The sequence below is a fragment of the Pseudoalteromonas sp. APC 3691 genome, from assembly GCF_030408135.1.
Lineage (GTDB): Bacteria > Pseudomonadota > Gammaproteobacteria > Enterobacterales > Alteromonadaceae > Pseudoalteromonas.
Window position 1 is genome coordinate 1 of the sequence record NZ_JASDCB010000021.1, and the last position, 57671, is coordinate 57671.

Annotated in this window: 45 protein-coding genes and 3 pseudogenes; 26 read left to right on the forward strand and 22 right to left on the reverse strand. The window is 38.5% G+C overall.

Features of this window, described 5'->3' with window-relative positions; translation table 11 throughout:
- Positions 1 to 352 precede the first annotated feature (352 nt).
- The 4 genes from QL998_RS08845 to QL998_RS08860 all read left to right on the forward strand — a co-directional run bounded on the left by QL998_RS08845 (position 353) and on the right by QL998_RS08860 (position 6807).
- On the forward strand, positions 353 to 1522 hold the full coding sequence (locus QL998_RS08845; protein ID WP_290192539.1) for an efflux RND transporter periplasmic adaptor subunit: 1170 nt from the start codon (positions 353 to 355) through the stop codon (positions 1520 to 1522).
- Between the two features lie 12 nt (positions 1523 to 1534).
- Positions 1535 to 4669 (forward strand): efflux RND transporter permease subunit, encoded by a 3135-nt coding sequence (locus QL998_RS08850; RefSeq protein WP_290192540.1) that lies wholly within the window; start codon positions 1535 to 1537, stop codon positions 4667 to 4669.
- Positions 4666 to 6084 carry an efflux transporter outer membrane subunit gene (locus QL998_RS08855; RefSeq protein ID WP_290192541.1) on the forward strand — a complete coding sequence of 473 codons (1419 nt, stop codon included), beginning with the start codon at positions 4666 to 4668 and terminating at the stop codon, positions 6082 to 6084. Before QL998_RS08850 ends, QL998_RS08855 begins: the two co-directional genes overlap by 4 nt.
- A gap of 96 nt (positions 6085 to 6180) precedes the next feature.
- Positions 6181 to 6807: a TetR/AcrR family transcriptional regulator gene (locus tag QL998_RS08860; protein WP_290192542.1), complete on the forward strand. Its 627-nt coding sequence runs from the start codon at positions 6181 to 6183 to the stop codon at positions 6805 to 6807.
- A gap of 66 nt (positions 6808 to 6873) precedes the next feature.
- Here the strand turns inward: QL998_RS08860 and QL998_RS08865 are convergent, their stop codons facing one another.
- From QL998_RS08865 to QL998_RS08890, 6 genes are all read right to left on the reverse strand, one after another.
- The gene (locus tag QL998_RS08865; protein WP_290192543.1) at positions 6874 to 7986 is read right to left on the reverse strand and encodes a HupE/UreJ family protein; all 1113 of its coding nucleotides are present in this window, start codon (positions 7984 to 7986) and stop codon (positions 6874 to 6876) included.
- Positions 7983 to 9008, reverse strand: coding sequence for a hypothetical protein (locus QL998_RS08870; protein WP_290192544.1), 1026 nt, complete (start codon positions 9006 to 9008; stop codon positions 7983 to 7985). Before QL998_RS08870 ends, QL998_RS08865 begins: the two co-directional genes overlap by 4 nt.
- A gap of 53 nt (positions 9009 to 9061) precedes the next feature.
- Entirely contained in the window at positions 9062 to 9571 is a 510-nt protein-coding gene (locus tag QL998_RS08875) for an Ig-like domain-containing protein (protein ID WP_290192545.1), read from the reverse strand.
- A gap of 11 nt (positions 9572 to 9582) precedes the next feature.
- Complete coding sequence (locus tag QL998_RS08880; RefSeq protein WP_290192546.1) at positions 9583 to 11175, reverse strand: DUF4331 domain-containing protein; 1593 nt, start codon at positions 11173 to 11175, stop codon at positions 9583 to 9585.
- 158 nt (positions 11176 to 11333) lie between these two features.
- Positions 11334 to 12017 carry an anti-sigma factor gene (locus QL998_RS08885; protein WP_290192547.1) on the reverse strand — a complete coding sequence of 228 codons (684 nt, stop codon included), beginning with the start codon at positions 12015 to 12017 and terminating at the stop codon, positions 11334 to 11336.
- Complete coding sequence (locus QL998_RS08890; RefSeq protein WP_182194822.1) at positions 12014 to 12538, reverse strand: sigma-70 family RNA polymerase sigma factor; 525 nt, start codon at positions 12536 to 12538, stop codon at positions 12014 to 12016. The genes QL998_RS08885 and QL998_RS08890 overlap by 4 nt, the downstream gene beginning before the upstream one ends.
- A gap of 349 nt (positions 12539 to 12887) precedes the next feature.
- On the opposite strand from QL998_RS08890, the gene QL998_RS08895 reads away from it, so the two are divergent.
- Positions 12888 to 14507, forward strand: a complete 1620-nt coding sequence (locus tag QL998_RS08895) for a diacylglycerol kinase family protein (RefSeq protein ID WP_290192548.1) — start codon at positions 12888 to 12890, stop codon at positions 14505 to 14507.
- A 50-nt stretch (positions 14508 to 14557) separates the two neighbouring features.
- Here QL998_RS08895 and QL998_RS08900 read toward each other — a convergent pair whose 3' ends face one another.
- Both QL998_RS08900 and QL998_RS08905 read right to left on the reverse strand, forming a co-directional pair.
- Positions 14558 to 14866: a VF530 family protein gene (locus QL998_RS08900; protein ID WP_024591820.1), complete on the reverse strand. Its 309-nt coding sequence runs from the start codon at positions 14864 to 14866 to the stop codon at positions 14558 to 14560.
- A gap of 54 nt (positions 14867 to 14920) precedes the next feature.
- Positions 14921 to 15223, reverse strand: coding sequence for a DUF1496 domain-containing protein (locus QL998_RS08905; RefSeq protein ID WP_024604176.1), 303 nt, complete (start codon positions 15221 to 15223; stop codon positions 14921 to 14923).
- Positions 15224 to 15361: 138 nt separating this feature from the next.
- On the opposite strand from QL998_RS08905, the gene QL998_RS08910 reads away from it, so the two are divergent.
- Entirely contained in the window at positions 15362 to 15595 is a 234-nt protein-coding gene (locus QL998_RS08910; protein ID WP_007582405.1) for a TIGR02647 family protein, read from the forward strand.
- Between the two features lie 33 nt (positions 15596 to 15628).
- Here the strand turns inward: QL998_RS08910 and maiA are convergent, their stop codons facing one another.
- Both maiA and hmgA read right to left on the reverse strand, forming a co-directional pair.
- Complete coding sequence (gene maiA, locus QL998_RS08915) at positions 15629 to 16258, reverse strand: maleylacetoacetate isomerase (RefSeq protein ID WP_290192549.1); 630 nt, start codon at positions 16256 to 16258, stop codon at positions 15629 to 15631.
- A gap of 2 nt (positions 16259 to 16260) precedes the next feature.
- Positions 16261 to 17562, reverse strand: a complete 1302-nt coding sequence (gene hmgA / locus QL998_RS08920; protein ID WP_290192550.1) for a homogentisate 1,2-dioxygenase — start codon at positions 17560 to 17562, stop codon at positions 16261 to 16263.
- Between the two features lie 152 nt (positions 17563 to 17714).
- Between hmgA and QL998_RS08925 the strand changes: the two genes are divergently transcribed.
- Entirely contained in the window at positions 17715 to 18146 is a 432-nt protein-coding gene (locus tag QL998_RS08925) for a MarR family transcriptional regulator (protein ID WP_024591817.1), read from the forward strand.
- Positions 18147 to 18198: 52 nt separating this feature from the next.
- Here the strand turns inward: QL998_RS08925 and QL998_RS08930 are convergent, their stop codons facing one another.
- The 3 genes from QL998_RS08930 to QL998_RS08940 form a co-directional block, all read right to left on the reverse strand.
- A complete protein-coding gene (locus QL998_RS08930; RefSeq protein WP_024604180.1) occupies positions 18199 to 21363 on the reverse strand; it encodes a TonB-dependent receptor in 3165 nt (1054 codons plus the stop codon).
- 318 nt (positions 21364 to 21681) lie between these two features.
- Positions 21682 to 24867 carry a TonB-dependent receptor gene (locus tag QL998_RS08935; protein ID WP_024604181.1) on the reverse strand — a complete coding sequence of 1062 codons (3186 nt, stop codon included), beginning with the start codon at positions 24865 to 24867 and terminating at the stop codon, positions 21682 to 21684.
- Between the two features lie 43 nt (positions 24868 to 24910).
- The gene (locus tag QL998_RS08940) at positions 24911 to 25765 is read right to left on the reverse strand and encodes a S1/P1 nuclease (protein WP_024604182.1); all 855 of its coding nucleotides are present in this window, start codon (positions 25763 to 25765) and stop codon (positions 24911 to 24913) included.
- 251 nt (positions 25766 to 26016) lie between these two features.
- Here QL998_RS08940 and QL998_RS08945 point away from each other — a divergent pair, with 251 nt between their 5' ends.
- Together QL998_RS08945 and QL998_RS08950 are read left to right on the forward strand one after the other, a co-directional pair.
- Positions 26017 to 26883, forward strand: coding sequence for a hypothetical protein (locus tag QL998_RS08945; protein ID WP_080670013.1), 867 nt, complete (start codon positions 26017 to 26019; stop codon positions 26881 to 26883).
- Positions 26876 to 27820 (forward strand): hypothetical protein, encoded by a 945-nt coding sequence (locus tag QL998_RS08950; protein WP_024604184.1) that lies wholly within the window; start codon positions 26876 to 26878, stop codon positions 27818 to 27820. The genes QL998_RS08945 and QL998_RS08950 overlap by 8 nt, the downstream gene beginning before the upstream one ends.
- Positions 27821 to 27849: 29 nt before the next feature.
- Here QL998_RS08950 and ushA read toward each other — a convergent pair whose 3' ends face one another.
- Positions 27850 to 29484 (reverse strand): bifunctional UDP-sugar hydrolase/5'-nucleotidase UshA, encoded by a 1635-nt coding sequence (gene ushA / locus QL998_RS08955; protein WP_024604185.1) that lies wholly within the window; start codon positions 29482 to 29484, stop codon positions 27850 to 27852.
- Between the two features lie 92 nt (positions 29485 to 29576).
- Positions 29577 to 29747, reverse strand: coding sequence for a hypothetical protein (locus QL998_RS08960; protein ID WP_198925093.1), 171 nt, complete (start codon positions 29745 to 29747; stop codon positions 29577 to 29579).
- Positions 29748 to 29986: 239 nt separating this feature from the next.
- Here QL998_RS08960 and QL998_RS08965 point away from each other — a divergent pair.
- A pseudogene (locus QL998_RS08965) lies at positions 29987 to 30736 on the forward strand (peptidylprolyl isomerase).
- A 68-nt stretch (positions 30737 to 30804) separates the two neighbouring features.
- Here QL998_RS08965 and QL998_RS08970 read toward each other — a convergent pair.
- Complete coding sequence (locus QL998_RS08970; RefSeq protein WP_290192551.1) at positions 30805 to 31221, reverse strand: MAPEG family protein; 417 nt, start codon at positions 31219 to 31221, stop codon at positions 30805 to 30807.
- 239 nt (positions 31222 to 31460) lie between these two features.
- On the opposite strand from QL998_RS08970, the gene QL998_RS08975 reads away from it, so the two are divergent.
- Positions 31461 to 34343: an insulinase family protein gene (locus QL998_RS08975; RefSeq protein WP_290192552.1), complete on the forward strand. Its 2883-nt coding sequence runs from the start codon at positions 31461 to 31463 to the stop codon at positions 34341 to 34343.
- A gap of 83 nt (positions 34344 to 34426) precedes the next feature.
- Here the strand turns inward: QL998_RS08975 and QL998_RS08980 are convergent, their stop codons facing one another.
- The gene (locus tag QL998_RS08980) at positions 34427 to 35809 is read right to left on the reverse strand and encodes a Na+/H+ antiporter NhaC family protein (protein ID WP_290192553.1); all 1383 of its coding nucleotides are present in this window, start codon (positions 35807 to 35809) and stop codon (positions 34427 to 34429) included.
- A 263-nt stretch (positions 35810 to 36072) separates the two neighbouring features.
- Here QL998_RS08980 and QL998_RS08985 point away from each other — a divergent pair.
- Both QL998_RS08985 and QL998_RS08990 read left to right on the forward strand, forming a co-directional pair.
- Positions 36073 to 36279, forward strand: a pseudogene (locus QL998_RS08985) (N-acetyltransferase); the annotation flags it as partial.
- Between the two features lie 270 nt (positions 36280 to 36549).
- Positions 36550 to 36897 (forward strand): annotated as a pseudogene (locus tag QL998_RS08990) (GNAT family N-acetyltransferase); the annotation flags it as partial.
- On the opposite strand, the gene QL998_RS08995 reads toward QL998_RS08990, so the two are convergent.
- From QL998_RS08995 to QL998_RS09005, 3 genes are read right to left on the reverse strand one after another with little or no spacing between them, the layout of a single operon-like run.
- Positions 36894 to 37502: a PqiC family protein gene (locus QL998_RS08995; protein WP_024604190.1), complete on the reverse strand. Its 609-nt coding sequence runs from the start codon at positions 37500 to 37502 to the stop codon at positions 36894 to 36896. The pseudogene QL998_RS08990 and the gene QL998_RS08995 sit on opposite strands and share 4 nt — an antisense overlap.
- Positions 37502 to 39157 carry an intermembrane transport protein PqiB gene (gene pqiB, locus QL998_RS09000; RefSeq protein WP_182695179.1) on the reverse strand — a complete coding sequence of 552 codons (1656 nt, stop codon included), beginning with the start codon at positions 39155 to 39157 and terminating at the stop codon, positions 37502 to 37504. Before pqiB ends, QL998_RS08995 begins: the two co-directional genes overlap by 1 nt.
- Positions 39154 to 40320: a paraquat-inducible protein A gene (locus QL998_RS09005; RefSeq protein ID WP_259365697.1), complete on the reverse strand. Its 1167-nt coding sequence runs from the start codon at positions 40318 to 40320 to the stop codon at positions 39154 to 39156. Before QL998_RS09005 ends, pqiB begins: the two co-directional genes overlap by 4 nt.
- A gap of 164 nt (positions 40321 to 40484) precedes the next feature.
- Between QL998_RS09005 and QL998_RS09010 the strand changes: the two genes are divergently transcribed.
- Positions 40485 to 41231, forward strand: coding sequence for a transporter substrate-binding domain-containing protein (locus QL998_RS09010; protein WP_290192554.1), 747 nt, complete (start codon positions 40485 to 40487; stop codon positions 41229 to 41231).
- Here QL998_RS09010 and QL998_RS09015 read toward each other — a convergent pair.
- On the reverse strand, positions 41220 to 42035 hold the full coding sequence (locus tag QL998_RS09015; RefSeq protein ID WP_024604192.1) for a thioesterase family protein: 816 nt from the start codon (positions 42033 to 42035) through the stop codon (positions 41220 to 41222). The two genes, QL998_RS09010 and QL998_RS09015, sit on opposite strands and share 12 nt — an antisense overlap.
- A gap of 244 nt (positions 42036 to 42279) precedes the next feature.
- Between QL998_RS09015 and dnaK the strand changes: the two genes are divergently transcribed.
- From dnaK to QL998_RS09075, 12 genes are all read left to right on the forward strand, one after another.
- On the forward strand, positions 42280 to 44196 hold the full coding sequence (dnaK, locus tag QL998_RS09020) for a molecular chaperone DnaK (protein WP_002959064.1): 1917 nt from the start codon (positions 42280 to 42282) through the stop codon (positions 44194 to 44196).
- Positions 44197 to 44398: 202 nt separating this feature from the next.
- A complete protein-coding gene (gene dnaJ, locus QL998_RS09025; RefSeq protein ID WP_002959065.1) occupies positions 44399 to 45538 on the forward strand; it encodes a molecular chaperone DnaJ in 1140 nt (379 codons plus the stop codon).
- A gap of 100 nt (positions 45539 to 45638) precedes the next feature.
- Complete coding sequence (gene ybaK, locus QL998_RS09030) at positions 45639 to 46100, forward strand: Cys-tRNA(Pro) deacylase (protein WP_290192555.1); 462 nt, start codon at positions 45639 to 45641, stop codon at positions 46098 to 46100.
- Positions 46101 to 46250: 150 nt separating this feature from the next.
- Positions 46251 to 46655, forward strand: a complete 405-nt coding sequence (locus QL998_RS09035; RefSeq protein ID WP_002959069.1) for a DUF1761 domain-containing protein — start codon at positions 46251 to 46253, stop codon at positions 46653 to 46655.
- A 92-nt stretch (positions 46656 to 46747) separates the two neighbouring features.
- Entirely contained in the window at positions 46748 to 47116 is a 369-nt protein-coding gene (locus QL998_RS09040; protein WP_165742520.1) for a response regulator, read from the forward strand.
- A gap of 304 nt (positions 47117 to 47420) precedes the next feature.
- Positions 47421 to 47672, forward strand: coding sequence for a hypothetical protein (locus tag QL998_RS09045; protein WP_002959073.1), 252 nt, complete (start codon positions 47421 to 47423; stop codon positions 47670 to 47672).
- 161 nt (positions 47673 to 47833) lie between these two features.
- Complete coding sequence (locus QL998_RS09050) at positions 47834 to 48097, forward strand: hypothetical protein (RefSeq protein ID WP_024595558.1); 264 nt, start codon at positions 47834 to 47836, stop codon at positions 48095 to 48097.
- A gap of 190 nt (positions 48098 to 48287) precedes the next feature.
- Positions 48288 to 50018 carry an ATP-binding protein gene (locus QL998_RS09055; protein WP_024605494.1) on the forward strand — a complete coding sequence of 577 codons (1731 nt, stop codon included), beginning with the start codon at positions 48288 to 48290 and terminating at the stop codon, positions 50016 to 50018.
- Positions 50011 to 51375 (forward strand): sigma-54 dependent transcriptional regulator, encoded by a 1365-nt coding sequence (locus tag QL998_RS09060; RefSeq protein ID WP_024605493.1) that lies wholly within the window; start codon positions 50011 to 50013, stop codon positions 51373 to 51375. Before QL998_RS09055 ends, QL998_RS09060 begins: the two co-directional genes overlap by 8 nt.
- Before the next feature lie 176 nt (positions 51376 to 51551).
- Positions 51552 to 52508 carry a porin gene (locus tag QL998_RS09065; RefSeq protein WP_182197352.1) on the forward strand — a complete coding sequence of 319 codons (957 nt, stop codon included), beginning with the start codon at positions 51552 to 51554 and terminating at the stop codon, positions 52506 to 52508.
- 8 nt (positions 52509 to 52516) lie between these two features.
- Positions 52517 to 53992 carry an SLC13 family permease gene (locus QL998_RS09070; RefSeq protein WP_182197354.1) on the forward strand — a complete coding sequence of 492 codons (1476 nt, stop codon included), beginning with the start codon at positions 52517 to 52519 and terminating at the stop codon, positions 53990 to 53992.
- Between the two features lie 256 nt (positions 53993 to 54248).
- Complete coding sequence (locus tag QL998_RS09075; protein WP_182197356.1) at positions 54249 to 55667, forward strand: coniferyl aldehyde dehydrogenase; 1419 nt, start codon at positions 54249 to 54251, stop codon at positions 55665 to 55667.
- Between the two features lie 131 nt (positions 55668 to 55798).
- Here the strand turns inward: QL998_RS09075 and QL998_RS09080 are convergent, their stop codons facing one another.
- Positions 55799 to 56524 carry a tetratricopeptide repeat protein gene (locus QL998_RS09080; RefSeq protein ID WP_007582012.1) on the reverse strand — a complete coding sequence of 242 codons (726 nt, stop codon included), beginning with the start codon at positions 56522 to 56524 and terminating at the stop codon, positions 55799 to 55801.
- Positions 56525 to 57671 lie beyond the last annotated feature (1147 nt).

The following is a 57671-nucleotide window of genomic DNA, read 5'->3' on the forward strand; positions in this document are numbered from 1 at the left end:
GGATGGCTTGCTCAATCGGCGTTTAGAAAATAAGCCGAAGGGATAGAAGAATACAGGAGCCGTATACGAGGCCCGTACGTACGGTTCTGTGAGAGGGATGAGGCAAAAGCCTCACCCTACTCGATGTACTTGTTAAAATTCTTGTTCCTAAAATGAAATAATTTCAATGTGTTAGGTTGTTTTATTTTCATACAGTCTTGATTCTATTTTCATCTAATTAACATTAAATGCAACCTAAGACGTATATTGTACTGGGGAGTGTAAGTTTGTGTAAATTTCTTCTAATTAAGATTCATTATCAGCGCGTTTTAATTTAGAATGATCGTTCACTCTAAACTAAAAGGTATTTAACATGCAGCGTTCCCGCATCGCTTTATTTGTATTGTCAGCCCTCGTCGGTTCTGTTGCTTTAACTGGTTGTGATCAAGCAACTGAGCAATCACAAGCTTCAGCTCCTAAAGCTGTACCAGTGGGTGTACTTACATTAAAAAGCCAAGCGCTTACTCTCAAAAAAGAACTTCCTGGTCGTATCAGCGCATTTCAAATTGCTGAAATTCGCCCACAAGTAAGTGGTATTGTTCAATCTCGTTTATTTGTTGAAGGTAATGAGGTTAAACAAGGCCAAGCACTGTATCAAATAGACCCTGCTACATTTGAAGCAGACTTAGCAGCAAGTGAAGCAAGCGTAGCGCGCGCAGAGGCAAGCATTGCCAGCTCTAAATCAAAAGCATCGCGTTATAAAGAACTTTTAAAAATTAAAGCCGTGAGCCAACAAGATTTTGATGAAGCAGATGCCGCATACAAGCAAGCTAATGCTGAATTATTAACAGCTAAAGCGCAGTTAAAATCAGCGCAAATTAATCTCGATTACAGCCACGTCTCTTCTCCTATTAGTGGTCAAATTAGTAAATCAAGCGTAACAGTGGGTGCACTTGTAAGTGCTAATCAAAGTACAGCACTTGCTACAGTAACTCAGTTAGATCCAATTTATATCGATTTAACACAATCAAGTAATGAGCTTACCCAACTTAAAAAAGCAATATCATCAGGTGCTCTAACTGTCGATTCGGCTAATCAAACTGACGTTGAACTTATTATGGAAGATGGCTCTATTTATCCTCATAAAGGCACATTACAGTTTTCTGAAGTGACCGTTGATCCAAGTACTGGCTCAGTAACACTGCGTGCTAAATTTTCAAACCCAGAAAAATTATTACTGCCTGGCATGTATGCTCGAGCTTCTATTGTGGAAGGTGTTAAAGCGGGTGCTATTTTAGCTCCGCAACGTGGCGTTAGCCGTAATTCAAAAGGCGAACCAACAGCAATGGTTGTCAGTAAAGACAACACAGTAGAAAGCCGCGTATTAAAAGTAGATAGAACTATTGGTTCTGATTGGCTTGTTACTGATGGCCTAAGTGATGGCGATAAGTTAATAGTTGAAGGTTTACAAAAAATCCGCCCTGGTGCACCTGTGAATCCTTCTGAAATTCAATCGTCTACTAAAGCCGATCAAGCGCAATAACGGAGAGTTTTAATGTCACGATTTTTTATCGATAGACCGATATTTGCTTGGGTACTCGCTATTGTAGTGATGCTTGCAGGTATTTTGGCGATTAGGAGTTTACCTATTTCGCAGTATCCTTCAATTGCACCACCTGCAGTGAGTATTACTGCAACGTACCCTGGTGCATCTGCACGAACACTTGAAGATACGGTAACGCAAGTTATTGAGCAAAAAATGAAAGGGCTTGATGGCTTGCTTTATATGTCATCTACGTCTGAGTCGAGTGGTTCTGCTACGCTTACACTTTCGTTTAGCGCTGAAACTGACCCTGATATTGCACAAGTTCAAGTGCAAAATAAACTAGCTACAGCAACTCCACTATTACCAGAAGCCGTACAAAGGCAAGGTGTGGTAGTTGCAAAATCAGCGCGTAACTTTTTAATGGTTTATGCTTTTGTGTCTAAAGATGGCAGCATGACCAATATTGATATTGGCGATTATGTTTCATCAAACGTGCAAGACGTTGTCTCGCGTGTTGAAGGCGTAGGTGAAGTACAGCTGTTTGGTTCTCAGTACGCGATGCGTATTTGGTTAGACCCTGCAAAGTTACAAAATTATAAGCTTACACCTGCTGATATTAGTGCATCAATTAGTGCGCAAAATGCACAAGTATCTGCCGGTCAACTTGGCGGTATGCCTGCCGTTGATGGTCAGCAACTTAATGCAACAGTAACGGCGCAAAGCCGATTACAAACGCCAGAGCAATTTAAACAAATATTAGTTAAAACCAACCCAGATGGCTCTTTTGTACGTCTAGAGGACGTTGCTAAAGTAGAGCTTGGCGGTGAAAGCTACCGCGTTGTTGCTCGTTACGATGGGCAACCTGCATCAGGTTTAGGTATTAAATTAGCCAGTGGTGCTAACGCACTTGATACCGCAGAGGGCGTTAAAAAAGCAATTGAAGAGCTAAAACCGTTTTTCCCTGAAGGGGTAGATGCGGTAATACCTTACGATACAACGCCGTTTGTCTCGTTATCTATCGAAAAAGTTATTCATACATTAATTGAAGCTGTTGTACTTGTTTTTGTAGTTATGTATTTGTTCCTACAAAACTTTAGGGCAACGCTTATTCCAACAATTGCCGTACCTGTGGTTTTGCTAGGTACATTTGGTATTTTATACACCTTTGGTTATTCAATAAATACACTAACGATGTTTGCGATGGTACTTGCCATAGGCTTATTGGTAGATGATGCAATTGTTGTTGTAGAAAATGTTGAGCGTTTAATGACCGAGGAAAAACTCTCGGCACTTGAAGCTACACGTAAATCTATGGATGAAATTAAAGGCGCGCTGGTAGGTATTGCCATGGTGCTTTCTGCGGTATTTATTCCAATGGCATTCTTTAGTGGCTCTACCGGTATAATTTATCGTCAGTTTTCTATAACACTCGTATCGGCGATGGGGTTATCTGTTTTAGTGGCTCTTATTTTAACGCCAGCATTGTGTGCTACGTTATTAAAACCAAGCCATGTTCATGACGATAGCTCGTTTATTGGTAAGTTTTTCTCTGGATTTAATCGAGGTTTTGATAAAACAAATTCAGGTGCACAAAGCTTTGTAGGGCGCATGCTTACTCACTCTAAACGCTACTTACTTATCTATGGCGTGATAGTGGGTGGCATGGTGTATGTATTTTCGCATTTACCAACGGCGTTTTTACCAGACGAAGACCAAGGTATTTTATTTAACCAAGTTTCATTACCAGCGGGTTCTACAACACAGCAAACGCTTGAGGTTGTTAAAAAGGTAGAAAATCACTTTTTAAACGATCAATCTGAAGCAGTAAACGGTATTTTAACCGTTACAGGTTTTAGTTTTGCAGGCTCTGGTCAAAACTCAGCAATTGCCTTTGTAAATCTTAAACATTGGGATGAGCGTCAGCGTGACGAGTTATCTGTTCAAGGTGTTGCAGGTAAAGCGATGGGCTACTTTTCAACGATAAAAGAAGCATTTGTTTTTGCCTTTCCGCCACCTGCAATTGTTGAGCTGGGAACTGCTAATGGCTTTAATATTTTCTTACAAGACCGTGTAGGCCTTGGCCATGAGGCACTTTTAGCTGCACGAAATCAGTTATTAGGTTTAGCAAGCCAAAGTCCAATTTTAGCGGGCGTGCGTCCAAATGGACAAGAAGATATGCCAGAGCTACAACTTGATACAGATTTGGCAAAAGCCGAAGCGCTTGGTGTGTCGCAAAACGATATTAACAGTACACTTTCGACAGCATGGGGTAGTAGTTATGTGAATGACTTTATTGACCGTGGTCGAGTGAAAAAAGTGTATATGCAAGGTGATGTACAATCTCGCATGGTGCCTGAGGATCTAAATAAGTGGTATGTACGCAATGATAATGGCGATATGGTGCCCTTTTCAGCGTTTGCTAGTGCCTACTGGACGTATGGTTCGCCGCGTTTAGAGCGTTACAATGGTTTTTCAGCAATGGAAATTCAAGGTAGTGCAGCGCCAGGTTACAGTACAGGCCAAGCAATGGATGAAATGGAGCGTTTAGTTAAACAATTACCAAATGGTATTTCGTCTGAGTGGACCGGTATTTCATTCCAAGAGCGCTCTAGTAGCGGTCAAGCACCTCTACTATATGGCCTATCGCTGTTATTTGTATTTTTATGTTTAGCCGCGCTTTATGAAAGTTGGTCGGTACCGTTTGCGGTAATGATGATTGTGCCACTGGGTATATTTGGTGCAATTATGGCAGCGCTTGGCGGTGGCTTATCTAACGATATCTACTTGCAGGTAGGCTTGTTGACCACCATTGGTTTGGCATCTAAAAATGCGATACTGATTGTAGAGTTTGCGATTCATAAAATGGAAGAAGGGCTTGGCTTAGTTGATGCGGCTATTGCTGCTGTTCGCCTTCGTTTGCGTCCAATACTTATGACTTCGATGGCCTTTATTTGTGGTGTTTTACCGCTTGCTATTGCCTCAAGCGCGGGTTCTGGTGCGCAAAATGCGTTAGGTATTTCGATTATTGGCGGCACACTTGCATCATCAATATTAGTTGTTGTTTTTGTACCGTTATTCTTTGTGTTAGTGCGCCGTGTATTTCCTGGCAAAGCTAAAGAGACTACGAAGGAGAGCGCAGAATGAGCATTAAAACATTCAGCCTAAGTGCAATTGCTTTATTGGTGCTAAGTGGTTGCCAACTAGCGCCAGAGCAAAAAGACCTTGCTTTACCAGTATCTGATGCTTATGCATCAGATACTGGGCAAAGCGCTGCGCAGCAATTAAATTGGCAGCAGTTTTTTAATGACGAAAAACTACAAACGTTAATTAGTCAAAGCCTTGAGCATAACAAAGACATGCAAATTGCAGTGCTTAATGTGCAGCGTGTGCGTGGTTTATATCAAATTGAAGACTCTGCTTTGTATCCATCCCTTGATTTAAATGCCTCAGGTACGCGCCAGCGTTTACCGGCTGACTTATCAGGTACTGGCGATGCAGCTATTAGCTCGCAATACAGTGCAACAGTGGGTATTACCTCTTACGAGTTAGATATTTGGGGCAAGGTAAGTAACCAATCAGCGCAAGCACTGCAAAACTTATACTCTACAGAGCTTAGTCAATACAGCACGCAGGTGTCTTTAATTTCAGAGTTGGCAAATGCGTGGCTAAATTATGCAACTGATTTGCAACTGCTAGAGCTTGCAAAAGAAACGCTTACCTCTCAGCAAGAGTCATTATCGCTTACGCAAAAAAGCTTTGATTTAGGTGCGACGTCTTCAATTACCCTTGAGCAGCTTAAAAGCACAGTTGCTACGGCAAAAGTAGACATAGCAACGTACAAACGTTTGTTAAAGCGTGATAAAAGTGCCTTAGATTTATTAGTAGGTAAATCTGTTTCAGCTGATTTACTACCTAATAAAGACCTGACTAACTTGATCAGTATGCCAGAAGTACCCGTTGGTTTACCGTCTGACCTGTTATCACAGCGCCCTGATATTAAAGCCGCTGAGCATTTAATGCTTGCTGCTAATGCCAATATTGGTATTGCTCGTGCGGCGTTTTATCCAAGCATAAGCTTAACAGCCAATGCGGGGTCAGCTTCAAGTGACTTAAGTGGCTTGTTTGATTCAGGCTCTGGGACATGGAGTTTTGTGCCGACAATTAGCTTACCTATTTTTAATATGGGACGTAACCAAGCAAATCTTGATGTAGCAAAAGCAGATCAAGAAATTGCAGTGGCAACGTATCAGCAAAAAATTCAAAATGCGTTTCGCGAAGTTGCCGATGCACTTGCTGATAGAGAAGGTTACCAAGAGCAATTAAGTGCCCTTGATATGCTTATAAGTAGTCGACAAATCACGTTTGATTTATCAAAAATGCGTTACGAAAAAGGCGCAGATAGCTACTTGCAAGTACTTGATGCTCAGCGTACGTGGTACGGCGCTGAGCAGCAGTTAATTGCGGGTCAGCAAGCGTATCTTGCGAGTCAAATTAACTTGTACAAAGCGCTTGGTGGCGGATGGAATGTAGCCAGTGAAACAACTCAGGAAGAGAAATAATATTTGCGGCTTTTAAAGCCGCATTACATATTTATATAGCGAGACTATTTATAGCTCTTGCTTTACTGAGTTTATGACTTGGTAGTGGAGTTGAACATGAAGCCTAAAGCAAAAAGGCAAACAGATCCCGCGATAGCACTTGCTAGGCGTGAGCAAATTTTATCAGCTGCTGCAGAGTGTTTTCGCCGTAAAGGTTACCACGGTGCAGGTATGGCAGAAATATCTAAAACGGCAGGGATGAGTGCAGGCCATATTTATAATTACTTTGAAAGCAAAGAGGCGATTATAGAAAGCATTATTGAAAAAGACATGGAAGAAATGTTCTCTATCTTTCAAAAGTTTGAAGATCACCCTGGTGATGTTTTGGCGGCTCTTTTAGATGGCTTAAATATTGGCGTGCAAAGACACATGGATACAGGCTCATGTGTTATCGATTTAGATATGATGGCAGAAGCGGGTCGTAATATTAAAGTCGCTACTCTTTTGCGTGAAACCGATATTCAAGCAAGAGGGCGCATGAGGCAGCTTTTAGCAAGCGAGCGAAGTGCGCTCAAAGACATTGATGAGCGTGAACTTGAAAGCCGAATTAATGTTATTTTTTCGATGATGGCAGGGTTATTACTTAGAAAGTTACTTTACCCTGAGCTAACCGAAGAAACGGTACTCATAGCGCTTCGCCCTGCGATGAAAACATTACTGATGCCATTTGATAAAGCGCAGTAACGCTCAAAATAGATAACTAAAAAGTAAGCTAGCCAATATTTTGGCTAGCTTTTTTATTTATACTATTTAAAAACGCTCGATTGACCACTGAAGTGCAATGATTGCGATAGCAATGGAGCCCATTGGCATTAACCACTTTTTATACCAAGTGTAGTGTCGTACATAAATGAGTATTGGTAAGGCTATCAGTAAGATACTAAGTTGACCGATTTCGACGCCTAAATTAAACGCCAATATACTAAGCAGTTGATAGTCGCTCGACAAGCCAAGCTCGCCAAGTACGCTCGCAAATCCCATCCCGTGCAGTAAACCAAAAGCAAAAGTAAGCCAACCTAAACGAAGTACCAACGGCCACACATTATTTAATGCTGCAAATAAAACCGATATAGCAATTCCAAGCTCTACCCAGCGGCTATTTGGTGAGACTAAGCTCATAGCTGTTGCGGTAAGCGTAATAGAGTGCGCAAGCGTAAACGCGGTTACTATCCATGCTGTGTGTTTAATAATTTGTTTTTTAGAGCTAATACCTTGCCATGCTTTATCGCTGCGCTTTAAAACACAGGTAAGTAACAAAGCGATTAAAAATAAAATATGATCAATACCAATCCAAATATGTAAAACACCCTGATACACGTATTGATTAAAGGTACTTAAATAACTTGTTTGCTCAAAGCTGAACGTTTGTTGTGCCTCATTGATATTAAATACACGAGATACACCGTTTATATTTACGATGGATTTATGATTGGCATCGGTTTTAAAAAAAGCAGAATAGGAAAGGGAGATTGTTTCATTGTCATCACAGCTAAACTGCAGCGGAATCACCAAATAAGGCTGGTTAAAATGGTTATCTAGCTGATAGATACCTTCACTTTTTAAAGGGCATGATTGCGCGTTTTGCGTGATATTTAAATTTTCTTCAATGAAGTTATTAATTGAGCTGCGTTTTGCTTTTATTTCTGCCCACGAAATTTGCCCGTTTTTATCTAAATCCAGAGGTACTGCGTGCTCTAAGTCGGCTATATTAATTTGCCAGGTACCCGTGTATTGGTTTTTGTTGGTGTCGTTATTGTTCTCGCTATTTAAGGTTATATAACTTGTACTTAGTTGATGGGCAAAGCTGTAAGTTGAAAAAATACACAGCATTAAAGTGAGTATAAATAGATAAGGCGTTTTCATAGTGTGTCTCGTTGCATCGCTTTTGCTTGAGTAAGTAATTGCTCATCGGTGCTCATTTTAGCCTGTTGCCAATTAATATGAGCCCAGTAAAGTGCTTTTTCGCGATTTGGTTGTACATCAAGGTAATATTTAGCTAAGTCACTTGCATGAAAAGAATCTTTGCGAAGCTCTCGTAGTGTAACTCTTTGCGCCATTGTATTTTGCCATTTTTTATCGCGTTTATTTAGTTTTTTTTCTGCGATTGAAAGTCTTAGCAAAATAGCATCCTCTAAATTACTTTTATCAGGAAGCAGTACGCTTAATGTATTTAATACTTGTTGTGGTTGATTTAGAGCAATTTGAATATCGGCCCATAAAACAATAAGGCTCACAGGGGCTTGAACTAAATCTACACTTTGTAAGTGAGACATAGCTTGTTTGTAGTTATTTAAACGGTAGCTCATTTCACTTAAAACATGGTTTGTAGCTAGGCTAGTTTGATTATTATTTATAATTTTTACTAATGCTTGGTAGCTGTCTAAAACGCTTTCATGTTGGCTTTGTACATCGAGTACACAGGTGCTAGCAGTAATAGTGCTTACTTTCCCAATTAAGGCTACGCAGTGTTTTTTTGCTTGTGCAAACTTACCTTGAGTCATAAATATATTGGCTAGCAATAAATGGCTATTACTATGTTTTGGCTCTCCAATCAAAACGTTGTTAGCAATATCAATAGCTTCGTTGAAAAGGTGCTCTTTTTGTAAAACGCGAGCATATAAGTAACCAATTTGAGATGAGGGTGTTTGTTTATATAGCTGGGCTAAACGGGTTTTAAGTAGCCCCTGTAAACGCTCTGTTTGGCCTACATATTGGCTGTTAGTGACTAATGTATTTATTTCGTCAACAGAGAGGGAAGCACTAAGCGTTGAATTACTTTTGGCAATAACTGCATCATCTTTTGGGGTAAAAGGCGCAGCGCTCAACGCAAAGGGTGTTAGGCATAAAGTAATAAATGCGACGGACTTAAAAATTGATAAATGCATTATAAATATCCTTTGAAAAAAGCCATCCATGGCCTGTCAGCTTAATGACTTGGTTAGTTACCGTTTGTTGAAATTAATCCATCAACATCGGTATCTGTGTTTGTAAACACCCGACCGTTAACAGTTAACGGCTCTGCATTTGGCGCTTGATTAAATGCATCGGTTGCAAATTGAGCAAAGTCGACTTGTAGTGCGTCAATTGTAATGTTTACTGTTGCAGTTACTTGCGAATTAACGCCATCACTTACACCAAACATAAAACTATCTGAACCTGTCACTTCTTTATTTGGTGTATAGGTAAAGTTACCATCGCTATTAACGGTAACAGTTCCAAGAGTTGGTTCACTTGTTAATGAGTAAGTAAGCGAATCGCCATCATTGTCGGTTGCGCTAAGCATATCGGTAATGCTTACTTCAGTTTGTGTAGTTAGCATTACATCACTTGCGGTCGGCGCTGTGTTTACAACCGGTGTAGGCTGTTTTTTATCATCATCGCTACTACATGCTCCCAATGTTAATGCACTGAGGAGAACACAAATATGGGTAGTTTTTAAATTACGCATTATTTTACTCCTTATTTAGAGCCAGCAAGTGGTGTTGCAAGGTACGGGAATGATGAATCCATCATTGTTGCATCAATAGGTGCGCCGTCTGTAAATGGCACTGTGCCTGTATTAGCATCCTCTGGTGCACAAAGTCCTAAATCAGTGTCTTCACCATTTACAGGAATCGGATGACATAAACGACCCATCACAACACGAAGTGCAATATCAACCACATCATCACCCGGGCGACGACCATTTGGGAAGCCGGCTAAATCATTACCCGCTACACCAAATGCAGATTGATCAGCTTGCGCTGTTGCTGCAATGCCTGTATTTAAACGCAGCATTTCTGAAGGTGTTACAGTTGCTTGCTGATTAACGCCTGCAAAACCCGTTAAAAATGCAGTGATTAAATCAGTACGCGGAAAGTTAGTCGGTGCCAGCGTTTCAAAGTTAGTATCTAGTGTTGTATTAACAGCATCTTTAAATAAAATATTTAATAACTCTGGTAGTGCAGGGTGAGATACATAATCTAAAAATTGTGCATCATCTTTCGGGTGCGCTGTTGAGAATGTGTCTTTATCTTTAATGCCAATTACAAGCTCGTTTACAAGCGGGCTACCCAAGCGTGAAACTTGTGTTAAAGCACCACCATTAACGGCGTTATTAGTAAATTTAGCATTAGGGTTTAATACGCGAGCTTGAGGTAGGCTTGCTGTTGTCCATGCACCAATTACTTTATTTCCATCACCTACAATACAACTCTTTGGTATTTCGATAGCGATTGATGTTACGTTTTTATCTGCAAGATCGTCGTTATCAGCAGATTGCGTTATACCACCTGGGAAACCACCGCCGTCACCAGCACCTGGGGCGCTATCACCTTCTACAGGTACATAGTTAACTAAATCAAATGTCTTACCTAGGTTAACTACAAATGGGTCTTTTCGTTGTCCTACAAAAACTTGTGCCATGTTTTCACAGTTAGGAATTGAAACCTGATAAACAAATTGGTCAGCATAAGTTTGATAATCACTCATCGATCCAAATGTTTTATCACCTACATAATCAAGCGGTTTAGAAAATGAGCTTGAGTTTGATGCAGTGTTATTTAATACCGTTGTTTCGCCAGTACGCTGCGCGCCGCTAATCATGGTCATTGTGTATGATTCACTAAAATTTGCTGCGCTGTCATCACCTGCAGCCACGCCGCCAACATTTTTAAGTGGTACCGAAACTGTTCGTTGATTACCTTCAGGTCCAACTGTTAATTGCACGCCTTGATTGTCGTTAGGGAGCATGCTTTTAAAGTTAAACGCAAATGTAATATCTTCAACAGCATCTCCGTCGTTATCTATATGAATGCTGTAGGTAGCATCTGGGTCCATTGCAAAGTAATTAGGACCGCCGTATGCATCTTGCAGCGGGATATAGTTAGCTATTAGTGTTACAAAATCACCACGACCTTGTTCGTAACTATTAAATACATAAAAATCGGTTGAATCTAAAGTCGGGAAACGGCTTATATTTGGCGCTTCTCTGTGGCTAGATGCTTCACTTGGTGCACTTACAAATGTACTACATATTACTACTGCGAGTATTGATGGAGTTAAAGCTTTCATGACTTTGTCCTTTAGTTTTGATTGAAGTCATAGCTAATAACGGGGCGGGATTTAAATTGGATGCAAAAAAGTTAAATTATTTTATTTTTTTTGTTAAAAAGTTTAAAAGTAGGTTGGCTGCTTTGTGTAAGCAGCCAACTTTGGTAATAATAGTCGGGTTATAAAAGTACCAGCTCTGTGGTGTAAAGCACTTCAGTGGGAGAGCCATTTGGTGAGCCACCTATAGGCTCTAAACTCACTGCTAACAATGCGATATCACTTGCGTTAAAGCGGTTATCTTTAAATAATATTTTACTGCCTTGCTTGGGCAGTAAACCCAATGAAATAGGTGCATCTTGACCTTTTAAAATCATCCACAGCTCATAATCTTTATTAGTTTGAGCAACCAATTGGCTACTAGCTTTAATTGAGAGCCCTTGCTCGCTTACATCAATAAACCACAATGATTGTTTATCTTGATTTTGAACCAAAGCAATTTGCTGAGTTTGCATAACATTGGTACTAGGCTGAATAACCAAAAAGGCTAAAACAATGCATGCGGCAGTCGCCACAAAAGACCATGTACGCCAAATTGAAGGCTTGGTATGTATGACTGTTTTACTTGTTTGTGGTCTGTTTTCAATACGCTGTAGTATATTTACCCATACATCGTCATGTGGCGTTTGCGGTGTAATAGCACTCGCTAAGTTGTTTAGGTTTTGCTCCCACATATTTGTTGCTTCACGTGCTTGATTTGAGCTAAGTAACAGACGCTGAAAACGCTTACGGGCAAGCCCTCTAAGTGTGCCAAGCACGTACTGCCCAGCAAGCGCGTCTAATAGTTCGGGTTTATTATAATTCATAATGTTAAACACCTTTGTAGCTGCATAAGCCCACCCCTGATCCAGCTTTTAACTGTACCTAATGGCGTTTCTATATGATCCACTAACTCGCTATGACTCAGCCCCTTATAATAAGCTAAGTGAATAGCTTGTTTTTGTTGCGGCTCAAGCTGTTCGATACAATTGACCAGTTTCGTTTCTTCATCGTAATTAACGTCGATACTTTCATTTTCATATTCGTCATCGCCTAACGACTGCTCTTTTCGTACTTTGTGATATCGAAGTAAGTCAAGACTTCTGTATCTGACTATACTTATCATCCAACTAATAACGGTGCCTTTAGAGGCGTTATATTCAGATGCGTTATGCCAAATTTTTATAAAAGCGTCTTGTAGTGCCTCTTCCGCATAAGCTCTGTTAGTGAGCATATTTAAGCTAATAGCAAAAAGTTTGCCGCTAGTTTGTTGATATAAACTTGAGAAAGCATTTTTGTCTCCTTGTGCTGTTGCGCACAAAAGAGGGAGTAAATCATCGTTATCCATAGGGGTCCTGTTTTTCTTATTATCATTGAGTAAACGGTTGAGGGTGTGATTTGGATGCAAAAAATTTAATTGCCTTTTAGATTAGCTGCTTTATACGTTAGTACAAGCAATAACCGATCAGTGTTTGAAATTTAGACGTGTAAGTATAATTTATTCACATATTTGTAAAAAATGCACAAAGAGCGGTCTGTAGTAGATTTTAGTTTATTAATTACTATATATATCAATGATCTACTGTTCGAGTTTGAATTTTAAATGGCATTTATATGGCGTGATATTTGCAAAAGAGTACATAAAGCCGTTTAAATTAGAATTAGAAAATCGGAATTATTTACACAAAGGAGAGACTATGTGGGCTGCAATTAGTTATTTACTATTAGCACTACTGCTTATTTTTATTGGTTGGGAAGTGAACTCTGTTTATTTTGCTATTGTTTTTTATTGGACTGCGCTGTCACTTTTATTAGTGAGTACCGCGTATATTTTTAATACAGCAAAAATATTTAGAAAGCGTGAAAATGGGGTGATCCCATTTTATATACGGTGGGCGTTTGTGCCATTCTTATTCGGTGTGCAAATTTATAATGCCTGGTCACGTAAGCGCGATAAAGTGCCGCCCATTCAACAAATAAACGAAAACCTATTTTTAGCTTGCCGATTATTTCCCTCAGATATAGACACATTAAAAGATAACGGGATTACGGCGATTTTAGATGTTACGTGTGAATTCGACGGACTCGAGTGGAGTTCAACACAAGAGAATATTAATTATTTAAACATTCCGGTGCTCGATCATAGTATTCCTACCCATTCTCAGTTAAATCAGGCTATTAATTGGATTCATCACCATATTAAAGAAGACCATCGCGTAGTCGTTCATTGTGCTTTAGGGCGTGGGCGCTCTGTTTTTGTCATGGCGGCTTATTTACTGAGCCAAAACAAAAATGCAGATGTGCATGAAGTACTTGCACAAATAAAAGAAACCCGCGAAACCGCAAATTTAAATAAGCATCAACTTCGCCATTTAGCTAAGCGACATAAAAAAGGCGAATTACTGATTAAAAACAAAGCCGTTTTAATTGCAAACCCTGTATCTGGTACACGATTATGGGAAGAAAAAGAGCACTTAATTGTTGCGCGGCTATCGGACTATTACGATTTGAAAGTACTCACTACTACAAAAGAAGTTAACGGTATTGAGCTGGCTAAACAGGAAATTGCGCAAAATCCGGATATTATTATCGCATGCGGGGGAGATGGTACAGTGGCCGAAGTTGCAAGCGTACTTGTAAATACACAATGTAAACTAGGCATCATCCCTATGGGGACTGCAAACGCCCTTGCGCATGTATTGATGGGTATTACCTCTAAGTTTATTCCAGTAGAACAAGCCTGTGACCTAATTATAGATGGTCAAACAAGCATAATAGATACTGCTTATTGTAATAATGAATTAGTACTTTTATTAGCGGGCATTGGTTTTGAGCAATCAATGATAGAAAAAGCAGATAGAGAGTCGAAAAATAAGTCGGGGCAACTTGCCTATCTAAATGGTTTTTTTGAAGCTTTTGGCGAACAAAAATCACAGCTACTTAATGTAAAACTCGACGATAATGAGCCCAAAGAAATATGTACAAATAGCTTTATTGTGGCAAATGCCGCGCCTTTTACAACATTATTGGCTCAAGGTGGTGGGCAGCCAGATCATAGTGACGGGCTTCTTGATGTAAATTGGCTAACACCCAATAATGAAAACTCAACAACCATTTTAAGTATTGCTGAGCTGATGTACAGTAGCTTAACGCAAACACATTTAGCTATAAACTCGCACCATACAAATGCTAAAAGAGTCGAGGTTACAGGCGAAGGTGAGCTTAAATACGTACTTGATGGTGAAATTAAAACTGCTCACAAACTCGTTATTACTATTGAGCCGGCTTCATTAAATGTGATTTGCAAAGAGCAATAAATCGCGCTAGTTATAATCAAAAAAGGAGCTAAATTAGCTCCTTTTTTACATCATTTTTTAATTGATGGCCAAACAAACCCTGTTGTATCCGGCGCTTGAGAAGATGTTTCTCTTGGTGCACTTTTTGGTCTACGAATAGGCTTATTATTTATAGTGTGAATATAAAGTGCTTCCACTTTATCGCGAGCCCAAGGCGTTTTACGCAAAAACTTTAAACTCGATTTAATGCTGGGTTGATCAGTAAAACATTTAATTTTTACTTGCTCGCCAAGTGTTCTCCAGCCAAGTCGCTGTTCTAACTCAACAAGTATTTGTTCTAGCGTTACCCCATGTAAAGGGTTTTTAGGTTGATTATTCATAGCCATACTACTTATTTAAACTGCGTGCATTGTAGCTTAAATCAGCTTTTAGCGCTAATTCACAGTGATTGTTTTAGGAGCTGTTGGGTAAATAGTATTACCTTGCTTATCTATTTTAAGCCAAATGAGTTGGCTGTTACTGTGTTGGGGTGTTTTAGCACCACACAAAAGTGTAAAAGAGTGAACTTGTATTAATGCGCCTTCGCTATAGCGTTTGTTGTCGTACCAACAGTTAGATTCTTCATTTACAAACTGGTTTGCATCAATAATAGAATGGGTTTTAAGGGTTGTTGCTTCACTAAGTATTGAATACGATAAGCTGCTAAAACAAAAGCATAGAATTAAAAAGTTACGCATTAGAGGCCTTTAAATAGGGAGGGTTAAAAATAATACATTAAGCTAAAAAACGTGCTAGTGTAAAGTACACAAAGTGATTTTAATTATAAACTTAGTTACACACAGAACAACTTAGATTCAAATAAAAAGGTGCACACAATGCAATTTAATCAAACAATGATCGAAGAATTCACACTATTAGCAAAGTTTCCTCGCGACAGTAAAATGCAGGGTATTAAATTACACTCAGACGCAGAGCCAAGCTTACTTAGTGCAGCGCAACGTTTATTTGAAAAAGGGATTATAGATAGCCCAGATGGCGGATATTTAACTGATCTGGGCTTAGATTTAATTGAGCATATTACGGTTATTCATAGTGCGCTACAAAGTTAGCTAACCTGAGATCTGGTTAGTTACTAAACTAGCTTAATTTGCATCGGGTTGATTTTGCGGTGCAGCATCATTAAATGCAGCTAATTTATTACAATGCTCGTAAATGGCTGCAATTTTTGGATAAGTGCTCATATCTACGTTAAAACGAATTGCATTAAATACTTGCGGCACTAAACAAATGTCAGCAAGTGTTGGTTGGTTACCAAAGCAGTAGCCATTATTTTCGTTTAGCATCAGTTCTATTTTTTCAAAACCAACTTCTATCCAATGTCGATACCACTTATTTTTAGCCTCGTCATTAACACCTAATTCGCTTGATAAATACTTCAGCACGCGTAAATTATTAACAGGATGAATATCGCAGGCAATGGCAAAGCTTAAATTTCTTATTTGTGCTTTTTGCCACGCAGTCCCTGTAATTAATGGCGATTGCGGATAAGTTTCATCAAGCCACTCAAGTATTGCAAGCGATTGTGCTAAAACACCATCATCAGTTTCGAGTGCAGGTAGTAACCCTTGCGGATTAGTCGCTAAGTATTCCTCCCCAAGCTGCTCCGATTTTAAAAGGTTAACAATAGCAAGTTCATGATCGATTGCTTTTAAGTTAAGCGCTATACGCACTCTATAAGCCGCTGATGAGCGAAAGTAGCTGTATAATTTCATAATTAATCCTGTGAACCTGTAAATTGTTTTTTAATAGTACGCCAGCAATCGGTGTAGTTTAGTTGGCGCTCTTTACCTTCTAATGCATATTTTGTCGGTGAAATTATATAGCGTGACTCAAACATAAAGGCCAATGTGTTTTCGTATTTTTGTGGTGTAAGCTCAGCGTTTGAGGCTTTTTCAAATACGTCGGCTTCAGGTCCATGTGGCGACATACAATTGTGTAAACTTGCGCCACCAGGTACAAAACCATGCTCTTTTGCATCATACACACCTTCAATTAAGCCCATAAATTCACTCATAATATTGCGGTGATAATACGGCGGGCGAAATGTATTTTCGGCTACCATCCAACGCGGTGGAAATATCACAAAATCGACATTTGCCATACCCTCAGTAGCAGAAGGAGAGGTTAGTACAGTGAATATAGAAGGATCGGGGTGATCAAAGCTCACTGTATTCATTACATTGAAACGCGATAAGTCGTATTTATAGGGCGCACTATTACCCGTCCATGCAACCACATCAAAAGGAGAGTGCTTAATTTCACAGCTAAATAAATTACCGTTAAATTTAGAAACAAGCTCAAAGTCACCCTCTTTATCTTCAAAGGCCGCTACAGGGTATTGAAAGTCTCTGTCGTTGGCATAACCGTTTGCACCAACAGGTCCTCGCTCTGCAAGCTCTAACGCATGGCCATAATTTTCACAAATATAACCACGGGCTGTATTATCAATTAAGTCAACTGAGAACTTAATTCCTCTGGGAATTACAGCAATTTCACCTGGTTTAATGCTTAACTTACCGCACTCGGTGTGAATTAATAACTCACCATGCTGAGGGACAAACAACATTTCGCCATCGGCATTGCAAAAGTAACGCCCTTGCATTGACTGATTAGCGACATATACATGAATGCCAATACCAGATTGCCCATTAGCACTGCCATTAGCAGCCATCGTTACTAACCCATCAATTAAATCAGTAGGCTGTGAAGGCATATCAATAGGATTCCAACGTAGCATTGTTGGTGGTGTTATGGCTTCAGTGATTGGGGCTGTTCTTATTAGGCCGTTATCTATTGCTTGGTAATCACCTTGCACTACAGACGGACGAAGGCGGTAAAACCAAGTGCGACGATTTGAAGCGCGAGGAGCCGTAAATGCAGTCGAACTAAATTGCTCTGTGTATAAATCGTATTTAACTTTTTGTGGGCTAAATTGTCCTATTGGCAGTGCACCGGGTAGCGCTTGTGTTTCAAATTCATTACCAAAACCTGTCATATAACTTAATTGTGTCGCCATTACTGACTCCTGTGAGAGGGGGGTTGGTTTAATATTATTTTTATTTCAGTTAAGATACTCTCAAGTGAGACTAATATCAAATGTGCAACTACGCATCCGTGTAAATATTAATGAACACTAAAGTAAGCCTTATAAAGCTGGGATAACCAAAAATGAAAATTGATTTAGCAACGTTCTTACCTTATCAATTAACGAATGTAGCAACACGTGTAAGTAATGACTTTGCCGAGGTTTATCAAACTAAATACGGTTTAAATATTCCGCAGTGGCGAATACTTGCTAATTTAGCGCAGTATGGTCAGAGCAACGCAAAGGATTTATGCACGCAAGCAAATATGGACAAGTCGACAGTGTCGCGTGCGGTAAAAGTTTTAATAGATAAAGGTTTAGTGAAAAGTGAGTTAAATGCACAAGATAAACGCGCTGCCTTACTTGTACTGAGCAAAGCAGGGCAAAACTTATATGAGCAAATAGCACCCGATGCACTGAATTGGGAAAAACAATTACTGAATACTTTAACCAACGAAGAATACGAAGTGTTAGTGGGTATTTTTGAAAAGTTAAATAACAAATTAAAGGCATAAAAAAGCCCACCAAAGTGGGCTTTTAAAAGATGTTTTAGGCTACAGCTCTAAATTAGAAAGTGTAACGAACACCTACTTTAATTTTGTAAGTTGAATCTTCCGCTTCAAAAGTAAAGTCATCATTTATAGGGTTGCCAATGATATATTTACCAGTTGCTTGGTCAATATCCATCTCAACAACATCTCTGGAGTTGTTATTCTGGCGGTAAACCTTACCTTTAGATGAATCAATTAGGTTTAATAAGTTATCTATAACGAAATAAAACTCGCCACGATGATCATCTGCAAAACCAGGAATTTCTTGTGATACGTACAAATCCATTGTAGTTACCCAAGGTGTTTTTCCTTGGCTTCTATCAGCAAAACCACCAGCAGAACCTGAAAGTCCCAGACTGTCAAAGTGAGCTAAAACTTCAGCTTCGCTAACACCATCAGCATAAATCACATTTGGATCATTTGCTGTTGGAACGTAAGGTAAGTAGTTGCCGCCATATGTTGTGCCACCAGATGGTTGAATTAGGTCTTGGTCAAAGAAACGTCCACCAGTTAGGTTCTCTAAACTTACTAGCTGGCTATAAGCTGAACCAGAATTACGCTCAATAAATAAGTTAAACTTGGTTTTATAATTTTCAATTAATTCAGCCGTATACCCTAGATTAATTACAAATCTATGCTCAGTTTCATAAGGTGAAACACCAACTTGAGTCTCTTGATGGTCTCCAAAATGGCCAAAGCGATAATTACTACGTGCTGTTGATGAACTCCCAGGGTTACCATCTGTAATATCTTGATTTGTATAAGACGCATCAAATTTGAAGCCGTTATCCCAAGATTTAGATATACCAGTACTTAAGATAACAGATCTGCCATCGTCATCAGCATTTGTTAACATTATCTCAAGGTCAGATGTATTATAGAAAGGTAATGCGCCGTCGATCGTGCTACCAATTACAGAATCGTTGTCTAATATAGCAGCGTTAATCCATTCAGCGCTATTTTCCTTTTTAGTATAAATAGCTGTAGTTGTCCAAGCAAAACCTTCACCAAGGTATGGAATATCTAAATTAACATCACTGTTTAACATGAATGTCCACTGTGAAGGTATTTCAAAATCAGGATCAATGAAGTTTGACGGAGAACCTTCCGTACCTGAATCTACTGCTGCTATGGCAGCATCAATAGGGTTATTTAATGCAGTAGTAGGTATAGAAATACCACGGTCTGAATAAGACTGACTACTAATACCATCGTTTGAGTAAGAGTTAGATATCCAAACGTTAGGGTTACCGCCAGCATAACGACCAGCACTACCTCTTATGGTTACATCTTCATTAAGCGTATAGGTAAAGCCAACGCGGGGTAGTATTATATCTACGCCATCTAGGTTGTTTGTATTATCGAAACCAGTACGAGTTTCTAATCCAGCGTTGTAAATCGGCTTATCGTCAGAGCCCAAACGCTCATAACGTAAGCCAGCAGATAATATTAAGTCGTCACTGTAATCCCATGTATCATTTACATATAGAGCGATATCATTTCGCGAAAACTTAGCAATTACAGCTGCAGGATTGTTACCGGTACCATTACTATAGCTATATTCAGATGCTATTTGGTCATTAAAATCTTGTAAACTATTAAATGAGATAATACCTTTTGAACCAGGTAGAAATTGATTCTCAATATCTAGTACATCGTATTTGATACCAAACTCTATAGTGTGTTTATCTAACAGGTATGTACCATCGAACTTAACTGTAAATAAATCGTTTTCCAGTGTGTTGGAATGACGAAATTCATCAGAGCCAAATGCAATAGCACCTTCTTCACCATCACCATCTACATCAAGGTTTAAGATGGTAATATCGCCTAGATTAGATGAATTGCCAAGGGATATAGCGCCAGTTTCAACCGACTTTTGAGTTACGCTAATTTGCGTTGAGAATTCGTCAGTCCAATCTGAATATAAAGTTGAACTGAAGTTGTCTAACTTTTGAGCGTTGTTATACCACTGGGTACTCAATCTTAGTTCTGTATTACCACTAGTCATGTTACGAGTACTATTACCTTCACTGTGCATATATACGAAATTAGCACGATGGTAATCATTGATATTCCAATCAATTTTTGCAATGTACTTTTCATCATTTAACTGAGGTTGTACATCTGATTCACCAATATCACTAATACCATAAACATCATTAGCTATGGCTCTAACTGCCTCTAAATCGGCAGTAGTTACAGTTGTTTTATTTGTTCCAACATTTGAACCAGCTACGCCATATTCTAATTGTTGCGGTGATTCAAATTTTTCATAAGCGGCAAAAATAAATAGCTTATCTTTAATTATTGGGGCACCAAAAGATGCGCCATAATTTTTTTCTTCAAAATCTAATTCAAGCTTTTCACCAGAAGCATCTTTTGGAGAGCCAGCCCAATCGCTGCTTAATTTTTCATAAAAGACACTGCCGTGCAGTTCATTCGTGCCTGATTTGAATACGGCATCTACATTACCACCAGTAAATCCACTTGATTTTGCATTAATTGGAGCAACAGAGACGGAAACTTGATCTAGTGCATCTAGAGGGAAAGGGTTACGCTGAGTAGGGTAGCCATTGCCATTTAGACCAAAATCATCATTTAGTGGTATACCGTCAATAGTTATTGAATTTGTGCGAGGATTTGATCCTGCGATCGTCATAGAGCTCTCGCTACCAGGCTGAATAACTACTAAAGGATTGTTTTTAACAATATCTTTTATATCACGACCTATACTAGGTGTTGTAGTTATTGCTTCTTGTCCAAAGTAAGAGTCATTTGCAGATGAATTGAATAGAACTGGGGAGCCAGTTACAACAATAGACTCCATGCTGTTACTAGATAGTTGTTGATCTAGCTGTCTAGTTTCGCCAAGTGAAAGATAAACATCTTCAATTTGAACATCTCGGTAAACATTAGAATCAATAATTATTTTGTAAGGACCACCTACACGAAGGCCAGTGGCATTGTATGTACCTGTATCGTTTGTTGTTACTACTCTGCGGGTACCTGTTGGCTCATGAACTAATATTAGTTTAGTATTTGCTGCAGGATTACCATTAGGGCCAGATATTTGCCCTTTAACTGATGACGTTGTGTCACTAGCGAATACGCCACCACTCACACCAACACAAGCTGCAATAGCGAGTGATAGAGCTGTTTTACGAAGTTGAATTTTCATTTTGTTTTCCCATGTGGTTTATTAAACTTTTTATATTTATAAAGTATTTGCACTAAACAAACGAACCAAATTCATGCAGTACTAAATCTATACATATTATACATTAGTTTATGTTTACAAATAAGCTACAAGTGTAATGTTTTTTATGTTTATAGATTAATGCTACGGATTATTAATGTTAATAATGAAATGTTCGTGTTGTAAAAGAGAGTAAATACTATTTATGACAAATAGATGAAAAAGGGAGTTTAAATGAAAAAACCCATTACAAAGTTGTAATGGGTTTAACTAATATAAAGCGTAATGTTTTATTAGGTATTAAAACTTATAGCTAACACCAATTTTAGCTTGCCAAGCTGACGATGAAGTATTGATTTGTGTATAATTACGAACATCAGCACCGTTAAATTTATTATTGATGATGTATCGACCTTGATCATCTATACCAGAAAGTTCATATAAGTCTTGATTTGAATATCTTAAACTTTTCTCAATACCCCAATCACTATTTAACAAGTTGGCAAAGTTATCAATCATGAAGTAAACCTCACCGCTATGACCTTTTGCGAAACCTGGGATCTCTTGTTTGACACTAATATCCATAGTAGTAACCCAAGGCTGTGTACCTGAATTACGATTTAGAATCTGGCCTCGCTCAGAGATACCTGCACGGTTTAACAATGTTTCAAGTTCATTCCATGATAAACCCGACTTATCCCAATTTACACTTGCATCGTCGGCACCTGTAGGAATATATGGAAGATAGGCTGAATCGCTATAAAACGCACTTGTATCTCCTAAGTCTCTCATTTTATACATATCCATAGTGTAGCTAAATGGACGACCAGAACGACGTTCAAAGTAAACGTTAAACTTAGTTGCGTAGCCACTAAAGAACTCAGTGTTATATGCTAAGTTAACTTTAAAGCTATGTTCTACTTCGTAAGCCCCACGATGCGCAAGATCTTCATTACGATTTTGAGTAATAGCAAATCTGTAGTTACTCAAAGCTTGTGATGATGAGCCTGAAGACGCTTCTGTTATATCTTGATGTGCATAACTTGCTGAAACGTATAAGCCATTTTCCCATTCTTTAGCAAGGGCGGTAGACAGAACAACAGAGCGACCATCCTCCGCTGAATTAGTCATCATAATATCGGAGTTATTTTCTTTGTCACCCGAATAGATTGGCTGATTGAATACTCGGTCACCGCCAGCAGTAGTGCCTACAGGCTTTATAGCTGTATTGTGCCATACGGCCTCGTTTTCTTTTTTATGATAAGCAATTTCTGCTTGCCATTTAAAGCCTTCGCCTAGTAATTCAGAATCGAAGTCGTATTCAAAACCAAGTTGTGCACGGATGCTTGACGGTAGTTCAAAGTTAGGATCAATATAGTTTGTGCTACCAGCGCCTTGGACTAATGAGTTTTTAATTTCATCAGGAATTTGAGTAATATCAGCTTGGTTGTTGGCATAGTAGTTATTGATTACTCTATTTGGGGCATTTACAAAAGTAATGCCATCGTTTTGGAATGAGTTGTTATACCAAACGTTAGGAATACCACCTTGGAAACGACCTACACCACCATTGACCGTTAATGCTTCTGTAGCGTAATACTTAAAGCCAATACGCGGTAAAATAATATCTAAACCATCTAGGTTTTCTTGATTGCTAAAACCATAGGTGCTTAAAAAGTTTTCATTGAGTGTTGGTTTATCATCAGAAGATAAACGCTCATACCGAATACCCGCTGTTACTTCTAAATCATCAGTTGCATAAAATGTATCTTCAATATAAAAAGCTAACTGATTTCGTGTTGCATCGTAGGCAGTATCAGCTGAATTATTCGTATACGCATTACTGTAAGAAAAATCATACGGCTCAATTACTTTATTAGCAAAGTTTTCAAAACTAGTAAATTTCCATGTACCTAATGAGTCGGCTGCAAAAAGATTATACAAGTTAAGTGACTCGTATTGTGCTCCAAATTTAACTTCATGCTCGTCTAATAAATAAGTCCCATCAAAGGTAAATGTTAAATTTTCAGTGGCGGCTTTATTTGCGTGTCGATATTGATCGGTTCCAAATTGATAGGTTGGGCTATTACGCTCGTCTTCTTCAACTATAATACTACCTAAATTTGAATTAGTAATACTGTCAGAAGTCACATCTTTATAAGAAATGCCAATTTTAGTAGATAAGTTTTCATTCCAGTCGGAGTAAAGTTTGGTAGAAAAGTTGTTGAATTTAGTCGCATAAGTGTAGCGATTTGAAGCAAAACTAATTGTTTTTCCACCTGAGCCAAAATTACGCTCATCTTGATCGTCTTGCCATTGATAAGTAAAATCTAAACGATGATCGTCATTAACGTTCCAGCTTAATTTTACTAATAATGACTCATTGGTGTCCTCAGGATCACCACCTAAAGAGTCTTGCATGCCATAAACATTGTCTAGAATAGTAACAAACTGATCAAAACTTTCTTTTGTTACGTCATATTCGTTTGCTGCGCCAGAGCCTTCAAAACCATAATCTAAATCCAGTTCGCTTTTCCATGCATTGTAGTTAACAAAATAAAATAGCTTATCTTCAAGTATTGGGCCCCCAATATTAAAGCCATAGCGAGCTTCAGTTTGAATGGGTTTGACTTTATCTGTGGTATAGATCTTATGGTTGTCCTCATCAATCTGACCAGACACTTCACTTATACTTTCCACGTTGCCTGCTATATCAGGGGTAGATGTTTCATAAAAGCCAGAAAACTTGAACTCATTTGTGCCTGATTTTGTTACGGCGTTAATTGTACCACCACCAAAGTTGCCTTTGGCTGCTGAGAATGGAGAAACGTCAACAGATATTTGCTCAATCGCATCAAGGGCTACCGGAGGCTGCGAAGTAGGGTAGCCGCCGTAACTTAGACCAAAGTCATCATTTTGACCAATGCCGTCTACAGTTAAACTATTACTACGTGGGTTATTTCCAGCAAAAGTTAGCTCGCCGCTACCATTAATACTCGCAAGCGGGTTTAATCGCGCGATGTCTTTAATGTCGCGGTTAAAGCTAGGCATGTTATTGATAGTATCTTCACCAAACGTACTACTAGAGCCACCTGATTGTTGAACAATTTTATAACCAGACACTTCAATCTTTTCGATGTTTCGCGGAGCAAGCTGCGAGCTTAAACGGTAAGTTTCACCAAGGTTCAAGTAGATATTTTCAACAGTTGTATCATTAAACTTATCAGAATCGATGATAACCATGTAAGGACCACCTACACGTAAGCCATTAGCGATAAACGTACCACTTTCGTTTGTAGTTAGCTCGCTAATAGTTCCCGTTGGTTGGTGAACTACTTTAATTTTAACGTTTGCAGCACTGCCACCTGAAGGCGTCGTAATTTTACCACGCATTGCAGATGAAGTATCAGCAGCCATTGCGCTTGTAGAAACACCTAGAGCTAAAATTACCGCTCCAGTTAATTTCGAAAGGCGAAGCTTAGTCATAATTTTGATTTCCCGTGTGTAGGTTATATAAATTTAATACTGTTTATTTGTCAGTCGTCATTTTTAGTGCCGTTTCTAACTCTTTTGCAGAAGGGTCAAATAAGGCGTTTAATAATCCAGCTAATCGAATACCCGCCTGTTGTAAGCGCGTTTTTATAATTGGAGTATTGTTATATATGTAGCTATAACCAATTTCGTTGTTGGTATATTTATAAATTTTTGTGGCTAAATTATGAGATTCTTCAACCCATGTCATCGGTGAGCTTTGTAAATACTCAGCAATTAACTCGCTGTTATTTGTATCAATAAATTGTGCGTACTCAGTGAACGACAAGTTTTCGTTTTCAACTAGCTTTGTATCCCAAAGGCTATGAAGATTTGTTTCTTCGTTAAAAAATGAAACCTTAATACGGTTACCACCTCTGTCTTCACCTCGACCGGCATGAAATGGCTGATGGCTATCGCCTACTAAATGCACTAAAAAACGCAAACTGAACTGCTTAGCATCTAAGGTGCTATTTTTATCAGTGAGTGTTTGCATTGAATAGTGAATGCCTTCTAGGATATTACTTACAGATTCTTTGTTTTTAGTGTGATCGTGATTGAAGCTGAAAGATTTTCCTGGTGCTGCATTAATATAATGCCAACGAGATGATTGCTTTTGCCAAAAGTCGCCAGGAGCAGAGCGCATTTCATCAGGCCACGTTGATATTTGCGCAAGTGACTCACCATCTAAATAAGGTTTAATTGCTGCTTTAGTTGTTTCGCTTATATGAGATTGTGCAATCTGCCCTACAATACGGTGGCCATTTTGACCCCAAGCGTGTGAGTTAGTGCTTGTGAATATCGCACTAATCAAAAGCGCAGAAGATATCGAGTACTTTATATTGTTATGCATTAAAACTTCCTAAATGAATATTTCATGGGGTTGCTATAAGCTAATGCGGTCAATTGTCCTTATTTTTAATGTTGATAGGAAGGACTTATTAAAATTCATAGTTTCTTATTTAGATTTTATATAAATCAATGGTTTATGTTTAACAGGTAAAATTACTTGTTGTAATAAGTAAGCAAAATTGTTCAAATGCACAATATAGTCTTTTTTTGAGTAGCATTACTTTGAATTTTAAAAATATCGTGTTGCACAAAATGTTAATTGTTACATTTTTGTTTCTATTGTTGATCGTTACGTGGGTTTGCGGTCAAGTTAGTGTGTACAACGATGATTTGCACTTTCCAGTTATGATTGAAACCTCAACAGAATGTCAAACAACTGCAACAAGTAATAAAGACCAGCTAATTATTTTCATGCAATCGAAAAAAATAGCCAAGTTGTTAACACAGAATTTGTGTTCTGATAACGTAGTGGCTAAACAATATGGCTCTGTAAAAGGGTATTGGGGGTATAGAACCGCAGAAAGCTTTGAGTTTGTTGGTAAAGGAATTGCTGACTTAATTTTAGCTAAAAATAATATTATGGCCGCCTTCAAAGCTGAGTCGACTTATAACTACCAGCCCGTTGTTGGCTTTTCTGATTACACTGCCTTTTTTATATCGTCTAAAGAAAAACCTCGCATGACAAAACAGTACTTTTTAGATAAGCGTATAGGTTTGCTTGATTATCCAACTAGCCGCTCAGGGCACATATTACCAAAGCAGGCATTTAAAGAGTTGGATATTAATTTAGCTAATTTGAAAATTACCTATGCTAGTTCTCATAATGAATTACGTGATTTACTCGCCGACGGAAAAGTCGATATTATTGCTTCATTTTGGAAAGAGAGTGACGAAAAACGCTTTTCAAAAAACTATATTACGCCATTGAGTAATAATATTTCTGGAACAAGGTGGTATTTAAAAATGCAGCAAAACAATACTGATTTGTTGTGTGCAGTTCAGGAAAACTTACTTGCTATGTCTAAAGATCAAAGGTTGCACTACTATCAAAATGTGCAGCCGTTTTGGAGTTGCGGTACTAGCTCAGTAAACTTAAAAGAGGACGCTGATGATGAGTAAATATAAGCAATCACTTGTTTTACTATGTTTATTTTTAATTCTATCGTCTGTTTTTTATCTTTCTGTAACTCAAAAAAGCCAGCAAGTAGTTAAACAAAAAATAATTCAGATAGAGAAGCAAATAGCACTAGACTTACCCTTACTTGATTTATCAAATGAGCTGCTTAAACACTCAGGCAATAAAGACGCGGTTAATAGCTATATTAAAGCCTTAAATAGCTACATCGATTCGGATGATCTTAGGGTTGTTACTATTGCACCCAAAAGCGAGATGGTAACACCTATAAAGCCCAACCAAATAATACGTAGTTTGAGTACAAACAGCGGGTTTGTATTAGTTGTATTTAGTGTTAAGCACACTCACTTTACGTTGAGTCATGTTATTTATTATTTAATGTTTTTTGTTTTAAGTGTGTTGGTTAGCTTTTGGATAAAATTTGCGTTTATTAAGCAAAGTAATAAACAATTGATTAATACAGAACATCAAACAATTACTGAGCCTACGCCGCTTGTACTTATTGTTGATCTTAACGATAAAACACTATCTAGTAGCTGTAATCCAGATCAAAAAATGGCTTTGGCCAATAAGCCACTATGCTTTTATTTAGCACTTGTAGAGTATTGTACAAATAATGATGCTGTAACGCTTAGTCATAATAAAAATGTACCAGAGGAGCTGCTAGAGCTTGCAAATAAGTATTTTTATAGGTTGATTGAGCTTGGCCATACAATTAGAAAAAGACCTAACTTTAATAATAGTCTTGAAAAAACCTTGAGTGAAATACGTGCGGCATTAGATGAAGTGCTTAACGAATGTCCTGAAGAGAAAGAGTTATATTATCCCCCCAAAGCGTATGGAGAAGGGTCGCGTTCTCGACTGCATAGTTATGGGCTGGCAAATATTAGAAAAGGCAATATTGAAATAATAGGAAAGTAACACAGTTACTTTCCTATTATTATCTTTATTTATTTAGGTGTAAATTCAGCCGCTTTAAGAGGGCTGTTTTTTGATATAAAGTCTTGTAGCGCTTGGGCATCTGTTTCGTCTGTACTAACAAAGCCTTTTTTATTTGTAAGCGTAGGATAACCATCACCGCCTGATGCGTTATAGCTATTTAGACTCATACGGTACGTTTTATTTTTATTCAAAGGTTGACCATTAATAACCACATTAACTAGCTGGCCATTTTTACGTTCAAACGATAGCTTATGGTACTGTAAGTAAGCACCTGCATCCGGTGGGAAGCTCGTTACTGTATTTAAGTAATCCCATAAATCACTGCCTTGCCAATCCATATAAGTAATACGGTTTTTAAAAGGATGCACCTTTAAAATATCTTTATAGCTTATTTCACCCGCTTCTATTGAGCTGCGAATACCACCACCACTTATTAGTCCAAAGTCTGCATTTACTACATCCATTTGAGCTTGAATAATTACGCGCGCAAGATTAGTTTGTTGGTAGCGAACTTTGTTTCTGTCGCCTTCTAAGCGAGCATCAACTTCACCAATGGTACCTTCAATTTGTTTAGCACCTTTTGCTTGATATACCGCTAAATAAGATTCAAGTTTTGAGTCTGGTTTAATGTACTCGTTTGCCAATACTTCTTTAGTAGAGCCATCAGCTTGTACTTTATCTACATACAAATTAACTGGCATCAGTTTGTAGTTTAGTAACGTTAATTTACCGTTTTCAAGTTTAAACTCAGCTTTACCAACATACTTACCCCATTCATGGGCTTGCATAATATAAGTACCGTTTTGTTGGTCTGGTTTACAGGCTAAGCCTGGTTTAAAGTTGTCGTCATTTACATTTGTATCGCTCATACATACAGGTTCTTGAGAGTGACCACCAATGATCATATCAAGCGTGTTTGCAGGCAATGAGCGAGCGAGTGTTACATCACCCGGTGCGTTAATACCAAAGTTAGCATCAACATAATGACCCATATGAGTAAGCGCAATGGTAATGTCAGGGTTGTACTTAGCTTTTATTTCTTTAGCTAGTTTTGCGGTAACGTCAACAGGGTCTTTAAACTCTAAGTGCCCAATATACTGAGGGTTACCAATTTTAGCTGTGTCGGTTGTTGTTAAACCAATAACAGCAATAGTTAATCCATTTTTTTTAAATATTTTGTAACTATCAAACGCGTGTTCACCAGTGGCTTTTTCAAAAATATTAGCAGATAAAAGTGGGAAAGTAGCCCATTGCTGTTGTTTGTTTAACACCTTAATAGGGTTGTCGAATTCGTGATTACCTAATGCCATTGCATCATAACCAATCAAAGACATCCCTTTAAAGTCAGGCTCTGCTTTTTGTAAATCTGACTCAGGAATACCAGTATTAATATCACCACCAGAGAGTAGCAATACCGCATGACCTTGTTTATGAGCTTCACTGCGTAAAGAGTCAATAAGAGTTTTACGAGCGGCCATACCGTACTCGCCTTTTTCGTTGTGCCAAAAGCGCCCATGGTTATCGTTAGTATGAAGCACAGTAAGATATTGAGTTGCAGGAGAGTTACTTACACTTGGGTCGGAAGTTGCCGATGTGCACCCAAGTACGCTTAAAAAAACTGAAAATAAAATAATTATTCGCATAAAATACCTGTCTATTAAGGCCCACTTAATTTATTGAGTGGCTAGTTTAAACTAGTTTTATGCGAAAAAAACGTACTTATTTACATTTTACCTTAATTACGGCTTGTTGCAGCTGTTTCTCTGCGCTTTAACTCTTTACTCGCATATTCAGATTTTTCATGGTTTGCTGCAATCATCCACGTTAAAAAGCTGGCAGGTAGCTTTGTGTAAGCTTGGCCTCTGTGTAAACCAAAGTCACAAATTGTGTGTTTATTGTCTGGCATGTGTATTACCTAGTTTTTAAATTTTGATAAATACTAACAAAAGTACTTTTTAACGAAAGACGATTTAGCTTTGGTAAAGTTTTTTTTATAACTTAAAAGAATATATAAAATGTAATTTAAATGTTACCGAGGCGGTCTAATTTGTATCAATCACCTTTTTATTATCGATTTTTTAACTGAATAATATTAACTTACTTGTATTAATAATTATTTAAATAAATATAACAACAGGATATAACATGAAAAAACTCTTACTTGGCTCAGTACTCGCCGCAGCAAGTTTTACGAGTACTGCCACTATTATCGAAATGAACTCGAGCCAAGGTGTCATAGAAATTAACTTATTTGATCAACAAACACCTAAAACAGTCGCCAATTTTTTAAGTTATGTTCAAGACGATTCATATAATGAAACAGTGATTCACCGTTCAATAAGTAACTTTGTTATTCAAGGTGGTGGATTTACATACTCAGATTCATTAGATGCGATTACTACAAAGCCAGCCGTAGAAAATGAGCCTGTTTTTTCAAACGTTAAAGGCACTATTGCAATGGCTAAGTTATCAGGCAATGAAAATAGCGCTACAAGTCAGTGGTTTTTTAATATGGCTAATAACAGCGCAGGAAGTGCAGCGCTAGATACACAAAACGGCGGTTTTACTGTGTTTGGGCAAATAACAGCAGCGAGTTAGTCGACTTTAGATAAAATTGCAGCACTGGTTCATTGCAACGATATGCCGGTTGTTGATATTACCGCTGAGCAATGCTCAAGCAGTGATGTAAGCTTCAGCAGTGCTAATTTAGGAACTATTCAAAGTGTAACCGTGATGGATGATGATCCAAATTCTGCTGCTGGCCTTACTGTAACTGAAAATACGTTAATTGACTCAGGTGCACCAATAAACTCAGATAGTAGTTCTGGCGGTGGGCTAGCGTGGCTTTTAGGCGCTTTTTTACTTGTGCTTCCTCGCTTAAGACGTGCTAAATAATTAAATCTAATCAATAGTAATGTGGCAGGCGTAAATTGCCTTTCACATTACTGCTTAGCATGAGCTGTTTAAAGCATTACTCGCCAAACCATTGCCAGCCAAATTGAAAACACACAGACACAGCCAAATAAAAACACTTTAAAACGTGCTCGTACGTTATTTTCACCTAAATGAATAACACTATGCACAATACGGGTTATTACGAATAAACAGGCCAGTATAGCCACAAGTGTACTGGCGCTATTTAGTTGTAGTGCAAGTAAACATCCCGCGTAAAAAAGCACAGGTATTTCAAACTGATTCGAAAAGTTTCTATCTGCAACTCTAATAGTGTCGCCAGCCTTATCTAACTGCATTGTTTTAAAATCACTTAAATCTAGCTGTTTGTTTTTAGCTGCGGCAAAGCGCCTTTTACCCATAATGAGCATGACAACCAGTGAAAGCGTAACTTGTACAAACATGGCAAGTATGATGATTTTTTCCATTGTTTTTCCTTATTATTATTTAGGGTTTGTGTATATTTTTATATTGAGTGAATTTTAATCACGGAAGATTGGTAGACTCGCAACTAATATCCGATTATGAAGACATTTTTCACAATGTGTTACACAAAATAGCGTTATTTTGTAGAAAATTATTAATTGAAAATGTTAGTTTAGCTTAACTATATTGCTTTGAATTGGCGCACGCTATTTTGCGCAATACTTTTTAATGGAAAACAAAAATGAAAAAGATTATTGGTTTTAGTGCTATTGCACTTGCAGTTTTAAGTGGTTGTTCAAATACGGCTTCGGTTTCTGTGGCGCCTCAGGCCTCTTTATTATCAGATTCGTTGGTCGTAAGCCCTAACGATAACCGCGAATATAAAACACTTAAATTAGCAAACGACATTGAAGTTATTTTAGTGTCTGATCCGAGCGCCGAAAAATCAGCAGCGGCACTAAGCGTAGGTGTTGGTTTACTGCACGACCCGATGTCGCAACAAGGTATGGCGCATTATTTAGAGCACATGCTGTTTTTAGGCACAGATCGTTACCCAGACACAAAAGGGTATTCTGATTTTATGACCAAAAATGGTGGCGCGCACAATGCGTATACTTGGCTCGATATTACTAATTACATGTTTAAAATTAACAACGATGCGTTTGATGAAGGGCTAGATCGTTTTTCTGACTTTTTTAAAGCGCCTAAATTATACCCTGAGTACACAGATAAAGAAAAAAATGCAGTAAATGCAGAGTGGTCAATGCGCCGCGAAATGGACTTTTTTGGTCAATTTAAACTCGCGCGTAAAATGATGGGCGATCACCCCGCTAATCGTTTTTTAATTGGTAACCTAGAAACACTTGGTGATAAAGAAAACAGTTCTCTTCACAAAGAAACGGTTGATTTTTATAATAAATATTACTCTTCAAATATTATGAAAGTAGCGCTTATTTCTAATTTACCTATTTCTGAAATGGAGCAAAAAGCACAAAAATACTTTGCTGATATAAAAAATAAAAACATAGAAAAACCAACAGTAACTGCAAAACTTGATTTTGATAACGCTGGCGGAAAACGCGTGTTTTATGCACCAAATGAAGATGTAAAACAGCTACAACTTGATTTCACCATTGCTAATAATAATAGCGAATTTGCACTTAAACCAAACCGATTTGTAGCGTATTTACTAAGTAATGAAATGCCGGGCAGCCCAGCGCAACTGCTTCGCGACAAAGGGTGGGTGTCTCAGCTTTCAGCTTCAGCTGCACCAAATCAATATGGCAACTACGGTTCGTTAAATGTAAATGTAGAGCTTACAGATGAAGGCATGAAAAATCGTGACGAAATAGTTGCGACTATTATGCAGTACATCGATTTAATTAAAAAAGAAGGCGTTGATAGCAAGTACTTCAACGAAATTCGTACATCGCTAAATAACCAGTTTAAGTTTTTAGAAAAAGGTGATGAGTTTAATTATGTAAGCTCGCTTACGCAAAGCATGCAAGACTATCCGTTAAATCACGCTATTAATGCACCTTATTATTATGCAAAGTTTGACGCTGACGCTGTAAACAGTGTACTTGAGCAGTTAAATGCCGATACCCTTCGTATTTGGTATGTATCGCAGCAAGAAGAGACAGACTCACAACTGCACTTTTACGACGGCAAGTACCGCATCAGTGATATTAGTGAACAAGAGATTGCAAGCTGGAAAAAGCCAAGCGAGTTTAAGTTAGCATTACCAACTGTAAACAATTTATTACCTGAAAACTTTGCAATAAAAACCCAAGCTTTTAAAGAGCAAAAACACCCTGAGCTTGCTTACGATAAAAATGGTGTAAAAGTATGGCGCCAAGCAAGTCAAAAATTTGCAGAGCAACCAAAAGGGCTTGTTGAAGTATATATAAATACACAACCGGGTTTGAAGGATATTAAAGCAGAAGTTTTATACTCTGTTTGGGCTGATTTATATAATATTCAACAAAGTCAGTTAAGTACCGAAGCAGCAATCGCTGGTATGAGCGTAAGCCTTGCACCGAGTAACGGCCTTGTTTTATCTATGAGTGGTTTTACAGATAAACAAGATGTATTACTTAAACAAGCTTTAACCAGATTAAAAGCCGATGAAACAGCACAAGCATTTAGCCAAGCAGTTGATCGCTTTAAACGTAATTTACTAAATCAACAAAAGCAGTTTCCGTATGCACAAGCATTTGGCGAGTACTCAAAACTAACGCGTACAGGTGGATTTGATACAGAGGCGCTTATTAAAGCCGCTGACTCACTGAGTGTTGCCGACTTAGCACAATTAAAAACAGCTACGTTTGCACAAAACGATTTACGCGTATTTAGTTACGGTAACTACAATCAGCAAGATATAGACGCGATTGCAGAAGAATTAAGCGCAACACTACCAAGTAACCATAAACGCAGTGAATTTGCGCGCAGCAAAGCTTGGTTACCTCAACCTGGCGAAACGCTGGTACTGCAAAAAGATATTGATGTAGCTGATGTAGCTGTAGTTGATATGACCGTTCATCCAGTTGCGGGTTACAAACAAAAAGCAGAAGCGGCTGTATTACAAAGTCACTTTAGAACAGTTGCGTTTGATAAAATGCGTACTGAGGAGCAACTTGCGTATGCAGTAGGTGCATTAGCTCGCCCAATCGAGGGTTACTCTGCAATTGGTTTGTATATTCAAACACCGGTTAAAGGTCCTAAAGAAATACAAGCTCGTTTTGATAAGTTTAAAAAAGAATACGCAGTTGAACTTGATAACATGAGCGAAGAGACTTTTGAGCAGCTTAAAAATTCAACCCTAGTATCACTTAAAGAGCAACCTAAAAACTTAAGTGACGAAATGAGCCCACTTATAAACGATTGGTATCGTGAAAACTTTACCTTTGATTCTAAGCAAAAGCTGATTGATGAAGTTGAAAAAGTAACGCTTGCAGATATAAAAGACTACTATAAACAAACAATGCTTAATCCTAATGCCGCACGTTTAAATGTGCAATTACGTGGTACTAAGTTTATAGACAGTGACTTTGCCGATTTACCAAATCAAACTAAAATCACAACGCTTGATGCCTATTACAATGGTATTAAACTACAAAAATAAGCTTTATTTATACAGCTAGAAATAAACCCCAATGTATTGCTACATTGGGGTTTATTATTTATCTCACTATATCTATATAATATTTATGCCATCACAATAAAGCCTATAACCGCCAACGAAGCCGCTATTAATGTATACGGCAACTGTGTAACGGCATGGCTCATTAAATTACAACCAGAACCTTGCGCTGCGAGCACCGTTGAATCTGAGTAAAAACACGCTTGGCTACCAAAAGAAGAGGCCGATAATAACGCACCAATCACTAGTGGTATGTTCGCATCAACCGCATTTGCCAGTGGCATAACAATTGGAATAGATACAGCAAAAATACCCCAGCTAGACCCTGTTGCAAACGCTAAAATAGCCATCGAAATAAATACCACGGCTGGTAAATATCCTGCAGTCATGTAAGAGCTTAAGCTACCAATAACAAACTGAGGCAAACCAATTAAGTCGCATACATCTTTAAATATAAACGCAGCTATAACAGTACCAATAGCGGGGATCATACTTTTAAAGCCATCAAGCATGCGCTCAATCATTTCACTTACGCTCATTAATTTTTGTAGCGCATAAAATGGGAGAGTGACCGCCATTGTTGCTAATAAGCCTTTATATACGTCTATTTCAAAGTAAACAGTAAATGCGACTAGTAAAATAATAGGTACTAAAAAGTTACGTAATTTACCTTTAGGGTCGGCATCTTCAAAGTTTTCTTCAGCTGCTTTTACTGCGTACTCATCTGCTGTTTGAACGTTATTGTATTGAGCTGGATCGACTTGAGCTTGCTCAATTTGTGCCATTTTTTCTGCTTTTTTCATTGGACCAATCGCAGGAATAGCACCCAGCACAACAAGTAAAACAACAAGCACTGCAAACCACGCGTAAAACATGTACGGAATAGCTTGAATATAAACAGCAATCCCTTTGCCTTCTTCAGCAATACCGTTATCTACGAGTAAACCACCAAAAAATACCGCCCAGGTAGATAAAGGGACAAGCACACAAATTGGTGCAGCTGTTGAGTCAACAACGTATGCTAGCATTTCACGGCTAACTTTAAATTTATCGGTAATGCGTTTCATGGTTTCACCCACGGTAAGCGCATTTAAGTAGTCATCAATAAAAATAACCACACCTAAACAAAAGGTCATGAACAAAGATGAACGCTTACCTTTGGTGTACTTAAGGGCTAGCTTGCCAAAAGCTGATGCGCCACCTGTGCGCACTAACAGTGCGATTAAAGCGCCAAAACCACCACATACAAGTATTAGCCAGCCGATGGTTTCGTCTGTCATTACTTTTAGCGATGTACTCGCAAAGTTAGTAAGTACCTGTGCAGGATCGGCGATAACTAAACCAACTAAAGCACCAATAAGTAAAGATAAAATAGGGCGGCGTAATACAACAGCCAATACAACCACCACTAACGGTGGTAGTAAACTCAACGCAGAAGGTTCAAGCATTTAAGTATTCACAAAATTAAAAGCATGCATAAAAATTAAATTAATTTTCAAGCTGCTTATACAAAAACAAAGAAGATGATAAGTTTGTTGTTAAATCATTTTCCAAGTCACTGCTTTTGTACGCGTGGGAGGGACACATAAAAAGTTATGTTAAATAGCTGTTTAAGTGAAACGCGTTGGCTTTGGCGCCAGACGGTGCAAGGAGTGCAAACCGCTATTGTTGTGCCTGTAAAAACATCGGCGCAAAAATAATCTGCTTTTTAATTTCAGTCAACAAAAAGTTACATGCTAAACAAAGTTTTTTAGAGAAACTTACATTGAACGCCGTACTTAAAACAAATCGTCTGTTGTTACGCCATGCAAATGAGCTTGATGCAGCTATTTTACTTAAGCTAGTTAATCAGGCGAGTTTCATAGAGCATATTGGTGATAAAGCAATCTATACCCTTGATGATGCCAAGTCGTATATTATAGGGCCTGTTTATCTTTCGAGGTTAAATTTGCAGCAGTATGTTTGGTATTTAGGCAAGGCAGAGCCTATGTAGTGTGGTTATTCCCCATAAATAGGCGATAACACAGCATAAATGCCAAACATGCGCTGCCCGAAGGGTTCTACCCAGGGGCAATTAACTCTTTGTTGCTCGGTTTTTACTTAGCCCACTAGGTTACAAACCTCACGCCGCGATTAAATCGCCCCTAGATTGAACAAATTTTAATCCTGAAAGGTCAACAGGCCCTAGTCATTTATTGCTTCTCATAAATACCAAGGCTTTGGGCCTTACGTTATTACTTTGCATAATGCTGTAATGGTTGGCGTTGTTGGGTTTTATAAGCGCGCCGCGTTACTGCAACCTGATTTAGGTTTTGCACTTGTAAGCGGTTTTGAAAAAAAGGGTTATGTTTTTGAAGCGGCCAGCGCACTTTTGCAATATAAGCATGAATTTGGAATTACAAAACTGTGTGCAATAACATCACCAGATAATAGGGCATCGCAGAATGTGTTGTTAAAATTGGGTTTTAAAATAGAGGGCAAGGCGGTTATCAATGATGACAAAACCGCCGTGATTATATTGTCACTTAATGATTAAAGTCTTGCTTGTTCTATTTGTTTTGCAACATTTAGGTTTATATTTAGCCATGTTGCTTCAAGTGTTGAAACTAAACCGTCATAGCCATCATCATCAATAGGGACCAATTGCGAAAAATTATTAATACTTATAAGGCGTCGGCCTGTTTCAGGGTGTGTGTAATATAAACGCCAAAGCCCAGAAATATCAGTGTTACCTTGCATATCGCCATTAAAGTGGTGAATTTCGTATTCAAGCTCATAAAACGTTTGTTGATCAAGTTCAGTAATGACCGGTAAGCCTTTTATTACCATCCAGTTGGGCATAGCATTAAAAAGTGTTTGCTGGGCTGTTGCAGTAAGCATTACATCCGGCGATTCGCCCCACAGGTTATAATTTGCAGCATGAATTTGGTTGCTATCTATTTTCATAGCAATGCCCAAATTATTTAAAGCGCCTCTAAGTACAACCGTTTGTATTCTTAGTTGCGCATCTGTATCTGCAACGTTTCGAGACGATGCACCTATAGGCTGCTCAAACTGGTAATACTGTGTCGCAGTTTGTATTGATGAACTACAACCTGCCAATAGTAATAATAAACTTGCAGTTAAAAATAACGATTTCATTATTGCTTCCTTGGTTTTGGATCTGCTGGTAATGATTTATCAAAAATTAGCATATTAGGTTGCTCGTTTAATCCGCGAGTTAGAGGCTGTAGGCCCTCACTTAAACGTTTAAACTCTTTTAACGTTTGCTGTATTTGATGATGAAGTTCAGAACCGGCTTGGTAACTGGCCATGGTTTTATCAAATTGGCGCATAGTGACTTCAAACTGCTCCATGCTTTTCGTCATCTTTTCGAAATTACGGTTAAAGTCGCCAGGTAAGTTTTGTGTATCTTTTTGGCTTAGCAGCTCTCGCATTTCATTAGCAAGCGCTCGGTAATCGGTAAATGTAGCTTGCATTTGTGCCAAGCTATCTTCAACTTTTAAGTTATTTACCTTATTAAGTACGTCAGAAACTTGATCTGCTAATACGGTTATGCCGCTAGAAATACTCGGAAAAACATCATACTGCACAAGTTTACCTAGGTGCGCTTCTGGCGCGTCGGGGTATATATCAAAATCTACATACACAGCACCCGTTAATAAATTACCAGGCTTTAACGAGGCGCGCATACCACTTTCAATCCAGCCTTTTAAACTACCTTGCCAATACTCTTTTGCTGAAGCACTGTCATGATACAAACGTCCGTATTCTACTTTTATAAGCACTGGAACCGCCGTATTATGGTTTCTAAAGTGGGCAGGTTTACCGTCAATAATTACATTGGCAGGGGTTTCAACAACAGTACCTACACGCATACCTCTGTATTCGACAGGTGCACCTGTGCGTAGTCCTCGAACTGATTGTTCAAATTCAATTAGGTAGTAATCAAAATCATAAAAGCGCTCTTCTAACGCCTCTTTATAGCTTTGGCTTAATGAAAAGCTATGCCCATCTTGTGCTATTTCACCCGGGGCCTGTTGTTCAGGTAAACCTACCGAAATACCGCCTTTTAATAGTTTACTCAAAGAGCCCGTATTAATATTGATACCATCGGCAGATAGGTCAATTTCAATTCCTGCGTTCACCCAAAATATTGAGTTCATGGTGATCAGATTTTGATAAGGGGCTTTAATAAATACGCCATACTTCATTGCTTGGTTTTCCCAATCAAAAGTGGCGGTTTCTATTTGCCCTATTTTATAATTTTTGAAGAATATACCGGTGCTTACATCAAGTACTTCAGCGTTGTAACTCATTAATTTAAAACGACCACCTTTCACATCTTTACCAATGAGGGCGGGTTCATCTTGTAACTTAAAACGCTCTTTTAGTTCTTTACTTTCACCGGGTGAAAACTCTAAATATACACCAGACAATAACGTACTCATCCCGCTAATACCTGTTTCATCAATGCGTGGTTTCACGACCCAAATTTTGGCATCGTTAGTCAGTAGCTCGTTGTAATTTTTATCTATTTGCGCGCGAGCAATTACGCTGTCTTGCGTGTCGGATAGCCGAACATGATCAATTTGACCTATTTTTACACTGCGCACTTTTATTTCAGTCTTACCTGCAATAATACCTTCTGCTTGTGGCATTTCGATAAAAATAGTAGGGCCTTTATTAGCTTGGTATTGGTATAACATCCACATGCCCACTAACAGCGCAATTGCCGGAATGATCCAGATAGCGGAAATTTTCGGTTCTTTTGTTATTTCGGCGGTTTCGGTCATGCTTTGTTCTCTGATTTTTTGTTTTTAGGGGAATCCCACAATAAGCGTGGGTCAAAGGCATGGGCAGCCATCATTTGGCATATTACCATAACTGTAAAAAATACAATGCCTAATCCTGGCGTTACTGACATTAAATTACCCAGTTGAACTAAGGCCACTAAAATAGCAACCACGAATACATCTATCATCGACCATTTACCAATAAACTCAGTCAGTTGATAAATTCGGGTGTAACTTTTTGTATGTTTATTGGCAGGCCTTGTAACCATAAAGCATAAAAAGCTCAATACAAATGCCTTAGCAAGCGGTACAACCACACTGGCTAAAAATATAATAGCGGCAATAGGGTAGGAGCCACTGTTCCAAAGAGTAATAACACCACCAATTAAAGTTGAAGGTGATTCATCCCCAAGGCTAGTGGTGTGCATAATAGGTAAAACATTAGCTGGAATATAACAAACAACAGAAGTAATTAGCCAAGCTGCTGCTTTTTGTACGCTATAAGGGTTTCTGACGTGTGTTTTTGTATGGCAACGCTGGCAAATATTACTGGTACATAGTTGATGGCACACATGGCAGGCTTTAATATTTTCATCTATTGCACGTTTAGCATGCTCTGCGCCTTCGAGTACTTTTACAGGCTTTATTTGAGCCCATAAGCGTGGGCGATTTAAGTGAACAAGTGCAGCTATGTATAAAATAACAAACCCCACATAAGCCCAAAAACTCGTGCCGAAGCTAATATCAGCCAGCGACATGATTTTAACCATACTAACAAGTACGCCAATTAAAAATATTTCCGACATAATCCAAGGCTCTAACGCCAAAGTGAACTTTAGTAGTCGCCTTGCTATGCCCTCTGGTAATGTTTTTAAAAGCCCAAGATGCAAAGGAATTAAAATAAGAAGCAAACCCATGGGCAGGGCAATAATGCTCAAATCAATAAATAAGCCAAGCAGCTCACTATCATAATTAAATAAAATTCGAGCCGCGTCGGGTAGTGTAATAGTTTGAGTTATACCGCTACTACTAAATGAAATAAAAGGGTAAAACATACTGCTGAGCAGCATTAATAGTGCGCTAAAGCTTAGTGCAACTATGCGACTGTCGTGATTAACATCGGCTTCGCAAAGTTTATGGTGACAATGTGGGCATATCGCCATTTGTTTTGCGATTATGCGAGGTATATCTATGATCAGATCACAACAGGGGCAGACAGTTTGCAATTTAATACCAAGCAAGAAGAATATTTCTTCAATTTTGCTATATTTAATACATTAATACAACGCGTTCTGCCATCAAGCTGCTCGTTATATAAAGGAAGCGTGTGAAATATTATTTGTACTGCATATTAATGTGGCTCTTTATTTGTTCGCATAATGCTGTGGCAATTAATAAAGAGCGAGAAGTAATTATCGCCGCGAGCGCATCAATTCCGCCCTATGTTTTTGCAAAAACAGACTCGGGTATACACCTAGGTTTAATTAAAGCCGCGTTAAAGGCTAATGGATTTGCCAATATTAATGTGCAATATATGTCTAATAAACGCGCTGAGCATCAATTGCATAATAAAGGAGTAGATATACTTTTAAATTATGCAGGAGGAAGTAGTCCTGGTATTTACTCAAGTAAACCGGTACTTAGTTATGAAAATGTAGCCATTACACTCAAGCGAAATAAATATAATATTGATAAAATAGAAGGCATGTTTAATAAAAACGTTCTTGCTTTTCAAAATGCAACTGCATATCTGCCTTCTATATTTAAAAGTAATGTTAAACACTTTAGCTCATATCAAGAGGTTATTAATCAAAAAGCGCAAGTAGATAAGCTGTTAAAAGGTTGGGTGGATGTAATTGTGTTAGACAAGCGTATTTTTTACTATTACTACAATCAACATAAATCACCCGAAGCTGTGCAAATTTACACTTTATTTCCAAAAGCAGAGCGACCTGCTTATTTTAATAACCTCTCTTTAGCTACTGAGTTTGATATTGGTTTGGCGCTCATCAAGCAAAACGGTACTTATAAAAGAATTGTTGATGAAGGCCAAACCCATTCATCAATCAAATAACGCCACTGTTTGACGTGTAAGCGCTATTAGCTCACCGGATTGTGACCATATACAGCCATCTTCTAAACCATAGCCATCTTTTGAATGATGAGTGATTGCTTCAAAGCCAAGCCATTCACCAGGTGTTAAGTTTGGCTCTTGTACAAACTCTAAATACCATGACATGCTGCTAGCTGGAGCGGGTTGTTTAAACATTTGTAATAACGTAGGTGGCCATGCATCTGTTAATGCAATTACATGCGCTTCAGTTATTTGTTCGGGCGTATGCTTAAAGCGCATCCAGCCCCCTAAGTGAGAAGTTTCTGCGCTGCTAAATGGCATGGCACCTTGTTGAGGGCATAAATCAACATGTTGAAAAAATTCAGGCATCTGGCCTTTAATAAAAGGTAGAGTTTGGCGCTCGTCTACCGGTTTTAACCCTAAAGACTTTGAAACAGGCACATTTACACCCGACTCTCTACTTTTAGCAAAACACGCTTGTACAATTACACACACTTGTTCATTTTGAATCGCTTTGGCGAGTACCTGTGTGCTGCTTTTACCTTGTCGTAATATTTCTACCGATAACGAAAAAGGAGTATCAGCTAGTAATGGCCCTACAAAATTTGTACTGAGTGAGAGTAGGCGACGATCATTAGATACTTTTCCTCTGATAGCTTGATACAACAGTGCGGCTGAGAGCCCACCAAAAGCAGTTCTGCCTTGGCACCAGTTTTCTGGAAATTGCATTGTGCTAGTTAATTGTTCGGTATTGTCTGAACTTCCAATTTTTGCAGCTTGGAGAAGTAATTGTTCAAAATGCATGAAGATGTCCTTTTATAGTAGTGCGATTTAATAAATTTATAACACAACCAAACTAGTCAGACCAGTAATTAAAAGCGTCTCTGGCGGTGCAAAAATCACCATTCCTTACAATTATTAGGGTTATTTTGTAAATAAATCACAAAAAATGGATTTTTTTTCATTTTTACAGTTGAAATAAGTTTGGCGCATCCCTATTTACTATGTCATCGAACGTATTAACGAATATTGAAGTTGGAGAAGTTTCATGGGTAAAATTATTGGAATCGATTTAGGTACTACAAACTCTTGTGTTGCAGTACTTGATGGTGGCAAAGCACGTGTTATTGAAAACGCGGAAGGCGATCGCACAACCCCGTCTATTATTGCTTACACGCAAGACGGCGAAACATTAGTAGGTCAATCTGCTAAGCGTCAAGCGGTTACTAACCCGACAAACACATTATTTGCAATCAAGCGTTTAATTGGTCGTCGTTTTGAAGACGAAGAAGTACAACGCGATATCGGCATCATGCCGTTTAAAATCATCAAAGCTGATAACGGCGATGCATGGGTAGAAGCGGGTGGCGAAAAACGCGCTGCACCACAAATTTCTGCTGAAGTACTGAAAAAAATGAAGAAAACGGCAGAGGACTTCTTAGGTGAAGAAGTAACTGAAGCTGTAATCACAGTACCTGCATACTTTAACGATTCACAACGTCAAGCAACGAAAGATGCTGGCCGTATTGCGGGTCTTGAAGTTAAACGTATTATCAATGAGCCAACTGCTGCGGCACTTGCTTACGGTATGGATAAAAACCGTGGCGAAAACATTGTTGCAGTATATGACTTAGGTGGCGGTACTTTCGATTTATCAATCATTGAAATTGATGAAGTTGAAGGCGAGCACACTTTTGAAGTACTTGCTACAAACGGTGATACTCACTTAGGTGGTGAAGATTTCGATAACCGTGTAATCAACTACTTAGTAGCTGAATTCAAGAAAGATCAAGGTTTAGACTTAAAAACTGATCCTCTTGCAATGCAACGTGTTAAAGAAGCTGCTGAAAAAGCAAAAATTGAACTTTCATCTGCACAATCAACTGAAGTAAACCTTCCGTATGTAACTGCTGATGCATCTGGTCCTAAGCACATGAACGTGAAACTAACACGTGCTAAGCTTGAATCACTAGTTGAAGATTTAGTAACTAAATCTCTAGAGCCACTTAAACGTGCACTTGCTGATGCTGATTTATCAGTAAGCGACATCAACGATATTATTCTTGTTGGTGGCCAAACACGTATGCCTTTAGTACAAAAAACAGTTGCTGATTTCTTCGGTAAAGAACCACGTAAAGACGTAAACCCTGATGAAGCAGTTGCAGTAGGCGCAGCGATTCAAGGTGGTGTACTTGCTGGTGACGTCAAAGATGTACTATTACTAGACGTTTCTCCATTATCTCTTGGTATTGAGACAATGGGCTCAGTAATGACTGCATTAATTGAGAAAAACACGACGATTCCTACTAAGAAATCGCAAACATTCTCAACAGCTGAAGATAACCAATCTGCTGTAACAATTCACGTGTTACAAGGTGAGCGTAAACGTTCAAGCGACAATAAATCTCTAGGTCAATTTAACCTAGAAGGTATTCGCCCAGCACAACGTGGTACGCCGCAAATCGAAGTAACATTCGATGTTGATGCCGATGGTATCTTACATGTATCTGCGAAAGATAAAGATACAGGTAAAGAGCAAAAAATCACAATTCAAGCATCTTCAGGCTTAAGCGATGAAGAAGTTGAAAAAATGGTTCGTGATGCAGAAGCACATGCTGAAGACGATAAAAAGTTTGAAGAACTTGTAGCTGCTCGTAACCAAGCTGATGCTCTAGTACACGGTACTCGTAAGCAAATTGAAGAAGCTGGCGATGCATTACCAAGCGAAGACAAAGAAGCGATTGAAGCGGCTGTTGTAGATTTAGAAGCTGCTATTAAGAGCGACAACAAAGAAGAGATTGAAGCTAAAACTCAAGCTCTTGCTGAAAAGTCTCAAAAACTAATGGAAATTGCACAAGCGAAAGCACAGCAAGGTTCAGCAGATGCAGGCGAGCAACAGCAATCAGCTAAGCAAGACGACGACGTTGTTGATGCAGAGTTCGAAGAAGTGAAAGACGACAAGTAATTGTTGCTAACGCTTCTCGCTAGCCAAAAACACTTAACTCAATCGAGTGTTTAGGTTAGGATGAACAATTGAGGCGCGCGAGCAATAGCTTGTCGCGCCTTTTGCATGTATTTAAGGTTTAAAAATTCAATGATAAATCGATGCGATTTATCGGTTTATCCAGCAGCTCACGTTGCAAACAGAAAAGAGTAGTGTGATAGATATGTCAAAACGCGATTATTACGAAGCCCTCGGCGTAAGCAAAGATGCGAGTGAGCGAGACATAAAAAAAGCGTATAAACGCTTAGCGATGAAATATCATCCAGATCGTACCGCAGGCGATAAAGAGCTTGAAACTAAATTTAAAGAAGTTAAAGAAGCTTACGAGATTTTAACCGATCCTCAAAAACGCCAAATGTATGACCAACATGGTCACGCGGCATTTGAGCAAGGCGGTGGCGGTGGTCATGGCGGCTTTGGTGGCGGTCATGGCGATTTTGGTGATGTATTTGGTGACGTATTTGGCGATATTTTTGGTGGCGGCGGTGGTCGACGTCAATCTCGTCAACAACGTGGTTCTGACTTACGTTACAACATGGACTTGAGCTTAGAAGAAGCGGTTCGTGGTAAAGAAGTTGAAATTAAAGTACCAACATGGGTGGGTTGTGAGCCGTGTGATGGCAGTGGTGCTAAAGCAGGTTCTAAGCCTAAAACATGTACTACGTGTCATGGTGCTGGCCAAGTACAAATGCGCCAAGGTTTCTTTGCTGTTCAGCAAACGTGTCCAACGTGTCAGGGACAAGGTCAGATTATTTCAGACCCTTGTAACAAATGTCATGGTCAGGGCCGCGTAGAAAAAACTAAAACGCTTTCAGTTAAAATTCCAGCTGGCGTTGATACAGGAGACCGTATCCGCTTAACTGGTGAAGGTGAAGCCGGAATGCACGGCGCGCCATCTGGCGACTTGTACGTGCAAGTATCTGTTCGCGAACATGAAATATTTGTGCGTGAAGCAAATAATTTATACTGTGAAGTACCAATTAGCTTTACAACAGCAGGTCTTGGTGGCGAAATTCAGGTGCCTACACTTGATGGTCGTGCAAAACTTAAAATACCTTCTGAAACGCAAACGGGCAAAATGTTCCGTATGCGTGGCAAAGGCGTTAAGTCTGTTCGAAGTGGTGCCCAAGGCGATCTAATTTGTAAGGTAGTAATCGAAACGCCAGTTAATCTTAACGAGCGTCAACGTGAACTACTGCAAGAGTTAGATGAAAGTATGGGTACAGATAGCTCGAAAAATCGTCCTAAAGAGCAAGGCTTTTTTGACGGTGTTAAAAAGTTTTTTGATGATTTAACTAAGTAAGTTTAAATTATTATTAATAATGAAACGGCGCTTTTTAGCGTCGTTTTTTTTGCTTTAAATTTTATTTTTGTTACTGTTAAAAAAAACACGATTAAATAGTATGACCCCAGCAATCGAATTACTTAAAAAACAAAAAATCCCCTTTGAAGTACTCAGTTACGAACACGATGCAGGTAATAGTCAATATGGGCTTGAAGCTGTTGAAAAGTTAAATTTAGATAGCGCCCAAGTATATAAAACTCTCGTTCTTGAAACACACGAAAGGCAGCTAATTGTTGCTGTTACTCCTGTGTCGCAACAAGTTAACTTAAAACAGTTGGCAAAATTATGTGGTGTCAAAAAAGTAGCAATGGCTGCCCCGCAAAAAGTTCAAGCTAGCACTGGTTATATTTTAGGGGGAGTAAGTCCACTTGGACAAAAAAAACGCTTAGCTACGTTTATTCATAGTAGTGCTTCACTTTTTGATACTATTTATGTGAGCGCCGGAAAGCGAGGTTTAGAAATCGCACTCTCCCCAACTAATTTAGCGGCGTTAACTGACGCTAAATTTGGCGATTTATAGCCTTTATTTTTAAAATTACTCTTCATAAATGCAATTAACTCAAGTTAAGCAATTTGCTCAATACCTTATTTGTAACTACATTGAGAGTATCTTTATACCGTTAATATTTAATACCAAACGGTATTACACATTTTGTATACGGCTGTTTGTATGAACCTTTTAGATGTAGATTATTTTGCAATACTGGTGGCTGCATTGTCTTCTTTTATGCTTGGCGGCATATGGTACTCAAAAGCACTCTTTAAAAACGCTTGGCTAGAAAGTATTGGCTTAACTGACCTTGATTTACAATCAGCCAATCCTAAGTTGATATTTGGCGGCAGCTTCTTTTTAGTATTTATAGCGGCTTTAATGTTGTCTCTATTTTTAGGTAAAGACGCAAGCTTAGTTGAGTGTATAGGAACAGGCTTTGTGATCGGCTTTTTTTGGATCAGTAGTTCACTAGGGTTAAGTTATATATTTGAGCAACGCCCTTTAAAGCTATTTTTAATTAACGGGAGTTACTGTATTTTACAGTTTTCGTTAATGGGGCTTATTTTAGGTATTTGGCCGTAAGGGTTGAGTAGCCGTTAATGCCCGGTTTGATTCTTACCTGAGAGTAGAGTAGGTTTATATAATCGTATTTACATGATTTGGTAGCGGTATTAATGAAAATATTAGTAGTTGATGATATGCCGCTCATGCGTCATGTTTTAATTAATATGCTAAGAAAATTGGAGTATTGCAATATCGTTGAAGCTACTGATGGATTACAAGCTTTGGCTTTATTGCGTGACCAACATTTCGATTTGGTTATTACAGATCTTCATATGCCAAAAATGGATGGTGTTGATTTACTCACAAACATTCGAAAAGACAGAGCCCTTGCCGATATTCCTGTGTTGATGGTTACCTGTGAGGATAGTAGAGATAAAGTTAAGCAAGTTATTGCAGCTAAAGTATCAGGGTTTATAATCAAACCTTTTAATATGAATGTATTATCATCTCAATTAAACCGCTTCTTTTTCAAAGATTAGGTTATATTTTTCATCATCATTAAATTATTATGAGCTCACTTTAATAACTATACCGCGTAAAAATTCTAAAACCCAGTGGTCACCTTTACCCACCTAATACCAATGAGCAATAATACTTAATCATTTTGCGAGGCTAAATGTATCTCTCCCTGTGTTAAAAAATTCTCATTTAGGACAATTAAATAGCGAATTTTCGCCTAGCTATCAACACGTTTTTCTACCCTCAAATAGATCACTTAATTAAACGAATTGCTATAAACTGGTATCATAAAGAATAATTTTTTATATAGTACAGCAGGACTTAATGGCAAAACCCAATAAAAAAGGCCCTACTAAAACGGTCGATATTTTTTGCTCTGCTTGTAAAGCTTCCCTATTTAAATATCGAAAAGGAGGCAAAGGAGCATTAGTTAAGTGTTTTAAAGAGCGTATTAGTCAAGACTTTACACACGAGCCCTGTATTTGCCCTAATTGCAGTCGGCCTTTTGCCCGAGAAGCGATTATTCGTGGTGCGCCTGCCTATAAAATAATTGGTGGCAAAGTAACTTTTAAATAATTCAGATACAGTAAAATTTCTTCATACGGACATATGGCCTTGTTAGAATTTACCATATTGATAGAATCGCTCGGTTTGCTGTTTCAATGAATGAAAAAATACCCTCCCCATGGATCGGGCCAGTTTATTGGGTTATTTAAAAATGGATAAAGGATAGTTTCGTGATAGCACTCTTATTTGACATCATAGGCATGACAGGTACTTTTTTAGTAGTTGGTTCATTTTTCTTACTGCAGCTAGGAAAAACGTCCCCATCTAGCCTAACGTATAATATGATGAATTTAACAGGGGCGATTTTGTTGTTAATTAGCCTTTGCTATAACTTTAATTTAGCTAGCTTTGTGATAGAAATATTTTGGATAGCTGCTTCATTAATTGGTTTATACAAATACCTAAAAAACAGATCAGCTTTAGCTACAAATTAATAACGTATTAATTTTTTTCTAAACCTTAAACACTGCAAGCAGACCTGTTTGCGGTGTTTTTTGTTTTTAGGACTAGATTTAATTAATAAGTATAATTAAATTCATTTGTTAACAAAAAGTTTATATCCCTGCCTCATATAAGTCGTTACACTAGCTGCCTTAAATTTTTAGGCTATTTCTCGGGCAGGCCATGTTTTCGTTTTCTAAAAGAATAATTACAGTATGTTTATTATTAGTATTAATTTTAGTTGTTACATTTTGGGTAGGCCGCGCTAACGATATTGAAAAAGCAACGCTGCAAGCACAGGGTCAAGTCACCCAATTAAATAATTATATTGATACCGAGTTAGTTCGCTTTTCTGCTATCCCACAACTGCTTACTTATAATCAGTTAATGATTGATTTTGTGAGTGGTGAAAACCAACACTATAGCGCTATTAATAATTACTTGGCCGACATTCAACAGGCAAGTGGCTCCTCTGATATATTTGTACTTAATACTCAAGGTGAAGTAACTGCGAGTAGCAATTGGCAAGTTGATTACACCTTTTTAGGTAGTAACTTTGCATTTAGACCTTATTTTAAACGTGCTTTTGCAGGCGAAAAAGTTGCCTATTTTGCCTTAGGTATGCGCTCAAAAGAGCGAGGAATTTATTTTTCACAAGCAGTTTATCATGACAACAAAGCGGTAGGTGTTGTGGTATTAAAGGTTAATGTAAGTAAATTTGAAAATGATAGAGAGCTTTTAAATACATCAATGGCGAGTCATTTTTACTTGCAGCTTACTGATGACGTTATTGCTATGTCGGATGTGCCCGCTTGGCGTTTAAATAGTTTTAGTAAGTTTGATATAACGCAACGTCGTGATATTAAATTACGCAGAGCATATTTAGATCATCAACCTGCATATGTTGAGCAATTTCAATATATTAGTGAAGGTATAACGCATTATAAAATAAATAAAAAGTTATATGTAAGCGCAGCTAAACCACTGCGTTACTTTAGCGCAAATATGTATGTTCTTGTTGATGTAACCTCTGTAAATTCGGCGCAATTACCTCGATTATTTTGGGTTAGTGTTATTTACGGTATAATAACTATTATAGGCTATAGCTTGCTGGCTCGTTTTGCTGGCTATAAAAAACTTTTATATTCAAGACACAGTTTAGAAACAAAAGTAATTGAGCGAACGCAAGAGCTTGAAAAAGCACAAGTTGCGCTAGTGCAATCTGCTAAGCTGGCCACAATAGGGCAGTTAAGTGCGGGCATTAATCATGAAATAAACCAGCCATTAAGTGCAATTAACACTTACCTTGCAAGTGCTAAAAGGTTATTAGCTAAGCAAAACTATAGCGCTCTAGCTGAGAGCCTTAATGTTGTTGAAGGGCTTGTAGAGCGAGTGCACAAAATAGTCGGACAGTTAAAGCATTTTAGCAAACCCTCACAAACTCAGTTACGGCCTCACCCATTGGCGGGTTTAATTAATAACGCTTTAATGATAGCCAGCTCGCAATTAAAGCAAGATAACGTCCAAGTAGAGAAACCTCAAATAGATGGCACGTTGATTGTATGGGTAGATTCGCTTAAATTTGAGCAAGTGCTGGTTAATCTAATTACTAATGCAAGCCAGGCAATGAATGGCGCAATAGTTCGGAAATTGAGCTTTAAGGTTGAATGCTTTGATAACCGCGTAAAACTCTCAATTTTAGATACCGGTTCGGGTATCGAACAGCATGCATTTGGTAATTTATTTGAACCATTTTACAGTACTAAAGTAAGTAATGGTTTAGGGCTTGGGTTATCTATATCAAAGCAAATTATTGATTCGTTTAGTGGATCTTTAAGTGCACATAATAGATTAGAAGGGGGGGCTGAGTTTATAATAAGCTTATCAAGTACGCAGGATAAAGCAGATGATTGAACAATCAGCATGTAAGCACATCATTATTATTGATGATGAAGCTATGATCAGAGATTCTTTAAAGCAATTACTGACCCTTGAAGGCTATACAGTTGAGTGTTTTAGCGATGCAAGCGCCGCCTTAACTAAACTCAACCGCCGTTTTATGGGGGTGGTGCTTAGCGATATAAATATGCCCACAATGGACGGGATAACACTGCTTGAGCAAGTAACTGCCTTTGACAGTGAGCTTCCGGTTATATTTTTAACAGGTTATGCCGATGTAACAATTGCTGTAAAAGCGATGCAACTAGGGGCCTATGATTTATTTGAAAAGCCACTTAATGAAACACTACTCGACTGCATAGCCAGGGCCTGCGATAAACGCAGCCTTGTAATTCAAAACCGTGCATTAAAATTAGCTGTACAAAAAACCTCAGCACCCGGCGTTCGCATATTGGGTGATACGCCTAAAATGCAAGACATGATGCATTTGCTCAATACCGTGATTGATACGCCTGCTGATGTGATGATTGAAGGCGAAACAGGCACGGGTAAAGAGCTTGTAGCACGTTATTTACACGACCAAAGCATTCGTTCTAGTTCTAACTTTGTTGCGATTAATTGCGGCGCAGTGCCTGAGCAATTAATAGAAAGTGAGTTATTTGGCGCAGCAAGTGGTGCCTACACGGGAGCAACTCATGCTCGCAAAGGTAAGTTTGAATTTGCGCAAGGCGGCACCGTATTTTTAGATGAAATTGAAAGTACGCCTTTGTCTTTGCAGGTTAAATTACTGCGCGTATTAGAGGAGCGAAAAGTTACACCTGTCGGCGAAAATACGCCTATTAATTTAGATATACGAATTGTAGCAGCGACCAAAGTAGACCTCCTTTCGTTAGTGGAAAAAGGCGAATTTAGAGCTGATTTATACTACAGACTCAGCTTGGTAAAAGTAAACATACCGCCACTACGCGCCCGAAAAGCCGATATAGTATTACTGTTTAAGCATTTTAGCTCCATTGCAGCAACGCGTTACCACAAACCACCAGCCCCTCTTAATAGTAAGTTACAACAGCGCTTAATTGCATACAATTGGCCTGGCAATGTAAGAGAGCTTAGAAATCAAGCTGAACGCGCGGTTTTATTAGGAGTTGAGCTCGCTTTTAGTGTTAGTAAAACGCAGGCTAAAGGTGAGCTTTCACCCGATTTAAGTCTATCTGAAAAAGTTACTTTTTATGAGCAGTCATTAATAGAAGAAGCCCTAGAGCGACACCATGGCAGTATTAAAAATACGATGGGTACACTGCAAATAGCTCGTAAAACCCTTTACGATAAAATGAGTAAATACAATTTAAACCGCGATATGTTCACTGACTAATATGTGCGGTATTTGTGACAATTTAATTATTTTAATGTGTGGAAAACCGCACGTTTTCTTCTTTTATTATTGATTTATAAAACCAACCATTTGAAATTTAATAACTTTATATCATTGGCAGTAAAGTTGCTCTATTAGAACTGACAACAAGTAGATTCTAATAATCAGGACACATAATGATAAAGTTTACACACCCCTGTATTTTACTCACCTCAATTACTGGCCTTGCTATTTGCTCGTACTCTGCTCAAGCGGCTGAATATGCTGTATATGGTAAAGCCGAAGTGCAAATTGCTAATACAGATACAGGTATTATGCGCTATGCAGATAAAGGGACACAGATTGAAGCGCCATTCTCGCGTATTGGTATTAAAGGCGAGCACAAACTTAACGAATATTTAAGTGCAGTGTTTAAATACGAAGTACAAGTTAAAGGGTTTGAGGAAGACGACACCGATGAGCCTTTTACTGCACGTAATACTTACTTGGGTTTAAAAGGTGCGTTTGGTGAAGTTGTAGTAGGAAGAAACGATACTCGCTTTAAATACTCTGAGGGCAAAGTCGATAACTTTAATGAAACTCAAGCCGACATGGCACAAGTTATTGCAGGGCAAGATCGCCTTGGAGACACCATAACCTACACTTCAAGCTATTGGCATAATGCACAGTTTTCGTTTACTTATGCGCCAAAAGATGACAATAAAGACGATAAAGCAGGCTTTGCTGCTACGCTTATTTATGGCGACCGTAATTTAAATAATACGCCATATTACTTATCGTTAAGCCATGTTGATTCACTTAATAATATTACTGCAAGCAGAATTGCCGGTGTTTATAAGTTCGAACAATTACAGCTAGGTGCGCTGTACCAGCATTCAGAATCAGTAGATGGCAGTAAGTCGGGCAATGGTTACGTATTAAGTGCCAGTTATACACTTGATAAGTGGGTGCCAAAAATTCAGTTTGCAAAGGATGACTCAACTCTTCGTCAAGCATCTGAGGCAACGCAATGGAGCACAGGCCTTGATTATGTATTTGATAAGCAAACTACAGCTTATCTTTTATATACCGATCTTAATTTAGAAGAACAAGACGACAGCAGTGTAGCTCTTGGCCTTAAATATAAATTTTAGGAAAAGTAATGACTCAACAAATTTTAAAAAACAATTCTCCTAAAAAACAGAGTATGCAATGGTTTTGGCTATTACTGGGCCCAAGCGTTATGTTGCTTACCTGTCTAATAAACCCACCTGAGGGTATGTCGGTTGCTGCATTTAAAACAGCTGGCTTAGCATTTTGGATGGCATCGTGGTGGGTAAGTGAAGTAGTGCCAATTCCAGCAACAGCTTTGCTCCCTTTGGTAATATCACCACTTGCTGGTATAGAAGCCATAAAAAGTGTGGCTGCACCGTATGCGCACCCACTAATATTTTTATTTTTAGGCGGATTTTTAATCTCTATCGCTATGGAGCGATGGGGGTTACATAAACGTATAGCGCTTAGCACCATGTTATATGCGGGTAAAAAGCCAAGTTTGCAAATTTTAGCAATGATGCTTGTAACTGCATTTTTGTCGATGTGGATGTCTAATACCGCAACAGCCGTAATGATGCTACCTATTGCACTTTCAATTACCAATTTGGTTAAGCAATCAGACCCAAGTAATGAAGGGTTTGGCAAAGCATTGCTACTATCAATTGCTTATGGTGCAAGCATTGGTGGTATTGCTACTTTAATTGGTACACCGCCTAATGCCTTAATGGCTGCTTACTTATCAGATAGTTATCAAATTGAAATAGGCTTTGCTCAGTGGATGATTGTAGGCGTACCACTGTCTTTAAGTATGCTTATCATTAGTTGGGTTTGGCTTACCAAATTTGCGTATAAAGTAGATGCTAATGTTAAAAACGATCAAAAAATTGATACAAAAGCGGTGTTTTCAACGCAGCTAAAAAACCTAGGTATAATGCAACGTGCCGAAAAAGGCGTGTTATTTGTGTTTGTTTTAGCAGCACTGTGTTGGATATTTAGACCTATACTTGGCGACATAACAGGGCTTAAAATTTCTGATACGGGTATTGCGATTGCCGCTGCATTATTACTATTTGTTTTGCCTGCAAACAAAGGCAGTGACGAACGTATTCTTGATTGGGAAAGCGCAGCTAAAGTGCCGTGGGGCGTTTTATTATTATTTGGTGGCGGGCTTACACTTGCATCTCAAATTAAGTCATCAGGGCTTGCCGAGTTTATTGCTCACATGATTGAAGGCGCAAGTGCGATTCCTCTTGTTATGAGCGTACTTGTTGTGGTTGCTTTAATTACATTTTTAACTGAAATTACAAGCAATACAGCAACCGCTGCAGGTTTCTTACCGTTATTAGGTCCTGTTGCTGAATCGATAACAGGTTCACCCCTTGTATGGGTTATTCCTGCTGCTATTGCGTGTAGTTGCGCATTTATGATGCCTGTAGCAACACCACCTAATGCGATTGTGTTTGGCTCAGGGCAAATACAAATGCGCGACATGATAAGAGCAGGCTTTGTACTAAACATCGTCGCAATTGTTTTAATTACGCTAGTGACAATGACTATCGCAGCGCAAGTATTTGGCTTTTAAAACTGTACTAAATTAGTTCCAACCAACCTATATCAGAGTAGTTTTGTTTAAAGTTATAACTTAAAGCAAAGCTACTCTTTATATCCAATCTATTTCAGTTAAATTCACGCCATTAGTGTTCAAAAGAGTTGCTTAGGGTAGATTTACCCTTAAAAACTCAAGTTATATATTACGCTTTCAAGCAAATTAGTATTATTGCTCGAAAAACAGAACAAGGTTATAGTCTGCGGTAACTTTAAAAATTGAGTAATCTATTTTGAGCACCGACACATCACAGGCAATGCCTTTAATTCCCCAATTTGATGAATTGCAAAAAAGCTTTCTCGAAACACCTTACTTGCCAATTGATAAACGTCTCGTTTTATTAAAAAAACTCCGTGTACGTATTGTTGAACTTGAGCAAGAGCTAGTGGATGCTGCTTCAAAAGACTTTGGTTACAGAACCGCTTTCGATACTCTACTTGGCGATATATTGCCTACGGTTCAAACACTCGCGCACATTATCAAAAAGCTACCAAAATGGGCAAAGCCAAGTAATCGCTCTGTAGGTTTAAGTTTGTGGCCTTCAAAAGTAAGTGTTAATTACCAACCTAAAGGTGTGGTTGGTATTATTGCACCGTGGAATTACCCCATTCAGTTAGCGTTAGTACCTGTGCTTACCGCCATAGCTGCCGGTAATAGAGTGATGCTCAAATTAAGCGAGTTTACACCTCACACAAACGTCGTTATCGAAAAAATATTTAAAGACGACATACAAACGCATTGCAAAATAATACAAGGCGGTAGCGACGTAGCCGCGCAGTTTTCATCACTGCCATTTGCTCATTTATTATTTACGGGGTCATCGGCCGTTGGTAAATTAGTAATGGCTTCAGCGAGCCGTAATTTAACACCAGTAACGCTCGAACTCGGTGGTAAATCGCCAGTTATTATTACGCAAAATGCCGATATTAAAAAAGCGGCACAAGCCATACTGTTTGGAAAAATGGCCAACGCAGGGCAAATATGCGTTGCTCCCGACTACGTATTTGTACCCAAAGAGCTTGAGCATCAGTTGGTTCAGCAATTATGCGAGCTTTATAAAAAGCACTTTAAAGACGGTGTTGAAGGTAAAAACTTAACCTCTATTATTAGCGATGCACACTATAAACGTTTAGCAACCTACTTAGAGCAAGCCCAAGAGCTTGGCGCAAACATTATTAAGCCACTTGAGCAAAACCAGCAAGATGAGCAAAAACATCGTATGGGGCTGCACTTAGTGACTCAAGTTACTGACGAAATGCAGCTTATGCAAGATGAGTTATTTGGCCCAATACTACCAATAATGAGTTATGACACGCTCGACAGCGCAATTGACTATATTAAAGCCCATCACCACCCGTTAGCGCTTTATATTTTAGGGCAAGATAAGCACGCTCAAGAATACATTATGAAGCAAACAATCAGTGGCACTGTGGCAATAAACGATACGTTAGTGCAAGTAACTGCTGACGATGCCCCTTTTGGTGGTGTAGGGCATTCAGGAATGGGGCATTATCATGGCATAGAAGGGTTTTTAACGTTTAGCCATGCTAAAAACACGTTAGTATCGGGCTCGTTTAATCCTCGTATTGTTATGCTGCTAAAACAAAGCAAACTTCTTATTAAGCTACTAAAGTGGCTTTACATAAAATAAGAGTATGTTGATTTTGTAAAGTTGAATAGATTTTGAACTTGCTAAATCAAGATATTAAAAAGGCTGAATTACGTTATGTAATTCAGCCTTTTTTAGATTAGTTTCAAACTAAGGTCTTAAACTCTTAAACTTTAAAATAAGCGACCTTCGCCAGCATAGGTACCCACTTGTATTTTTGCATAAATGGCATCGGCTTTTTCTTTAGCTTCTTCAATTTCTTTAGGCAGCATTTTACGCTCATCAAGTTTGCGGCTATGACTCGCTTGCATATTGCCGTTGTACTCAGCGATAGTATTCCAAATGTACGACTTTTCTAAATCTTTTGGCATACCTAGCCCTTCAAAATACATGAGGGCTAAATTGAATTGTGCTAAAGAGTAATTGTTTGCAGCTGCTTTTTCGTACCAGTTGCGTGCCGCTTCATAATCTCGTGTAACGCCCACGCCATTGGAATACATTACACCTAAATTAAACTGAGCCGCAGGCAGGTTTTTATTGGCTGCTTTTTCAAATAAGGTAACAGCCATTTGGTGATCAAGCTTTACGCCTTTACCTTCGTCGTATAAAACAGCTAACGCAAACATTGAATCCGGATGGTTCTTTTTAACGCCTTGTTGATAAAGCGCAGCTGCTTTGCGGTAATCGCGTGTTACACCGTATCCACCTTCGTATAATTTAGCTAGTTCGTAAATTCCTGGTGCAAAACCTTTATCGGCAAGGTATTGAAATTCTTTTAGGGCGACTGCAAATTCACCTTCGTTAGCTGCTCTTATGCCATCTTCTAATGTTGCATGAGCGAAAGGGCTGGCAAGTAAAACGCCAGCAAGAACGAGTGCTTTCAAATTAAACTGTGACATATTAATGTCTCCAATTAGTAATAGTTACGATAGGTTTTAGGGCCAGTATATCTTGCCGCGATTAAATAGCGCCTAAATAGAACAAGTTTTAATCCCGAAAGGTAAACAGACTTTAGTTAAATGCTAAATTATTAAATTTTTGCACTATTTGCGCATTTTAAACGTTTAATACTCAATGCATTTAAGTAGAGACTAAATCGGTTATTATAAATAGATGCAAAAAAGGGTGTCTACTGTTATGTTTTACGCCAGCTTTAGCGCAAACGCAAGGCGATACCTTATCAGATCGTGCGTATAAAATGTAAATAATAGCGCGGTGGACTTTTAAGGTAAGTAAACGAGTTTAAGAAGTGTAAGATACAGATTTTATAGAAAATTTAAAGAAATAAAAAAAGCCCGTTAGGGCTTTTTTGAGTCATATTAACCGTCACTAATATGAGCAATGTAGCAAGTAAATGTGATATTTGATGTTATTACTTGGGTCGAGTAAGTAATAACACGAAGCGGCACGCTCTTCTTTTAATGTGTCAGCATCCTTGCTGAATATTCTTCCGTAGGCACTGAGGTCGTTACACTGTGTTTGTGCGAACGATTATCAGTTAGATCTAAATGCAAGTCAATACTTAAATGATAATTATTATCAAGTGAGTTTTGAGCTTCGCCACAATATAAATAATAGAGATGATCAGTGCCACTTAAATCGAGAATTCACGGCGCGTTGAGAACTTGTTGATTTATATTGAAATATGGCACTTAAATTGAGATTTATTAACTAAATTACACTCTAAAAATAATTATGTTTTTTATTAGGTAAATTTCTTAAACAACGAGAAATCGCTTGAAAACATCTATTACAGTAAGTGATTTGAATTGATAATTTGCCTATCTGTTATACGAAAGCTAATCGGTTTACTTCGAGGTAGAGTTTATTTAGGCCGATACTTTGCGGAGTAGCAACAGCGCATCTTTATTTTTCATTACATAAAGAACTTGTATTCATGGGCAGTTATAGCCGTGGATTGCATCACTCAATAATTACCGGCGGTCTGCTCTGTGCCATAAGCCGACCTTGAGACACATAGAGATTAAGACTGCAAAGATACGAAAGCGGAAGTTAGCTTTGGCCTGTTTAACGACAAATATTCCG

What these genes read in the sequence shown, in the direction of transcription:
- QL998_RS08950 (WP_024604184.1), top strand. Translation starts at nt 26,876, where the DNA reads ATGAGTAAATATAAGCAATCACTTGTTTTACTATGTTTATTTTTAATT.
- QL998_RS08925 (WP_024591817.1), top strand. Translation starts at nt 17,715, where the DNA reads ATGAAAATTGATTTAGCAACGTTCTTACCTTATCAATTAACGAATGTA.
- pqiB (WP_182695179.1), bottom strand. Translation starts at nt 39,157, where the DNA reads ATGACCGAAACCGCCGAAATAACAAAAGAACCGAAAATTTCCGCTATC.
- QL998_RS08935 (WP_024604181.1), bottom strand. Translation starts at nt 24,867, where the DNA reads ATGACTAAGCTTCGCCTTTCGAAATTAACTGGAGCGGTAATTTTAGCT.
- QL998_RS08945 (WP_080670013.1), top strand. Translation starts at nt 26,017, where the DNA reads ATGTTAATTGTTACATTTTTGTTTCTATTGTTGATCGTTACGTGGGTT.
- QL998_RS09070 (WP_182197354.1), top strand. Translation starts at nt 52,517, where the DNA reads ATGACTCAACAAATTTTAAAAAACAATTCTCCTAAAAAACAGAGTATG.
- QL998_RS09055 (WP_024605494.1), top strand. Translation starts at nt 48,288, where the DNA reads ATGTTTTCGTTTTCTAAAAGAATAATTACAGTATGTTTATTATTAGTA.
- QL998_RS09045 (WP_002959073.1), top strand. Translation starts at nt 47,421, where the DNA reads ATGGCAAAACCCAATAAAAAAGGCCCTACTAAAACGGTCGATATTTTT.
- QL998_RS08880 (WP_290192546.1), bottom strand. Translation starts at nt 11,175, where the DNA reads ATGAAAGCTTTAACTCCATCAATACTCGCAGTAGTAATATGTAGTACA.
- QL998_RS09080 (WP_007582012.1), bottom strand. Translation starts at nt 56,524, where the DNA reads ATGTCACAGTTTAATTTGAAAGCACTCGTTCTTGCTGGCGTTTTACTT.
- ybaK (WP_290192555.1), top strand. Translation starts at nt 45,639, where the DNA reads ATGACCCCAGCAATCGAATTACTTAAAAAACAAAAAATCCCCTTTGAA.
- QL998_RS08870 (WP_290192544.1), bottom strand. Translation starts at nt 9,008, where the DNA reads ATGCATTTATCAATTTTTAAGTCCGTCGCATTTATTACTTTATGCCTA.
- QL998_RS08860 (WP_290192542.1), top strand. Translation starts at nt 6,181, where the DNA reads ATGAAGCCTAAAGCAAAAAGGCAAACAGATCCCGCGATAGCACTTGCT.
- QL998_RS08900 (WP_024591820.1), bottom strand. Translation starts at nt 14,866, where the DNA reads ATGAATAATCAACCTAAAAACCCTTTACATGGGGTAACGCTAGAACAA.
- QL998_RS09060 (WP_024605493.1), top strand. Translation starts at nt 50,011, where the DNA reads ATGATTGAACAATCAGCATGTAAGCACATCATTATTATTGATGATGAA.
- QL998_RS08910 (WP_007582405.1), top strand. Translation starts at nt 15,362, where the DNA reads ATGCAATTTAATCAAACAATGATCGAAGAATTCACACTATTAGCAAAG.
- QL998_RS08885 (WP_290192547.1), bottom strand. Translation starts at nt 12,017, where the DNA reads ATGAATTATAATAAACCCGAACTATTAGACGCGCTTGCTGGGCAGTAC.
- QL998_RS08855 (WP_290192541.1), top strand. Translation starts at nt 4,666, where the DNA reads ATGAGCATTAAAACATTCAGCCTAAGTGCAATTGCTTTATTGGTGCTA.
- QL998_RS09015 (WP_024604192.1), bottom strand. Translation starts at nt 42,035, where the DNA reads ATGCATTTTGAACAATTACTTCTCCAAGCTGCAAAAATTGGAAGTTCA.
- QL998_RS08995 (WP_024604190.1), bottom strand. Translation starts at nt 37,502, where the DNA reads ATGAAATCGTTATTTTTAACTGCAAGTTTATTATTACTATTGGCAGGT.
- hmgA (WP_290192550.1), bottom strand. Translation starts at nt 17,562, where the DNA reads ATGGCGACACAATTAAGTTATATGACAGGTTTTGGTAATGAATTTGAA.
- QL998_RS08970 (WP_290192551.1), bottom strand. Translation starts at nt 31,221, where the DNA reads ATGGAAAAAATCATCATACTTGCCATGTTTGTACAAGTTACGCTTTCA.
- QL998_RS09065 (WP_182197352.1), top strand. Translation starts at nt 51,552, where the DNA reads ATGATAAAGTTTACACACCCCTGTATTTTACTCACCTCAATTACTGGC.
- QL998_RS08930 (WP_024604180.1), bottom strand. Translation starts at nt 21,363, where the DNA reads ATGAAAATTCAACTTCGTAAAACAGCTCTATCACTCGCTATTGCAGCT.
- QL998_RS08975 (WP_290192552.1), top strand. Translation starts at nt 31,461, where the DNA reads ATGAAAAAGATTATTGGTTTTAGTGCTATTGCACTTGCAGTTTTAAGT.
- QL998_RS08875 (WP_290192545.1), bottom strand. Translation starts at nt 9,571, where the DNA reads ATGCGTAATTTAAAAACTACCCATATTTGTGTTCTCCTCAGTGCATTA.
- maiA (WP_290192549.1), bottom strand. Translation starts at nt 16,258, where the DNA reads ATGAAATTATACAGCTACTTTCGCTCATCAGCGGCTTATAGAGTGCGT.
- QL998_RS08905 (WP_024604176.1), bottom strand. Translation starts at nt 15,223, where the DNA reads ATGCGTAACTTTTTAATTCTATGCTTTTGTTTTAGCAGCTTATCGTAT.
- QL998_RS09035 (WP_002959069.1), top strand. Translation starts at nt 46,251, where the DNA reads ATGAACCTTTTAGATGTAGATTATTTTGCAATACTGGTGGCTGCATTG.
- QL998_RS08980 (WP_290192553.1), bottom strand. Translation starts at nt 35,809, where the DNA reads ATGCTTGAACCTTCTGCGTTGAGTTTACTACCACCGTTAGTGGTGGTT.
- dnaK (WP_002959064.1), top strand. Translation starts at nt 42,280, where the DNA reads ATGGGTAAAATTATTGGAATCGATTTAGGTACTACAAACTCTTGTGTT.
- dnaJ (WP_002959065.1), top strand. Translation starts at nt 44,399, where the DNA reads ATGTCAAAACGCGATTATTACGAAGCCCTCGGCGTAAGCAAAGATGCG.
- QL998_RS08865 (WP_290192543.1), bottom strand. Translation starts at nt 7,986, where the DNA reads ATGAAAACGCCTTATCTATTTATACTCACTTTAATGCTGTGTATTTTT.
- QL998_RS08895 (WP_290192548.1), top strand. Translation starts at nt 12,888, where the DNA reads ATGTGGGCTGCAATTAGTTATTTACTATTAGCACTACTGCTTATTTTT.
- QL998_RS09040 (WP_165742520.1), top strand. Translation starts at nt 46,748, where the DNA reads ATGAAAATATTAGTAGTTGATGATATGCCGCTCATGCGTCATGTTTTA.
- QL998_RS09005 (WP_259365697.1), bottom strand. Translation starts at nt 40,320, where the DNA reads ATGGCGATATGCCCACATTGTCACCATAAACTTTGCGAAGCCGATGTT.
- QL998_RS08940 (WP_024604182.1), bottom strand. Translation starts at nt 25,765, where the DNA reads ATGCATAACAATATAAAGTACTCGATATCTTCTGCGCTTTTGATTAGT.
- ushA (WP_024604185.1), bottom strand. Translation starts at nt 29,484, where the DNA reads ATGCGAATAATTATTTTATTTTCAGTTTTTTTAAGCGTACTTGGGTGC.
- QL998_RS08845 (WP_290192539.1), top strand. Translation starts at nt 353, where the DNA reads ATGCAGCGTTCCCGCATCGCTTTATTTGTATTGTCAGCCCTCGTCGGT.
- QL998_RS08890 (WP_182194822.1), bottom strand. Translation starts at nt 12,538, where the DNA reads ATGGATAACGATGATTTACTCCCTCTTTTGTGCGCAACAGCACAAGGA.
- QL998_RS08850 (WP_290192540.1), top strand. Translation starts at nt 1,535, where the DNA reads ATGTCACGATTTTTTATCGATAGACCGATATTTGCTTGGGTACTCGCT.
- QL998_RS08960 (WP_198925093.1), bottom strand. Translation starts at nt 29,747, where the DNA reads ATGCCAGACAATAAACACACAATTTGTGACTTTGGTTTACACAGAGGC.